The organism is Paenibacillus sp. J2R1T-4 (genome assembly GCF_059692235.1).
Window position 1 is genome coordinate 346,027 of sequence record NZ_JCAUBA010000003.1, and the last position, 57,671, is coordinate 403,697.

Annotated in this window: 48 protein-coding genes (1 of these 48 running past the window's edge); 7 read left to right on the forward strand and 41 right to left on the reverse strand. The window is 48.9% G+C overall.

All coding sequences use genetic code 11. From position 1 onward, the window contains the following. The first annotated feature begins 72 nt into the window (after positions 1 to 72). Complete coding sequence (locus tag AC58QD_RS08315; RefSeq protein ID WP_497331949.1) at positions 73 to 927, forward strand: AraC family transcriptional regulator; 855 nt, start codon at positions 73 to 75, stop codon at positions 925 to 927. A gap of 7 nt (positions 928 to 934) precedes the next feature. Here the strand turns inward: AC58QD_RS08315 and AC58QD_RS08320 are convergent, their stop codons facing one another. Together AC58QD_RS08320 and AC58QD_RS08325 are read right to left on the reverse strand one after the other, a co-directional pair. Next, complete coding sequence (locus AC58QD_RS08320) at positions 935 to 1,954, reverse strand: glycoside hydrolase family protein (protein WP_497331951.1); 1,020 nt, start codon at positions 1,952 to 1,954, stop codon at positions 935 to 937. Beyond that, a complete protein-coding gene (locus AC58QD_RS08325) occupies positions 1,951 to 2,583 on the reverse strand; it encodes an SGNH/GDSL hydrolase family protein (protein WP_497331953.1) in 633 nt (210 codons plus the stop codon). Before AC58QD_RS08325 ends, AC58QD_RS08320 begins: the two co-directional genes overlap by 4 nt. Positions 2,584 to 2,869: 286 nt before the next feature. On the opposite strand from AC58QD_RS08325, the gene corA reads away from it, so the two are divergent. Further along, positions 2,870 to 3,820: a magnesium/cobalt transporter CorA gene (gene corA / locus AC58QD_RS08330; protein WP_497331955.1), complete on the forward strand. Its 951-nt coding sequence runs from the start codon at positions 2,870 to 2,872 to the stop codon at positions 3,818 to 3,820. Positions 3,821 to 3,923: 103 nt separating this feature from the next. Here the strand turns inward: corA and AC58QD_RS08335 are convergent, their stop codons facing one another. Genes AC58QD_RS08335 through AC58QD_RS08390 form a run of 12 tightly spaced genes read right to left on the reverse strand, consistent with a single transcriptional unit; the run spans position 3,924 to position 17,870 of the window. Then, entirely contained in the window at positions 3,924 to 4,400 is a 477-nt protein-coding gene (locus AC58QD_RS08335) for a DinB family protein (RefSeq protein ID WP_497331957.1), read from the reverse strand. After that, positions 4,397 to 5,575 (reverse strand): CaiB/BaiF CoA transferase family protein, encoded by a 1,179-nt coding sequence (locus tag AC58QD_RS08340; protein WP_497331959.1) that lies wholly within the window; start codon positions 5,573 to 5,575, stop codon positions 4,397 to 4,399. The genes AC58QD_RS08335 and AC58QD_RS08340 overlap by 4 nt, the downstream gene beginning before the upstream one ends. A 27-nt stretch (positions 5,576 to 5,602) precedes the next feature. Further along, the gene (locus AC58QD_RS08345) at positions 5,603 to 6,205 is read right to left on the reverse strand and encodes a cysteine dioxygenase family protein (RefSeq protein ID WP_497331961.1); all 603 of its coding nucleotides are present in this window, start codon (positions 6,203 to 6,205) and stop codon (positions 5,603 to 5,605) included. 14 nt (positions 6,206 to 6,219) lie between these two features. Next, positions 6,220 to 6,999 (reverse strand): CoA-transferase, encoded by a 780-nt coding sequence (locus tag AC58QD_RS08350; protein WP_497331963.1) that lies wholly within the window; start codon positions 6,997 to 6,999, stop codon positions 6,220 to 6,222. Next, complete coding sequence (locus AC58QD_RS08355) at positions 6,996 to 7,865, reverse strand: CoA transferase subunit A (protein WP_497331965.1); 870 nt, start codon at positions 7,863 to 7,865, stop codon at positions 6,996 to 6,998. The genes AC58QD_RS08350 and AC58QD_RS08355 overlap by 4 nt, the downstream gene beginning before the upstream one ends. Before the next feature lie 27 nt (positions 7,866 to 7,892). After that, positions 7,893 to 9,293: an LLM class flavin-dependent oxidoreductase gene (locus AC58QD_RS08360; RefSeq protein WP_497331967.1), complete on the reverse strand. Its 1,401-nt coding sequence runs from the start codon at positions 9,291 to 9,293 to the stop codon at positions 7,893 to 7,895. 41 nt (positions 9,294 to 9,334) lie between these two features. Next, positions 9,335 to 11,431, reverse strand: coding sequence for an ABC transporter ATP-binding protein (locus tag AC58QD_RS08365; protein WP_497332178.1), 2,097 nt, complete (start codon positions 11,429 to 11,431; stop codon positions 9,335 to 9,337). A 33-nt stretch (positions 11,432 to 11,464) separates the two neighbouring features. Continuing rightward, positions 11,465 to 12,370 carry an ABC transporter permease gene (locus tag AC58QD_RS08370; RefSeq protein WP_497331969.1) on the reverse strand — a complete coding sequence of 302 codons (906 nt, stop codon included), beginning with the start codon at positions 12,368 to 12,370 and terminating at the stop codon, positions 11,465 to 11,467. Between the two features lie 34 nt (positions 12,371 to 12,404). Further along, entirely contained in the window at positions 12,405 to 13,328 is a 924-nt protein-coding gene (locus tag AC58QD_RS08375; RefSeq protein ID WP_497331971.1) for an ABC transporter permease, read from the reverse strand. 33 nt (positions 13,329 to 13,361) lie between these two features. Continuing rightward, entirely contained in the window at positions 13,362 to 15,020 is a 1,659-nt protein-coding gene (locus tag AC58QD_RS08380) for an ABC transporter substrate-binding protein (protein WP_497331973.1), read from the reverse strand. Positions 15,021 to 15,065: 45 nt separating this feature from the next. Further along, positions 15,066 to 16,475, reverse strand: coding sequence for an LLM class flavin-dependent oxidoreductase (locus tag AC58QD_RS08385; RefSeq protein ID WP_497331975.1), 1,410 nt, complete (start codon positions 16,473 to 16,475; stop codon positions 15,066 to 15,068). A gap of 51 nt (positions 16,476 to 16,526) precedes the next feature. After that, positions 16,527 to 17,870: an LLM class flavin-dependent oxidoreductase gene (locus AC58QD_RS08390; RefSeq protein ID WP_497331977.1), complete on the reverse strand. Its 1,344-nt coding sequence runs from the start codon at positions 17,868 to 17,870 to the stop codon at positions 16,527 to 16,529. A 390-nt stretch (positions 17,871 to 18,260) separates the two neighbouring features. Here AC58QD_RS08390 and AC58QD_RS08395 point away from each other — a divergent pair, with 390 nt between their 5' ends. Continuing rightward, positions 18,261 to 19,145 carry a LysR family transcriptional regulator gene (locus tag AC58QD_RS08395; RefSeq protein ID WP_497331979.1) on the forward strand — a complete coding sequence of 295 codons (885 nt, stop codon included), beginning with the start codon at positions 18,261 to 18,263 and terminating at the stop codon, positions 19,143 to 19,145. 398 nt (positions 19,146 to 19,543) lie between these two features. On the opposite strand, the gene AC58QD_RS08400 is transcribed toward AC58QD_RS08395, so the two are convergent. From AC58QD_RS08400 to AC58QD_RS08475, 16 genes are all read right to left on the reverse strand, one after another. Then, on the reverse strand, positions 19,544 to 20,962 hold the full coding sequence (locus AC58QD_RS08400) for an MFS transporter (protein ID WP_497331981.1): 1,419 nt from the start codon (positions 20,960 to 20,962) through the stop codon (positions 19,544 to 19,546). A 54-nt stretch (positions 20,963 to 21,016) separates the two neighbouring features. Beyond that, positions 21,017 to 21,610, reverse strand: coding sequence for a TetR/AcrR family transcriptional regulator (locus AC58QD_RS08405; RefSeq protein WP_497331983.1), 594 nt, complete (start codon positions 21,608 to 21,610; stop codon positions 21,017 to 21,019). 73 nt (positions 21,611 to 21,683) lie between these two features. After that, positions 21,684 to 22,589 carry a helix-turn-helix transcriptional regulator gene (locus AC58QD_RS08410; protein WP_497331985.1) on the reverse strand — a complete coding sequence of 302 codons (906 nt, stop codon included), beginning with the start codon at positions 22,587 to 22,589 and terminating at the stop codon, positions 21,684 to 21,686. Between the two features lie 90 nt (positions 22,590 to 22,679). Then, positions 22,680 to 23,558, reverse strand: a complete 879-nt coding sequence (locus AC58QD_RS08415; RefSeq protein WP_497331987.1) for a phytanoyl-CoA dioxygenase family protein — start codon at positions 23,556 to 23,558, stop codon at positions 22,680 to 22,682. A gap of 240 nt (positions 23,559 to 23,798) precedes the next feature. Next, positions 23,799 to 24,134 carry a type II toxin-antitoxin system PemK/MazF family toxin gene (locus AC58QD_RS08420; RefSeq protein WP_497331989.1) on the reverse strand — a complete coding sequence of 112 codons (336 nt, stop codon included), beginning with the start codon at positions 24,132 to 24,134 and terminating at the stop codon, positions 23,799 to 23,801. Further along, a complete protein-coding gene (locus tag AC58QD_RS08425) occupies positions 24,131 to 24,433 on the reverse strand; it encodes an AbrB/MazE/SpoVT family DNA-binding domain-containing protein (protein WP_497331991.1) in 303 nt (100 codons plus the stop codon). The genes AC58QD_RS08420 and AC58QD_RS08425 overlap by 4 nt, the downstream gene beginning before the upstream one ends. A 169-nt stretch (positions 24,434 to 24,602) precedes the next feature. Beyond that, positions 24,603 to 26,264: a DUF4091 domain-containing protein gene (locus tag AC58QD_RS08430; protein WP_497331993.1), complete on the reverse strand. Its 1,662-nt coding sequence runs from the start codon at positions 26,262 to 26,264 to the stop codon at positions 24,603 to 24,605. Between the two features lie 36 nt (positions 26,265 to 26,300). After that, positions 26,301 to 30,971 carry a CBM96 family carbohydrate-binding protein gene (locus AC58QD_RS08435; protein WP_497331995.1) on the reverse strand — a complete coding sequence of 1,557 codons (4,671 nt, stop codon included), beginning with the start codon at positions 30,969 to 30,971 and terminating at the stop codon, positions 26,301 to 26,303. Between the two features lie 63 nt (positions 30,972 to 31,034). Beyond that, positions 31,035 to 31,901 carry a carbohydrate ABC transporter permease gene (locus AC58QD_RS08440; RefSeq protein ID WP_497331997.1) on the reverse strand — a complete coding sequence of 289 codons (867 nt, stop codon included), beginning with the start codon at positions 31,899 to 31,901 and terminating at the stop codon, positions 31,035 to 31,037. Positions 31,902 to 31,915: 14 nt separating this feature from the next. Continuing rightward, on the reverse strand, positions 31,916 to 32,815 hold the full coding sequence (locus AC58QD_RS08445; RefSeq protein WP_497331999.1) for an ABC transporter permease: 900 nt from the start codon (positions 32,813 to 32,815) through the stop codon (positions 31,916 to 31,918). Positions 32,816 to 32,903: 88 nt separating this feature from the next. After that, entirely contained in the window at positions 32,904 to 34,511 is a 1,608-nt protein-coding gene (locus AC58QD_RS08450) for an extracellular solute-binding protein (protein ID WP_497332001.1), read from the reverse strand. Between the two features lie 260 nt (positions 34,512 to 34,771). Continuing rightward, positions 34,772 to 37,060 carry a helix-turn-helix domain-containing protein gene (locus AC58QD_RS08455; protein WP_497332003.1) on the reverse strand — a complete coding sequence of 763 codons (2,289 nt, stop codon included), beginning with the start codon at positions 37,058 to 37,060 and terminating at the stop codon, positions 34,772 to 34,774. A gap of 310 nt (positions 37,061 to 37,370) precedes the next feature. Next, positions 37,371 to 37,835: a DUF2269 family protein gene (locus AC58QD_RS08460; RefSeq protein WP_497332005.1), complete on the reverse strand. Its 465-nt coding sequence runs from the start codon at positions 37,833 to 37,835 to the stop codon at positions 37,371 to 37,373. A 13-nt stretch (positions 37,836 to 37,848) separates the two neighbouring features. After that, the gene (locus tag AC58QD_RS08465) at positions 37,849 to 38,373 is read right to left on the reverse strand and encodes a PadR family transcriptional regulator (protein ID WP_497332007.1); all 525 of its coding nucleotides are present in this window, start codon (positions 38,371 to 38,373) and stop codon (positions 37,849 to 37,851) included. 209 nt (positions 38,374 to 38,582) lie between these two features. Then, on the reverse strand, positions 38,583 to 39,080 hold the full coding sequence (locus AC58QD_RS08470) for a DUF1854 domain-containing protein (RefSeq protein WP_497332009.1): 498 nt from the start codon (positions 39,078 to 39,080) through the stop codon (positions 38,583 to 38,585). After that, the gene (locus tag AC58QD_RS08475) at positions 39,077 to 41,269 is read right to left on the reverse strand and encodes an ABC transporter ATP-binding protein (RefSeq protein WP_497332011.1); all 2,193 of its coding nucleotides are present in this window, start codon (positions 41,267 to 41,269) and stop codon (positions 39,077 to 39,079) included. Before AC58QD_RS08475 ends, AC58QD_RS08470 begins: the two co-directional genes overlap by 4 nt. 257 nt (positions 41,270 to 41,526) lie before the next feature. Between AC58QD_RS08475 and AC58QD_RS08480 the strand changes: the two genes are divergently transcribed. Genes AC58QD_RS08480 through AC58QD_RS08495 form a run of 4 tightly spaced genes read left to right on the forward strand, consistent with a single transcriptional unit; the run spans position 41,527 to position 45,720 of the window. Then, complete coding sequence (locus AC58QD_RS08480) at positions 41,527 to 43,128, forward strand: spore germination protein (protein WP_497332013.1); 1,602 nt, start codon at positions 41,527 to 41,529, stop codon at positions 43,126 to 43,128. Positions 43,129 to 43,165: 37 nt separating this feature from the next. Next, the gene (locus AC58QD_RS08485; RefSeq protein ID WP_497332015.1) at positions 43,166 to 44,287 is read left to right on the forward strand and encodes a GerAB/ArcD/ProY family transporter; all 1,122 of its coding nucleotides are present in this window, start codon (positions 43,166 to 43,168) and stop codon (positions 44,285 to 44,287) included. After that, the gene (locus AC58QD_RS08490) at positions 44,256 to 45,491 is read left to right on the forward strand and encodes a Ger(x)C family spore germination protein (RefSeq protein ID WP_497332017.1); all 1,236 of its coding nucleotides are present in this window, start codon (positions 44,256 to 44,258) and stop codon (positions 45,489 to 45,491) included. The genes AC58QD_RS08485 and AC58QD_RS08490 overlap by 32 nt, the downstream gene beginning before the upstream one ends. Before the next feature lie 25 nt (positions 45,492 to 45,516). Then, positions 45,517 to 45,720 carry a CLC_0170 family protein gene (locus AC58QD_RS08495; RefSeq protein ID WP_497332019.1) on the forward strand — a complete coding sequence of 68 codons (204 nt, stop codon included), beginning with the start codon at positions 45,517 to 45,519 and terminating at the stop codon, positions 45,718 to 45,720. Here the strand turns inward: AC58QD_RS08495 and AC58QD_RS08500 are convergent. From AC58QD_RS08500 to AC58QD_RS08550, 11 genes are all read right to left on the reverse strand, one after another. Next, positions 45,682 to 46,197 carry a NanQ anomerase/TabA/YiaL family protein gene (locus AC58QD_RS08500; protein ID WP_497332021.1) on the reverse strand — a complete coding sequence of 172 codons (516 nt, stop codon included), beginning with the start codon at positions 46,195 to 46,197 and terminating at the stop codon, positions 45,682 to 45,684. The two genes, AC58QD_RS08495 and AC58QD_RS08500, sit on opposite strands and share 39 nt — an antisense overlap. A gap of 31 nt (positions 46,198 to 46,228) precedes the next feature. After that, positions 46,229 to 46,930: a FadR/GntR family transcriptional regulator gene (locus AC58QD_RS08505; protein WP_497332023.1), complete on the reverse strand. Its 702-nt coding sequence runs from the start codon at positions 46,928 to 46,930 to the stop codon at positions 46,229 to 46,231. After that, positions 46,927 to 47,748: a carbohydrate ABC transporter permease gene (locus AC58QD_RS08510; RefSeq protein WP_497332025.1), complete on the reverse strand. Its 822-nt coding sequence runs from the start codon at positions 47,746 to 47,748 to the stop codon at positions 46,927 to 46,929. The genes AC58QD_RS08505 and AC58QD_RS08510 overlap by 4 nt, the downstream gene beginning before the upstream one ends. A 17-nt stretch (positions 47,749 to 47,765) precedes the next feature. After that, on the reverse strand, positions 47,766 to 48,638 hold the full coding sequence (locus tag AC58QD_RS08515; RefSeq protein ID WP_497332027.1) for a carbohydrate ABC transporter permease: 873 nt from the start codon (positions 48,636 to 48,638) through the stop codon (positions 47,766 to 47,768). A gap of 74 nt (positions 48,639 to 48,712) precedes the next feature. Next, on the reverse strand, positions 48,713 to 50,044 hold the full coding sequence (locus AC58QD_RS08520) for an ABC transporter substrate-binding protein (protein ID WP_497332029.1): 1,332 nt from the start codon (positions 50,042 to 50,044) through the stop codon (positions 48,713 to 48,715). Positions 50,045 to 50,314: 270 nt separating this feature from the next. Further along, the gene (locus AC58QD_RS08525) at positions 50,315 to 53,911 is read right to left on the reverse strand and encodes an exo-alpha-sialidase (protein WP_497332031.1); all 3,597 of its coding nucleotides are present in this window, start codon (positions 53,909 to 53,911) and stop codon (positions 50,315 to 50,317) included. Further along, positions 53,908 to 54,099 (reverse strand): hypothetical protein, encoded by a 192-nt coding sequence (locus AC58QD_RS08530; RefSeq protein WP_497332033.1) that lies wholly within the window; start codon positions 54,097 to 54,099, stop codon positions 53,908 to 53,910. The genes AC58QD_RS08525 and AC58QD_RS08530 overlap by 4 nt, the downstream gene beginning before the upstream one ends. 116 nt (positions 54,100 to 54,215) lie before the next feature. Beyond that, entirely contained in the window at positions 54,216 to 54,929 is a 714-nt protein-coding gene (locus tag AC58QD_RS08535) for an SGNH/GDSL hydrolase family protein (RefSeq protein ID WP_497332035.1), read from the reverse strand. A gap of 107 nt (positions 54,930 to 55,036) precedes the next feature. Further along, entirely contained in the window at positions 55,037 to 56,134 is a 1,098-nt protein-coding gene (locus AC58QD_RS08540) for a sialidase family protein (RefSeq protein WP_497332036.1), read from the reverse strand. A gap of 15 nt (positions 56,135 to 56,149) precedes the next feature. Beyond that, positions 56,150 to 57,040 (reverse strand): carbohydrate ABC transporter permease, encoded by an 891-nt coding sequence (locus AC58QD_RS08545; RefSeq protein WP_497332038.1) that lies wholly within the window; start codon positions 57,038 to 57,040, stop codon positions 56,150 to 56,152. Between the two features lie 15 nt (positions 57,041 to 57,055). Further along, positions 57,056 to 57,671, reverse strand: partial view of an ABC transporter permease gene (locus AC58QD_RS08550; protein ID WP_497332040.1) — the 3' portion only. It continues 311 nt past the right edge of the window; the window shows 616 of its 927 coding nt (coding positions 312–927); its start codon lies off the right edge, out of view; it ends in the stop codon at positions 57,056 to 57,058.

Here is a 57,671-nt window from a genome sequence, read left to right on the forward strand (position 1 = left end):
GCATAGAAATTCCTCACTTTCATAGCGACTTTGAATTATGATAGACTAAGGCCGGAAGGAGCGTGCTATGCAGTGAACAAGAGTGAAAACGAAGTCATTAAAGGGTATTTCAGCCGCCTGCAGCTGGAGCTTATTGTAGCCAAATACAGCGATCGAGTTCCTGCCGATTGGGGCAGACCTTTACGGGCAGATGAATATCATCGCCTCTATTTCATTATAGACGGAGAAGGCCGGATTGAAGTGGATGGCCATACCTTCTACCCTTCCGCTCGCCAGCTTGTTCTTTTGCCTGCCGGCATTCCTCTGAGTTATTCAACAATTAACTCCAACATCTATAAGAAATATTGGTGCCATTTCTCGGCTAAGGTAGGCAGCTTTCATTTATCCCGATTAATCGATTTTCCTTATTCACTCACAGTTCGTGATACTGCTTATGTAACAGACTTATTCGAGCAGCTTCAGACCGCAAGCCAAACAAGCGGCGATATGACCTCCCCGCTTAAAGTAAATCGAATCTTATTGGAGCTTTTAACCTATTTCATCGATAACATGCCGCCTCAGTCGATCCGGTTATCCTCATCACCCGACACGCGGCGCTCGAACGAAATTCTGCAATACATGGAGGAGCATCTGTCTGATCCTTCAGAGCCTTTGACGCCGAGACGGCTCGCGGAAGCCTTTCATTATAATCCTAATTATTTCAGCCGCTATTTCAAATCCTTATTCCAACTGTCCCCTGGTGAATATATAAATAAAGTCAGAATCGAGAGGGCTAAGCGGCTGCTTACCCAGTCGAATCTGACGGTAGAGGAAATTGCTAGACGAGTCGGATTAGAACGATTCTATTTCTCAAATATGTTCAAGCGTTCGACGAAGCTTTCACCGAGTGAGTATAGGACCATGCATCAACCAAGCGAATATCGCTAATGTGAGCTTATGGGACAAGCTTAACAACCATATTCCATGTTTCTGTAGCATCGGAGAACCCAGTCTTCCCATCCGATACAGCGGCGAATAGATGCGTCGGCTTCCCATCCTGGAACAGTAAGTAGGGACGCTCCATGTTTCCCAGCACTTGGGTGGCGCCATCCTCCCACTGGATATGCCTGGAATGCGCTTTGGTTTCTGCACATAGGCTCCATTGCAAGCCATCGCTCGACTGTACATGAACACCGCCATATTTCTCCCCGCACAGATTGCCATCCATGTCTTTGGCAATCATCTCATAGCCGTCCTCTGTCTTCCATATGAACGGATCCTCCAAATGGAACTCCGGCGGGAAGATCGGGTCTTCACTCAGTACTTTGTAAGGACCTGCGAAGTGGTCCGCACGAGCTGCGCCAATCGTCATTTGACCATGAACATTCCCCTCATACTTACGCGCCTTATAAATAAGCAACACCGACCCGTCCTCATGCACACATGGGGCCGGATTCGACACCAGGAAGCTATCAAACTTACCTGGGCGCGTTGACAGAATCGGTTCATCCAGTCTTGTCCAAGGACCGAACACGCTCTTCGAGCTAGCGAGTCCTATACGCTTATTAGCCCGCGCCACGATACATCTCGGGTCGGCCACCCCGAACCCGTCACCTGGGATAGGATCCGATAGCGGATGCGTGGAACCCATATAATAAAGCAGATACGTATCCTTATGCTTGACGATATAAGGGTTGTGTGTGCTGCGGCCATCCCAATACTCCGCTCCTCGGGCAGGGAGTACGACCTCTTGAAAAAGGTAAGGCCCTTCGGGCTTATCCGCAACGGCTCTTACGATTTCCGATGCGACTAACCATCCTGGATGCATTGGAAGCGACTTTGGCCAGCGTGATGCGAACAGGTGAAAGCGCCCGTCCTCTCCCTGCACGGCTGAACCACACCACACCCAATATCCTTCCATCCGAAAGCCGCTATTACGAGCTATAGGCTGTACAGAGCCGAATAATCCGCTCACAGCGCCCCGACTGCTTGCAGCCAAGCTTGAGCAATCAGAGCATGTCCGGCTGGAGAAGGATGCACGCCATCATGAGCCCAATAACGCGGCTCTGCGCGCATGGACGCGGCTGCGAACAGTCCATCGAGCGGCACAAGCTGTGCTCCGTATTCACGAGCCAGCTCTCGCACAACCGCAATCTTAGGATCGAGATCCTCGCGCCAAGTTTTGCGGTTCTCCGGGTACGGAAGAACGAAGGGTTCGACCAGAACGAGCCTGGCATTCAGCTCCGATCTTGTACGGTCAAGGATGTCGCGATATCCCTTCTCGAATTGTTCAGCGCTTGTCGGATTATTGCTGTCATACTTGCGCCAAGTATCGTTAATCCCGATGTAGATCGAGACCACGGTCGGCTTGAGCTCCAGGCAATCTACCTGCCAACGCTCTTGCAAATTCGTAACACGGTTGCCGCTAACACCTCGATTGATGAACTGCACTTGAAGCTCTGGGTACTTGTGGGCGAATTGACCAGCCGCCATGAACGCATAGCCTTTCCCCAGATCACTCCCGTTCTCTCGGCTGCGTCCGCAATCGGTAACGCTATCTCCTTGAAACAAAACAATGTCATTCTTCTGCAAAAGTGTGCTCATCTCTCGTACCTTCCTTTTTATGTAGAAGTTTAATCGTGCCGATGAAGTAGAGTGCCATTCTGTCACCTATGATTGTACTCCAGATGCAATCTGCGGGGTATAGAGGATTTTGGCGGATTTATAGAAAATAATCACTTTTGTGTATCGAGTGGTTCTAGATTCTCGAAACTATTCCTAAAGAAAACTTAAGAAAATCTGAACAAAATGGAGGCTGCTCGGGGGCCATTCGACTGGACAAATTCTCATTGGTATAATAAATGGAAATTGGATTAGCGGGGGATTAATCATGCTTCGTACGTTTGCCGTCACTAAGGATTGGATGGTCCTGAGAAATGTTTCTTTAGAGGAGATGGCCCGGGAGAAGTATTTGTGGTATTGGGTTGATTTCAACGCGCCTACCGAAGAGGAAGCCATGAATTTGGAATCCCATTTTCATTTCCACTCCCTTGCGATTGAGGATTGCTTCCATCTGCTGCAACGGCCCAAGGTTGACCATTATGGAGACACTCATTTTTTCGTGCTGCATGCGTTAGATCAGGTTGATTTATCCGCACATGAAGTGGATCTCTTCATCGGTGATAACTTTATGGTGACCTTCCATCACAAGGAACTGTTAGAGTTAGATCAGGCTTGGGAACGTATAACCACTCAGAATGATCTCTGGGAAAAAGGACACCTGTACGCGATGTACACCGTCATGGACAAGCTTGTGGATCAATACTTCCCTGCCGTCTATTTGATCGAAGATCAACTGCTCGAAATTGAAACCAGCGGGGTCCAAACGGCGAGCCACAATGTGATGGATGATGTATTCGAGATTCGATCTAAATTATTGAAGCTGAGAAAAACGATTATTCCGATGCGGGATTTGTTGTACAGAGTTATTAATTCGGATCGGATCGCAGGATTGAAGGAACAGCACGTGTACTATACGGATATTTATGATCACCTGCTGAAGCTGGCCGAGATGATAGAAGCGAACCGCGAGATGACGGCCGATATGAGGGACAATTACGTCTCAGTCAACTCCAATCGAATGAATACCATCATGAAAACCTTGACCGTGATCACTACCATTTTCATGCCGCTTACGTTCATTGCAGGGATATACGGAATGAATTTTCTGCATATGCCTGAGCTTGAATGGAAGTGGGGGTATTTTGCTGTACTTGGAGTCATGTTCGGGATCGGTTTTGGAATGTTCGCCTGGTTCAGGCAAAAGGGATGGTTTAAGTAAATGGGCCAAGAAAAAAAGCCCTGGAGCGCAGCAGTTAAGCTGTTCCGGGGCTTCTTGTTGCAATGCGGAGTCATTCGGGGCACATACAAAGGATAACCTGCGGTTAAGCCGGAAAGGCCGCCTTTGTGCGATCAATTTGAGCGAGATGGGTATCTATGTGGCGGAAAAAGCCTTGAAACAGGTCGAAGACGGTCACGATCTTGCTGTCAATCTGACCCGACTTGCCCCAATCCTCAGCAGACAGCCGCTCGTAGAAGAGAGCATTATAGCGTATTGCTGCTTCGAGTATATGGAAAATATCATGAATGTCTATCTCATTCGATTTCGCCGTGGCTACCCAGCCATCCTGTTCGTATTTTATCAAGACCGGTTCGCCTGCTGATTCGGCCACGATTGTGCGGATGCGGATCGAGTGTACAAGGGTAGAATCAACCAGATGGGCGAGCACTTCCTTCACGCTCCATTTCTCGGGTGCAGGTTTCCATGTTAGCTGCTTCTCCGATAATCCTTCCACTCGCTGCCTTAGCTCTACATACGCTACCTTGTAATCCGCAATCGTCTTCACTGCAATTTCGCTCATGTCTGGTAAACACCCCATTCTTCATAGATCGATTCATTGTGCTCCCCTTTGCGTGGGGGTGTGCGATAGATTTCGAACTGATACCCCGTCAGCTTGACAGGATATCCGACTGCTGTAGTGGAGAGGCCGTTCGGCAGCGGCATCTCGTGCAGTAGACCGGACTCCGCTACAGCGGCATCGCTCAGGATGTCAGCGTAATCGTTAATCGGAGCGCAGGGCACCCCTCTCCGGTCGAACTCCGCCAGCCATTCGGCGGCCGTGCGGGTGTTGAACACAGCTTGGAGCAGAGCAGCAAGCTCCTTCTGGTTCTGTGCCCGGAGCGTCTGATTCGCGAAGCGCGAATCGCCTGCAAGCTCCGGCAGAGCTACGGCGGCGCATACTTCGCGCCATAGCTTGTCATTGCCGGCCGCAATGACGAACGGTTTGTCGCTGCCGCGGTAGCCTTGATAAGGCGCATTCCGCGGATGAGCGCTGCCGAGCCGTCGCGGAGCGCGCAGGTTGCCGAAGTATTCGCTCGTCTGCAGAGCGGATATGCCGAGCACAGAAGCAAGCATCGACGTGTCGATGTATGTGCCTTGTCCGGTCTTGGAAGCTTGGAGGATGGCGGCTACTACGGAGAATGCCCCATAGAGACCAGCGGCGAAGTCCGCTACCGGAACGCCGCATTTGACCGCTTCGCCTTCTTCTTCACCAGTAACACTCATAAGACCGCTGATGGCTTGTATGGTTACATCGAACGCCCCCTTCTGTGCGTAGCGCCCTTCTTGCCCATAGCCAGAGATTGAGCAATAGACCAGCTTGGGGTTATCGGCTGAAAGCGACTTATAATCCAAACCGAACTTGCCCAGCACGCCAGGTCGGAAGTTCTCCACGATCACATCCGCTTGCAGGCATAACTTGCGCAGTCGAGCGAGCTGCTCTTGCGAGTTGAAATCGACCGCGATACTGCGTTTATTGCGATTCAGCGAGCTGAAATTAGAGCTAAAGGCCTCTCCCTCCTCATTCGTATAGAACGGAGGCCAATCTCTCATCCCGTCCCCAACATCAGGACGCTCCACTTTTACAACATCCGCGCCTAGATCAGCGAACAGCATTCCTGTGAAGGGTCCTGCCGCAATTTGACCGAATTCAATAACTTTTATGCCGGAAAGAGGACCGTTCCCCGCTAATGTCATGCTCCTTCACCCCTTTCCTCATTTCATTTAAAGGCTAGTCTGATAGATTGGCGTCTCATTGTGATGCTTGGTCACAACACCCCTAGCTAGTCCGGTTGTCACATCGTGAATATACCGGGCTTGCTGTCCGATGTCTGTGCCATATATATGAACCGTTATTGCCGGTCTGTCAAAAGGATTCTCTACCCCATGGATATCATAATCCGGCGGGTATACGTACGAAATATCGCCCTGCCTGGCCGTAACTTCTCCTACTTGCTTCACCGTATACCGAGGCGATGCAGCCTCTCCGTAATCTGTCCGACGGTACCTCCGTTCCACAATGGAGCCTTCATACAAGCCCACCAAGCCCCATACGAGATGGTCGTGGACTGGAGCAACCTGCTTCGGCCCCCAGACAAAAGCTATAACAGAGAACGATTCGTCTGCGGGCTTATAAAGTAAATACTGAGCGTATTTATCCGGAAGCGGTGTCTTAAATTCCGAAGGGATCAGCTCAGGCTGCTGCAGAAGCTTCTCCAGTAAAGGCCGAACCCCATCAATAATCGTCCGACTATCGGATGTATTCTCTAGAACAGCTGCGATATCGATTTCTAATTGCTTCCACACCCGGTGAATCGGAATACTCAAGGCGATCCTCTCCTTTAGATGGTTTCTATTAGCCTAGCGGCAAAATCAGGGTAAATCTCGACCAACCTCTCGTATACAATGTGACGGAGAACGCGGAACTCATCTGCTGTTGGCGGAGCTGCTTCAGGAATAGACTGCGGCAGGGATGGTTGTACATTTAAGTGAAACCCAGTGTTTTGATGCACTATCTCAGTAGTAATACCAGGTGTTACTTCAGTTAACACGAGTTCTCCATGCGAGCCTAGAGGCTTCAAGACACCCAGGGGGGTGTACACACCCTCCAATTGACCGCGACGGTACACAGAGGGCTCAGATCTAGACACACTTGTAACAAAATCTAGGTGTTCCGGGAAGCCTTTGACGGTATGATCGGTCTTGAAAAGGAAAATGCGGCGACACATCAGGTAGACGACCGCTGAGCCCGCACCTCCCGGCAGTCGTACACGGGGATGATCATAGTCGCCAATAACATGAAGGTTAATATTGCCGTATCGGTCAATCTGCGCTCCGCTCAGGAAGAATACATCCACTCCCCCGCGCTGAATAAGGTCGAAAAATTCCTGGGTCCCCTCGAACGGCCAGTCCGGCTGACCGAGAATGAACACGGTAGCTTCCGTTGCGTGTAATCCCTTAGCCAGTAACGCTGCTGCGGCCGGAATCGGGGATTGATTGCCTACAGCAATCACCTCCCCGTCTCGAAGCTGCCTGGATAAGGTGCAGATGAGCTGCAGCTCATCCCTTGCTTGAGAATGTGGTGCTGGTTGTGGTTGCTTAAGCCGGGATATCTGGGTCATTGTCCTCCGCTCTCCTCTTGACGGATGACGATGGTATATTCGCCCAAATCCGCAGGTTCATGCACATACTTACGGAGATATTCCGCCCATCCTTCCTCCGACTTCGAAGCTTCTGCGTACTTATAAATGTGCGCGGTGTCGATCGGATAGCGTCCTGGGCAAGCAGTCGGGTGAGCACCTGCAGGTGCTTGCACAATTGCGGTAATGAACACGGACGGAATCACGCTCCCGCTTTCGCGCTTCAGCTCCTGCGGGGAGACTACTTCCTCCACCGACACGATGGTCCGTCTGGCCGCTTGCGCCAGCAGCCGATTGTTCTGCGACGGATGTGCAATTACATTGCCGTCCGTATCTGCTTTGTAGGCGTGAAAGAGAGCAACGTCCGGCCGAATGCTCGGCACGATGGCGATAGTCTCTCTATCATCGTAGGGGTTGACGATCACTTTGAAATCAGGCCGGATACCCATATAATCCGTACCTAGCAGTCCTCTGACGGGGAGGAACGGAATGTCGCTCGCCCCTGCCTGAAGAGCGGCTGCAAGCGTGGGACAAGCATGCTCCAGTCCCTCGATAGTTCCCCGCTCGAAGCGGCGGCGAAAATGCGCCGCGAAGCCGTACTCGCCAAGTGTCATTTGCGAGAATTCCAGCCGACGCACCGTATCATCGGCCCCGATCAGCAAGTCTGCGTTAATCGCAGCCGCGCCTACGCAGACGACATGCAATCTGCGCTTCCCGCTGCGAATGACCTCGCGGATCAGAGCCATGGGCGACATGTCCATGTTGCCGCTGATGGCAACTATGGAGCCATCCTCGATCCACTGAACAGCCTCAGCAGCCGAGATGAATCTGGGTCTGGATATAGTCATGGAACACCTCCGCCTCCTTCTGCTGCTTCATGGCCGTGGGACTAGTGAAAGCTCCGGTCCGATCGAAGTATTATCCCGCAGCGCGGTATGAACATTGACCGGACGAACAAGTCCAAAGTGGTCGCGCAGCGTCGCGCCTGAATAGTCCTCCCTGAACACTCCCCGATTCTGAAGCTCAGGCACCACTTTCCCTAGCAGGTCATCTAGTCCAGATGACATGTAAGGCGCCATCAGGTTAAAGCCGTCACAAGCCTGCTCCTTGAACCAACGTTCCATCTGATCGGCTACGGTTGCCGCTGTGCCAACCACAACATGATGCGAACGGCTTGCCGCGTAACGTCTGCCAACCTCCGCAAGCGTCAAGCCTTCCTCGCGAGCCTTGCGGATGACATACTGAAACCGCCCGCGACTCCCGCGGATCTTGTCCTCAATGTCTGGAAACGGCCCCTCAAGCGGATGCTGGGACAGATCGTAGTTCATGCTTCCTGACATGAAGCACAGCCCCGCGTTCGGATGAATGAGCTCATTCAGGAGCTCAGCCTTCTCGCGAGCCTCTGCTTCCGTTGTGCCGATAATCGGCATGATACCAGGCAGAATCTTCACGCTGCCCCTCGATCGTCCGTTCTTCACTACACGCGCCTTGACGTCGTCGTAGAACGCCTTGGCCGATTCGATTGTCGGCTGTACAGTGAAGATCAGCTCCGCGTTCTGCGCGGCCAGCTCGCGGAACGTCTCGGACGAGCCCGCCTGGATCAGGATCGGCTGCCCCTGCGGCGGCCGAAGCACATTCAGCGGGCCCGGCACGTTGAACCATCGGCCATGATGGCCGGTGTAGTGCACCTTGGAGCTGTCGGCGAAAACGCCGGTCTCCTTGTTCACAACAAGCGCATCATCCTCCCAGCTGTCCCATAGCTTGCGAACCAGCTCAATGAACTCGGCGGCCCGCTCATAACGGGTCGAGTGGTCGAGATGCTCCGCTCTTCCGAAATTGCGTGCTTCCCCGTCGCTCGTCGACGTCACTACATTCCACGCAACACGGCCTTTGCTCAAATGATCGAGCGTCGCGAACATGCGGGCAATGTGCAGCGGCTCATGATACGTTGTTGATGCGGTAGCCGCAAGGCCGATTCGCTCCGTCGCTGCTCCCAGCGCGCTGATCAGCGTGATCGGCTCGGCTGACAGTGAAGGCCTGTAAGAGACCGACATGTCGTAGCTGCCGCCGTAGATATCGTCAATCGCCAGCTTATCGGCGATGAACATCATGTCGAGCTTGGCCCGCTCGGCTTTCAGAGCAATGCCTTTGTAATAGTCGAAGTCCAAAGGACTGCCCAGATCCGCTTCCGGATGACGCCACCCTCCTGCATGATGGCCGTTCGCAGCTACGAACAGTCCCAGATGCATCTTCTTAATGTCTATTCCTTCGCTCATAGCAGTCTCCCATCCATCCTCGTATTGTTCTTGATGTACGTTTAAGCCGGATAATGGCAAGCCACATAATGTCCTGTCGCCATTTCCAGCAGTTCTGGCGCTTCCGATTGGCATCGTACGGTGGCTGCCGGGCAGCGGGTGTGAAAGCGGCAGCCTGACGGAGGATTGGCTGGAGAAGGCGCCTCCCCTTCAATCGTGACATATTCCTTGCGCCGCTTGGGATCCGGATTCGGAATCGCCGACAATAACGCCCTTGTGTAATGATGGGCAGGATGGCGGAAAAGCTCATCAGTCGGAGCAATCTCCACCAGCTTTCCCAAATACATAACCCCGATCCGATCGGAGATATGCCGGATGATGTTCAAGCCGTGGGCGATGAACAGATACGTCAATCCCAACTGCTCCTGCAGATCCTGCATCAGATTGACCACCTGTGATTGGACGGACACATCGAGTGCGGATACGGCTTCATCGGCCAGGATAAACTTCGGTCTCAATACGATCGCACGCGCGATCCCGATGCGCTGCCTCTGACCGCCCGAGAATTCATGCGGGCGGCGATTGTGCCAGCTCGGGTTCAGCCCGACGAGCCGCATCACTTCCTGCACCTTTTCTAGTTTCTCGCTGCCGGAAAGCGATTCATGCTCGCGCAAAGGCTCGCCAATAATATCAACAACCTTCCAACGGGGATTAAGCGAGCCGTACGGATCCTGGAAGACGATCTGCATATCGCGGCGCGTTTCCTTCCAGCTGCTGCGGCCAAGGTTGTGCAGATCCTGTCCCTGGAACAATACCTGTCCGCCAGTCGCCTTTTCCAACTGCAGCAGCACACGTCCAAGTGTAGATTTACCGCAGCCCGACTCCCCGACAAGTCCGAACGTTTCCCCTTTGCGAATGTCGAAGGAGACATCATCCACTGCGCGAATGAAAGAAGGGGTGCGCTGCAGGAATGATCTGCGGATCGGGTAATATTTCTGCAGATTCTTGATCTCAAACAACACCTCAGCAGGTGAAGAGACAGTCAATCCCTCAAGATGTTGTGTACTCTGCAGCTCCCTCGATGTCAGTCGGCTTGCTGCTCCTATGTCCCTTATTGCCTCTTCCGACACCTGATCAGCATCCCCTGTATCTCCAATGCCGCCTGCAGCAATCAATCGATCCACATGCCAGCAAGCTACCTCACGATCGTCTATCGGCAGCAGCGGAGGTTCCTCCTGAGCGCAGCGATCTGTAGCCAAAGGACAGCGCGGATGAAACCGGCAGCCGCCCGGCAGCTGGGTCAGACTCGGGATCGTCCCGTCTATCGTATACAATCGTTGGCTGCGGTCCTGGTCGAGCGTCACAATCGAACGCAACAGCCCTTGTGTGTAAGGATGATAAGGCTGCTCGAATAATCGGTCGACTGGTGATTGCTCGGCGATTTTACCTGCATACATGACGACAATGCGATCCGCCATCTCGGCTGCAATCCCCAGATCATGTGTAATGAGCAGGATTGACATCCCGAATTCATGACGCAGCTCTTGGAGCAGAGCGAGAATTTGCGCTTGGATGGTCACGTCGAGCGCTGTCGTCGGCTCATCTGCGATGAGCAGCTCCGGGCCGCAAGCGAGCGCAATGGCGATCATGGCGCGTTGGCGCATCCCGCCCGATAGCTCATACGGATACTGTTTCATGCGAATCTCCGGCTCGGGAATGCCAACCCTGCGCAGCAGCGTCACAGCTTCTGCTTCCGCCTGCCTCTTCGTCACCGGCTTGTGACGAAGAATAACCTCCACGATCTGGTACCCGATCGTAAATACAGGGTCGAGCGCTGTCATCGGCTCCTGGAAGATCATCGCGATCTTCTTGCCCCGAAGCTCACTGATTTCCTTGCGCGACAGTCCAGCCAAGCTCTGACCATCCAGTTCAATATCTCCGTGCGATATTCGCCCGTTATCGTAATCGATCAGCCTCATGATCGATAGAGAAGTGATCGTCTTGCCGCTGCCGGATTCTCCGACGAGACATACAATTTCTCCTTTTCGAATCTGCAGGCTCACTTTGTTTACCGCGTTCAGTTGCCCGTCAGGTGTCTGGAAATCGACAGAGAGCTCTTTTATGTTAAGCAGTTGCTTCATATCCATCACCTCCAACATTTGTGAAGCAAATGCCATTCATAGGCTATACATTTATACACTGGTTTTCTTCGGATCTAATCGATCACGCGCTTCATCACCGAGTAAATTCACAACAACGACTAACAAGGTAATGGCAAGTCCAGGGAAGGTTGCTACCCACCAAGCCACAGTCATATAACTTCTGCCTTGGGACAGCAGGTAGCCCCAATTGGGAATTTCCTGGATAACTCCAAGTCCTAGAAAGCTTAGCCCCGTCGCGACAAGAATCGAGCTGCCCACACCAATGGTCATCATGACGAGCAGCGGCGACCAACAGTTCGGCAGGATATGGCGGAACATAATCCCTATATGGGAAGTCCCAACGGACCTCGCGGCATCGATGAATGGACGGCTTCGGATGGACATGACCTGACTGCGAATGACCCTGGCTTTACTCGGAATAGTAGCCACACTAATAGCGAGGATAACATTGAAAAAGCTTGGACCAAGCGCCACCGATATCGCAATCGCAAGCAGGATGCCTGGAATCGTCATTAGAATATCGTTGAAGCGCATGAGCACGGAATCCACGATCCCGCCCCAATATCCGGCCACCAGCCCAATCAGTGTTCCGATGAATCCTCCGATCAAGACGGAGACAACACCCATAACAAGGGATTGCCGGCTTCCGTAAATAATTAGCGACGCTACATCCCGACCGAATTGATCCGTTCCTAACCAATGCGTCCTGCTCGGCGCCTGCAGCAAATGATCAGTCTGCATAAGCGTCGGTGAGAACGGGGCGACCCATTGCGGTACAATAGCGCAGACAACCAGAAAAGCCAGGACGAATAAGGAGAAAGTTAATATGATTTGGGAAAAGGAAAGCTTGAACCGCCACACCCTTTTCGGCTTTGCTCCCTTCGTCTCTAGCACGGCGGGGAACTTTACTTCCGTTGTTGCTGACTGGTAAGACATGGGATATCACACTCCTTTTTCACATAAGCGTTAGTTATGCTGTCCTTCTTACACGTGGATCTACATACGAGTAGGACACATCTACTAGCAGCGTAACTGCTATATTGAACACACCTGTAATCAGAATGGCTGCCTGGATAACGGGAATGTCCTTTTGATTAATGGCATCCACAATCATTTTGCCTAGTCCTTGCCTGGAAAAGACCGTTTCCGTGACGACCGCACCTGCCAGCATATCTCCCACCAACAAGCCAAGAATCGTAATGGCAGGCATTAAAGCGTTGCGCAAAACATGACGGTACAAGACAGATCGTTCGGTCAAGCCTTTGGCCCGCAAAGTCACTACAAACGGCTCTCTTATAACCTCAAGTACACTGTTACGCACCATTCGCGTTAACATCCCCGCTCCAGTAACACCAAGCGCAATCGATGGAAGAATGATTTGTTTGAATGTACCGTTCCCTATAGCTGGAAGCCATTGTAAGTGAACGGAGAACACAAGTATGAGCAGAATGCCCAGCCAGAACTTTGGCATGGATACCCCTAACAAGCTTATAATTCGCACAACATAATCGAGGGCCCGATTCTGATACACGGCTGACAAAATACCTAGTGTAACTCCGAACACAATCGCTAATAAAGTACTGAACAGCGCGAGCGACAAGGTTGCCGGCAATTGAGCAAGCAGGCGATCTAATACGGGTTGACTATTGGCGAAGGAGCTGCCGAAGTCACCTCTCATGCTATCCCACAAATACGATAAGTACTGCTGCCATAGCGGACGGTCCAACCCGAACTGCTTACTAAGGAAAGCGATGCGGTCTGGAGCCGCGTCATCTCCCGCAATCATTTGGGCCGGGTCGCCCGGCAGCCAGTGAATAATTAGAAACACAAGCGTAAGCGACCCTATAATAACCGGTATGGAGACAATTAATCGATTCCATATAAATTTGACCATGCCTCGCCTTCCTCCCTTACAGCTTCTTCTTTGTTATTTGGATATCCAGGCATCGTAGAACACAGGCCACGCCGGGTAATCAAATTTAATGCCATTTACTTCCTTAGTGGATGCTACCGAATACTGGAACACATAGGTCGGGATTCCGAACACATTCTGAACGATGTACTCCTGAACTTTTCGGTAAATTTCCTTGCGCTTCTCGGGGTCATTCTCCAGATACGCCTCATCGAGCCACTGATCCAACTGCGCATCGTTGACCCGTGCTATGTTGTTTTTACCGGATGGCCCTTTAGTCGAATACAGCTGGCGCAGCACATCGGGGTCACCCGAGAACTGACTGCCTGCCACGATATCGTACTCTCCCTTCAAACGACGCTCCGAGTAAGTACCCGATGGCAGGGATACCACCTTTAGTTCAATTCCGGCCTGCTTCAGCTGCTGGGTCAGAATCGAGATGAGATCGAGGCGCTTCTCGCGGTTGCCTTGCGTATCGATCAGCTCCGCTGTCAGCCTCTTCCCGTCCTTCGACCGGATCCCGTCCGAGCCCTTCACCCACCCTAGTTCATCCAGCGTCTGATTGGATGCTTTCACATCGGTCTTCCATGAGTTCTCGACGGATTTGGTGTACCCGAACTGCTGTGGAGACAGGGGTGCCCATCCTTGTGCCGACGTTCCGAGATAGATCGTTTTGACGGCTGATTCGATATCGAGGGCCGAACGGAACGCTTGTCTTACCTTTAGCTCATTCCAAGGGCTCTTCTGCACATTGAGGTAAATGGTGAAATTAGCCTGCAGCAATTCCGTTTCCTGCACATTGAAGTTTTTGTCCTTCTTCAGGGCGACCAGATTCTGAGGCGGAATAATGTCTGCAACTTGCACCTGCTTGCTCTGCAATACGCTCACTCGCGTTGCTTCTTCATCCACATATTTGACGGTCAGCTTGTCGAGGTAAGCCGGTCCTTGATGACCTGCTGTTGAGGGTGCCCAGTTATAATCCGGATTTTTGATTAATTCCACCTGGGAGCTCGGTGTCAGCTTGGAAAATTTGAACGGCCCCGTTCCAACCGGATTTTGCGGGAATGCATCGCCATACTTCTTAACAGCTGCAGGGGAGACGAAGCCCAGATCTACTTTGGCTGCATTACTTAGGAAAGGAGCGAATGGCGTCTTGAAATTGATTTTGACTGTATATTCGTCTAGAACCTCTGTTGACTCGTAGGGCCCTATCTCATTCAGCGATATGGAGGACTTGGTGTTAGGGTCTTTTATCCGATCAAAATTGAACTTGACTGCTTCCGCGTTGAAAGGAGTACCATCATGGAATTTCACATCTTTGCGCAATTGGAATGTGTAGCTCTTCTTATCGCTTGAAATTTCCCATGATGTCGCTAACCACGGCTTGATTGAATGGTCGGGAAGCTCAACAACCAAGCTGTCGTACAGGTTGCGCATAACCCGCGTAGTCGGAGCAAAACCTGCCTTATGGGCATCAAGCGCATCATTGCTCACCGTTCCGGCCAGCGCCCACACAAGCTCACCTCCTGGTGTTACTTTATCTTCTGCTTTGGTGGCAGCACCGGAAGTCTCATTTGCCTTCGCGCTGCTTTCCTTGGACGTTTCGCTGCAGCCTGTCAGCATTACCGTAAGCGCCAGAGCGAAGGCAGTGAATTTGATTCTAGACTTTATCATATTATTCCCACCTGTTTTATCGGATTTATGAGTAAAAAAAAGGGTTTAATTTGCTTGTGCCGTGGAAGTTGCTGATGATGACTCTGTAGGTACTGTTGGAGCTGATTGAGCTATGGAAGCTGCTGCCGTTGCTTCATCTCTCGCCACTGTGTATCGATTGGCGGGAACCTCAAGGCCGAGGTGACTGCGCAGCGTGCTTCCCTCATATTCCGAACGGAACAATCCTCTCTCCTGCAAGATCGGAACAACTAATTGTACGAATTCGTTCAAGCTGCCCGGTATACTGGAGAATATAATAAAGCCGTCTGCTGCTTCCTCCTCGAACCAATGCTGAATCGTATCGGCTACCTTCTCCGGTGTTCCGACGAATGTGCTCCTCGGCGTTGCGAATCGAAGCGCAGTCTGACGAAGCGTCAAGTTCTCCTCCTTCGCGATTCGCTTAATCCGATCTGTCGAGCTGCGATAACTGTTGCTGCCTAGCTCGCCAAGATCCGGAAACGGCTCATCGAGCGGATACTTGGAGAAGTCCAGGTATGTGAAAGGTCGACCAAGCTGCACCAGAGCATCCTCAATCGTGACTAGGCTTGCCAGCTTTTCATATTTCTCCTGCGCCTCTTCTTCTGTTCGGCCTATAATAGGGCCAATGCCCGGGAATACAAGAATCTCTTCCGACTCTCGCCCATATGCAGCAGCGCGATGTTTAATGTCGCTATAGAATTGTTTGGCTTCTTCGAGATTCTCCTGACCGGTAAAGATCGCATTGGAGCTCTTGGCCGCCAGATCCCGTCCGCTGTCCGATCCGCCCGCCTGGAATATAACCGGCTGACCTTGCACAGAGCGTTGAATATTAAGCGGTCCCTGCACTGAGAAATGCTGCCCCTTATGATTCAGCTTGTGCTGCTTGGAGGGATCCAGGAATACTCCTGTTTCTTTATCCCTCGGAAAAGCATCGTCTTCATATGAATCCCATAGACCACGAACGACCTCAAGATGCTCTTCCGCCCGTTGGTAGCGTTCTTCATGATCGTAATGCTCCGACTTGCTGAAGTTCTGAGCGGCACCTTCAAGTCCGGTTGTCACTACATTCCAGCCTGCACGCCCGCCGCTAATATGATCGAGAGACATGAATTGACGCGCTACGGTAAAAGGCTGTGTGAATGAAGCGGTCAGCGTGCCCACTAATCCGATTCTCGACGTCGAGGCTGCCAAGCCCGAGAGCAGGGTGAGCGGCTCGAAGCGGTTCAAGTAATGCGGTGCCGAATGCTCCGTAATGTAGGGACTGTCGACGATGAAGACGAAGTCGAATTTCCCTTCTTCAGCTATTTGTGCCTGACTTCTATAGTAGGGAAAGTTCACACTGGCATTGATCTGAACCTCCTCGTGTCTCCACGCCGTCTTCGATGTGCCTACTCCTGTAATCGTTGCCCCTAGTCTAAGCTTCCTTTTATTGGCCATTGTTGGTTCCTCCTTGGATATCCGCTTGGAATAAATCAACCTTGTTACCCTCTAATTTGTTACTTTGACTGCCTCTCTGGCTTTCGTATATCGATTGGTCGGCACTTCTAAACCAAGATGACCTCGAAGGGTGTCATGCTCGTATTCAGCTCGGAATAGGCCCCGTTCTTGCAGGATCGGCACGACCAGCTCCACAAAATCATCCAGTCCGCCCGGGATCGCCGAGTTCACGATAAATCCATCCGAAGCCTCTTCCTCCAGCCACTGCTGCAGCAGATCTGCAATTTTGTCCGGGGTCCCGACGAAATTGCCTCTAGGCGTTGCGAATCTTAAGGCTGTTTGACGCAATGTGTAATTGTTCTCCCTGGCCAGCCGCTTGATTCGTTCAGATCCGCCTTGGTGACTGTCTTTACCGAGATCACCCAGATCGGGGAATGGCGCATCAAGTGGATATTGAGAGAAATCATGATCGTTGAAAGGTCTTCCAAGTGCGGTAATCGCATCCTCGATCGTAACGAGATTCACTTTTTCCAAATACTTGCGTTCGGCTTCCTCTTCCGTGCGGCCTACGATTGGCCCTATACCTGGCAAAATGAACAGATCATCCGGATTCCTTCCGAATCCCGCAGCACGACGCTTCAAATCTTGGTAGTACAGCTTCGCTTCCTCGATATTCTCATGACCGACGAAGATAGCATCCGCATTCTTCGCGGCGTAGTTGCGACCGTCATCACTCGTGCCTGCCTGAAAAATAACAGGCTGCCCTTGCTTCGAGCGGGAGATGTTGAGCGGGCCGCGAACCGAGAAGAACTCGCCTTTATGGTTCAGGGTGTGCAGCTTCTCCGGATTGAAGAATTCGCCCGTCTTTTTGTCACCTACAAACGCATCGTCCTCCCAAGAATCCCAGAGCCCTTTTACTACATCCAGATGCTCCTGAGCAATCCGATAGCGAGTTTCATGCGCTGGATGTTCATCCTTACTGTAATTGCCGGCACTACCAGATAGCCAAGAGGTAACTACATTCCAACCAGCACGGCCCCCGCTAATGTGATCTAGAGAAGCGAACTGACGGGCAACATGGAACGGCTCGCTATAGCTGACCGTAAGGGTTGCAACCAAGCCAATTCGTTCTGTTACTGCAGCCAGTCCTGACAAAACCGTCAGGGGCTCAAAACGATTCAAATAATGCGGACTTGATTTCTCATGGATGAACACACTGTCTGCAATAAAGGCAAAATCAAATTTTCCTTCCTCTGCCTTAAGAGCGTTATGCTTATAGAAACCGAAGTTCACACTTGCATCCGTTAATGCCTCAGGGTGCCGCCAATCTCCCCATCCTCCGCCAACTCCATGAATCATTGCTCCGAGTTTAAGCTTCTTGTTTCTTCCTGCCATTTTCAAGCACCTCCGTTTAATAGTTTGAAATTTCTGACTTTTAATCTTACAATTCAGCTGCTGCCTTATGAGGTTGTGCGATTTGTAATGGGGTTAATAATAATTTACACTATTCCGATTTACTTACTAGGTATTTATTGAATCATACATCAACTCCTCAACCTTTGTAAATTTGAAAGATGTGATCGCATGGTTCACTTTTTCTGAATCTTCTTCAGGATGTCCGTTAGTGCGATGCAAAGTTTCTGTCAATTATACCGACTATACCACTTGGTATAATGCGTTTTCGTGTTATTATGGTTATACTGGATTGTAATTGAGATGTACAATGCAGAAATCGGAAGCTTTTCTTCCGTTTTTGTGAATCCAACCGAAGGAGCGGTGTGTATCATGGACATTCGAACGATCAAAACGTTTCAAACGATCGTCAGACTCGGAAGCTTCCAACGGGCAGCCGAAGAGCTGCAATACGGCCAATCGACGATTACCATGCATATTCAGAAGTTGGAGACGGATGTTGGAGTGAAGCTGTTAGAGAGGGGAAAAAAGCTGCAGCTTACCGAGGCAGGCAGGTTATTTCATCAGACGGCAGGTATTCTGCTGCGAGATTACGACTACTTGAGCGCTACGATGACCGAGCTCATTCAAGGGGAAGCCGGCGTGGTGCGCCTTGGAGTGATGGAGCCAACGGCCAGCTACCGACTGCCTCGTATTATCAAGCCTTTTCTAGAGCAGCATCCCAAGGTACAGATCAGCATTCAGATCGGCAATACGACCGTTCTTACGCAAATGCTTAATGAGGGTCTGATTGATCTCGCTCTGTGCACAACTCCAGAAACCGGACTCGACTTCACATTTGATCCTCTATTCGTGGAAGATCTTGGCTTGCTTATTCCAGTCAGCCATCCCTTGGCTATCAAGGATCAGATCTACTTATGCGATCTTCGGAACGAGCACATCCTGATTACAACCTCAATATGCCCCTATCGCAAAAAGCTGGAAAGCTCTTTGCTAGAAAAAGGCGGCAGTCCTTACACCGCAATGGAAATCGGCAATATGGCCGCGCTTAAATTTTATGTTCAAGCCTCCTATGGCGCCGCTGTTGTACCGGTAATCACAGCCCGTCCTGCACCAGAAGGCACAGTGCTGAGGAACATTGAGGATCTTGATTCTGGTCTCGTCACCGGCATCCTCCAGAAGAAAATAGGAAACTCCTACAGTACGATCGCCACGAAGCTTATTACGCTATTGAAAACCGAGCTGCAGCAAATATAGTTCAATCGGGATCGGACCGTTAGCCAGTGCCAGTATAGGTTAATTGTGCGGAATAGATAGATTTTGCCGGGATAGCAAGTGTTACTATTGGTTATGGAATTGATTTTAGAGGAATGGAGGTATTTTGCGGAAATAGAGGATAGTTGGATTGGCTAATGGGTGCATAAATGCGGAAATGTTCAAAATAGCCAGTAGTAAAATGGCTTATCCGATCAGGCGGCATGCCACACAATTCTAAACTGGCCATGGAAGGTGAGGTGAAGGCGGTATTGGGAGCGCGGCAACTGCGGGGTTCGATACACCGGATAGTGCCTTTACAGACCTCTAAATTCATCAAATATTACACAGCAAAGACAAATAGAGGTCTGTGAGGGCTCAACTTCTGCAATTCGGGACGTTTATGCCGAGGTAACCTTCGTTTTGGCGGACACAGGCTTGGTCTTCCTGCCGAATACCAGATAGACGATCACCATATTCAATGCCGTAATTACTGCAAGCCCCAGAAACACGTTGCTATAAATCGATGCTTCAGCCTGCGTGACCAACGGATTAAGTGTGAAGCTGCTGCCAGACTGGTCAATGATTTTACTGACAATAGCCCCCGTCACTGCTCCAGCCATGAAGTTCGTCAGGGTGAAGACTCCCATCCCAACCCCTGTCTGTCCTGCGGGTAGCAATGTTGACACTAGCTTAGTCATAGAAGATTGCATGAAAGACATGCCTACATAACCGAAGATGAGACAGACCGCAATAATCCATACGGCATATCCGCTGAACGAGGATAACGTGAGCTGTCCAACTAGCATCAGCGATAATGCGCAAGCAACCATGAACAGGCTTCCCCTCTGATCCGCCATTTTACCGCCATATCGACCTAATAAAGCAGCACTCATAGCTCCAGGGAACATGATCAAGCCTATAGAGGTTGTATGCATAAGATTAACATGGCTAAGCATGATTGGAGTAATGAACATAATAGCGAATGAGGCTCCGAAGGCAAGAAACCCGCTGAGCAGTGCGATCCGGTAATTCGCGTTGCGTAACAAAGCTGGCTGTATAAAGGGCTGCTTCGCCATCCTGATTCTCACGATGAATAAGGCCAGAAATACAATACTGATTATTAGAATCCAACCATTCCACTTGGTAATGCTCAGCATTAACGAAGCCACCGAGCTTGCAAGTAATACGGCACCCGGCACATCAAAAGTTCCAGGCCGCACCTTCTCTTCAGGCAGCCACTTCCTCAAGTAAGGTAATGTGATCAAGGTGCCAATCGAGATGAGAAAGAGGAATCGCCAGTGTAAAGACCCTGAGATGAATCCTCCTACAATCGGACCCACTCCAGCTGCGAAGGATATGGCCGCTGCCAATACACCAATGACTCGTCCTCTCTGTTGCGCCGGAAACATCCGGATCGGAATGAGCATGACAAGCGCCGGGATAGAAGAAGCGCCTGCCGATTGGATGAGTCTTGCTGTTATAAGCAAGGGGAAGTTATTCGACATGAAGCCGATGATTGAACCTGCAGCAAATAACAATAATCCTACTGTCAGCAACCTTTTCATCGGGTAAATATCGGACAGCTTACCGTATGTGAGAGACCCTATCGCGTACACAATGGAGTATCCGGTTACGACCCAGCTCGCCGACGAAGGCAATAAGTCGAAATATTTGGCGATGTCCGGCAGGGCAATATTGAACATCGTTACATTCATAACCGAGAAGAGCAGGATGAAACAGAGCAGTTTCACCAGCTTCCCTTCATTACCCGTACCTGATTCTCCTTGGGATAAACCGTTTATTTCTTGGACTCTCATAACATGCACCTCACTTGATTGTTAGCAGTCACTAACATATTGGTTTCAAAAAAACTAGGGTGTCAGTCCCCTAGCTAACAGTTCGATATTCGTGTTGATAATTTGCTGCACGGTTGGGCTCGTAGTCAATGAATTAGTGGGCAGCTTACTCATAAACGCTCCATAATTGAGCCACATGAAAGCAACCGCTTGCGCCTCCAAATCCGTTTCCTTGATTAGCATGCCCTTACTCTGCATAGCCGTGAAATACTCGGTCAATCTTTTTTGTAACAGCAGGGGATGCTTGTGCACCCGCTCCTTAAACCCAGGCAGATCTACCCCATCCTTCTGGATGATCTGGATCAACTTGCGATTGCGATTCATGTTCTCATGATAGGTCCGGCTAATAAGCTCCAGATCCGTACGCAAATCCCAGACGAGCTTATCCTTGAACAGCTTCTCCATCTCGCCAGAGTAATAGAACCGGTCAACCGCTTCTTCCAGCAAATTCTGCTTGCTGCCGAAATGCCGGAACAACGTCATCTCACTAACACCAGCCGCTGCTGCAATCTCCTTGGTCGATACCCCTTTGTAGCCTTTCTCAGCCATCAGATTGATAGCCTCAATTAACATCCTATCTTTGTTGCTTCTAGAGTCGCATATCTCCATCGTCCAAACCCTTCCTTAATGTTAGTCATCACTAACATTCTTGAATGAATTATAACGTCAGCCCCATTCAATGTCAATATGTGGGTGGATATGTCGGCATAGGCGGCTGGAATAGGTTGTTGCGGAACTCGGTCGGCGATACCCCGTAAGTTTTGCGGAACACTTTGGTGAAGTAGGAGGCTTCTTCGAATCCCGTATTTTCTGCAATCCTGTATATAGACAGATCCGTGTAGGTGAGCAGCTTCTCGGCTTCCCTCATGCGGACTTGCTGCAAATAGCTCATAAGTGTAGTCCCGGTATGCTCTTTGAATAATGTGCACAAGTAATTCGGGGTTAGATGGACTAAGTCCGCTAATTCCTGCAGCAGAATCTTGTCCCCCATCTTGGTTCGCAAATATTGTTTGACCGCAGCAATGGTATGATCTTCTGTGCGCACGGTTATTGCATTCTGTTCGAACCCATTAATCCGAACGGTAATATCCTCTACACGCAAGATCAGGTCAAGAACCATGACAGACAAATATTCCTTGGTCGTTCCATCCTTCCTTGCTTGCAAAATTCTCTGATAGCCTTCGATCAATAATGGCCTCAGCGGGCTTGGAACATACACCCGTGTGCGAAACAACTCTGCAGAAAGACGCAGAGAGCGGTTCGCTTCCAGCAAATCGAAAAAATGGATAGCAGTTGGCTCGCTATCCATGTCTCGAAAAAGAAACGTACACTCATAATTCGTTATTGGAGTCAGGGGATCAAAGTAGAAATGATGAGGCTCATTCGGATTAATGATGAAAAGCATGCCCGCCTCCGCATCAAAGGCTTCATCATTAACGTAAAAGACTCCCCTGCCCTCCGTCACGTACATAAGATGAAAGACCGGATGAGAGTGTCGATTGGAGCTCCCCGTCTTCCGCTGCGCCATCAGATCCGTAGTAACATGATCAATTCCGCATAATGTGTTATTTATGGTCAATCGAATCATCGGTATCGAACCCTTCCGCTTATGTTCTGCCTACGATAGGATTCGATTCTCAGGATGAATTATCCTCTTATGCAGACCAAGCAACTTACTCTATACTCGGTGGAATTTGTTTGTTGACGGATTAGCCAACGCTTCTTCCCACTGACGGCTCCATTCCGCGTGATCGATGAGCTTCTGCCCGGAGTTCCGTGTTCTTACTGCGAAGGAGGGCTGAGATTCCCTTCCAGAGTGGGCACCCGTTTTGTGATAGCGCAAATCGAGCGACCAACGAATTCGATCCGAAATATTGTCTGTGCTTCTATGCGGGGTGTATTTGTTCATGATGACAATTCCGCCCTTGCGGCATTCCGCTTTTCTAGGCTCCCACTCAGGCAAGAGTACAGGATCGATAGTCGTCCCGCCTTCGGCCAAGTGTCTCAAATAGCCCTTGCGGAACTCACCAGGCAAAATCTCCATACACCCTGTTTCAACCGTAGCATCTACAAGCGGCAGCCAGAACGTAATAATTTCAGAAGGATCGGAGTCTGGATGCGTAACCGCTACATCCTGATGCCAAGGTACATTACCGTTGAATCCGCTTTGCGCTCCCTCTGGAAGAACAGGCAGCTTATGCCGTAAGTGTTGGATCGGATTACAACTGAGTTCACTACCAAGCAAACATTCCGCGATATCAAGCAGATTATCGTTTTTGAGAAACTGGAACATAGCCTCACCGCGATACTCCATAATATCAAGCTTCTCGCCAATCCCCTTACACTGTCTGTGCAGTAAAGCATATCGGCGTTCGAACGGCTCGTCCTCATGAAGCTCCGTAATTTTCCCTTCGCTGAACAGCTGCTTCGCTCTGCCATCAATTAAGGCGTTGATCTCATCAATAACAGGCTGTAGATCAGCGTCCGTCAACACATCCTCCGCAATCAAGACACCATTCGTTTGAAACTCGATCATTTGCTCTAGCGACAATCTCATTATGATCTCTCCTAACCCTTTGTTCTATTGGCACATCCTTCCCTTTTAGTATATTTGGATAGCCATGCAGGTAACAGGTAATAGATTACGGCAACCTTGTAAAATCTTCGGGTCTGTCTCCAGCTGAGGTTGGGCCCACTAGATTTATTCCGCTCAAAAGCAAAAACGAGATGGAACACTTTCTCCACCTCGGAAAATTTATAAATTGAGTTCAGTTTGACACGCTGGAGATCAGAATTCTTATGCTAATATTGATCGTGTATTTCGAAGGACTTGTTTCATCAGATCGGACTCAACGGGAACGCTGCCTACAACCTTGATTTTACGCTTTCTTACGTCTAAGCTCTTCAACTGATCCGTAAGGACGACCCCAGAGAACGGAAGTCCTTCCGGAAGTGGTACTTCAAAAGCGTATTCTTTGGACTGGCTGGTGATTGGACATACAAATGCAAAACCAGACAAATTATTAAAATCCAATTCAGATAGTACGATTGCGGGACGTCGTCCAGCTTGTTCCCGCCCGGTTTGCGGGTCAAAGTCCAGCCAAATTAGATCGCCGCGTGCTGGGATGGTCAAATCAGTTCGTCTCCTTCAGAACCGAGGTCAACTTCTTCATGACGCGGTGAATCCGGCTTTATTTTCGATAGAAGTGTCTTCAAATGAGCGCGCAATTCCTCATTCGACTCATTAGGTTTGGCTGTGGGACGGAGCAGAATGTCATTTTCTGGCGTCACCATAATCTGCATTTCGGCGCCCTCTTCTAGGTTAAGAGTCTTCAGGAATTGGTTCGGAATACGAATCGCGCAACTGTTGCCCCATTTACTGAGTGTGGCAGTCGTCATAAGGATCAAATCCCTTCCCTTTGTATAATCCAAGTATACCTCACCCTTCCCTCATTGTATATACATATGATATACAAAATGAATGAGTTTGATACCCTTTCATTTCGGGTCGATACACCAAAAAAGCTATTTTCTCCGAATAGAGAAGATAGCTTCTTTGCTTCCGAACTACATTCTTCGAACCATTCTAGAAATCCGTTTTTTACTTTGTTAGGTGCTGTTGGATCTGCCTGTTGATTTTCTCTCGAATATTCAACACCCACTCTAGATCATGCGGGTACTGGTTGAATGTTATTGGACCGGCGAGCCCTTCCTCCAGCAGCTCGATCACTCGTTCGCGCCCAATCAGGCTTTCCAGCAGCTTCATTGCTCTTAGATCCTGCAAAGCTTCATAGAAAACTTCCATACGTATCGATTCAATCGGACCGTCCTCTCCAGGATACACAAGGAATGAATCGCCTGAGGGGAAGCCTACGCCAGCATCCGTCACTTTATAGGGATCTATCGCCTTGCGCGAGAACTGTGAGTTCCAGAAATTATATCCCCAGTGAAGAAAGCCGGCGATGTTGAACTTATAGAGCTGGGCTCCAATAATGCGATTCCGTGCTGAGGGCATGCACATAAACCGGTTCGAAACGTCTTTATATTGGCTGCAACAGTAATACGTCCACAAATCCGGGACTTGATTAGCCAGGAATTCCTCGATATGATTGCTTGCCGGTATCGGCCGCTTGACCAGTCCGTTCTCATAGAACGCATATTTCGAGAGCGCGTCTATGATCGGAAAGCCTTCTAGATGACCGCGCAGCCTGTCGCTAGCCTGACGATAGGATTCCAGATGCTCCATATAAGGCTCGTCGGAGACGTGGAAGTAGCTGCGATTCTCCAATCCGTTCGCTCGGATGAATCTCACCAGCTCCGGCAGGAATTGCGATAGAAAATTAGCATATTCCGTACCTGCTGCATCAGTATCCCAACCAAAGATGCGTCGGCTGCTGCCCCCCTCGGAAGCGATAATCTTGGGCGCATGCTTCGCTCCCCACTGGGTGAAGAGATGAGAAAATTCAAAATAACGAATGCCCTTCTCGTCACATAGCCTGACCCATCTCATCAGACGGTCGAAGCTGAAGGTATATGTATCTCCATCCTTCTCCACGTCCACCAACTGCACAGTCAGGCGCTCCCCGCCAACAGCTGTGTCGAGCGGCGGGGTGAACACAGGCGTCAAGATCATGTTCATCCCATGACGCACCGCCGTACTCACGAACTGCCCGATCCGCTTCCAGTGTTCCTCACTGAATACTTCCACTCCATAGTAATTAGCCAAACAATCGGTGTGGAACCACTCGGTATGAATGAGGGTTTGATCAGGCAAGCTTGCGGATAGGATCTCCAGCTGGAAGCTTTCTGTACTTAACAGTCCGCTCTCGTCTGTACGGAATGTCACATCAATTGTATACCTTCCAGGTTTGATCGGATGATCAGGCTCAACTGTAATCCACACAGACCGCCACTGGTTGGCCGCGACGGATAGCCCTTCCGTATCGTTGTAGGGAAACAACGGATCAGGATATAATCCCGGCGTCGATCGCAGCAAATTGTCGTCGTGTCCTTCGAATATCGGCAGCTCGGAAGGAACAAGCCCGACTACACGAATGGACAAGGGTGCCCCAAGGTCAGAAGCAGCACTCACCCGAACCTCTTTTTTCCGGCGGTTGGAACGATAGGCTATCTGAAAAGCAAACGTTTCGTTGTTCAAAGCGGTCGAGCTCGTATATGGGGTATCCGTCAATTCCTCGTCGGCGAATACTTTGGATAGCGAGCTCAAACATCTTGTTTCTAATTGTAAGGGTTGTTCTTCCAACGTTTATCCTCCTGAAGCCAGGGTAGTAACCCTCGCTTAATTGGTAGTGAAGCTTAAGTACGGAGCCATAGCCCCTTCCTTGCTTGTAAAGATAGAGCCGTAACCGCCCAAGTCCTTCAGTCCAATCGTCACTTTCTTATCGCCGGCAAGCTGACTTTGTACGTAGGCTGTCACATCGAACTCCCGCCATCCGTTGGCTATGCTGTCAATGTTCACAGTGGACTGCAGCGAGCTTAATGCAGGCTTGTTATTCCAATTGATGCCACTCTCCGTCCAGCTGTCATCACTCACTCCATGCGCCTCCACGTTAGATGTTGTACCCACGCCATCGACAACTTTACCATAGACATAGAGCTTGGCAGATGTCACATTTGCCCCGTTCACATGATTCAGATCGAACTTCACATAAGCTTGCCTCGCGTAACTGGTTGAACCGATCTTCTTGACCACAAGTGAGGGGTCGGAACCATAGTTGATGCCCGCATATGTGCCGTCACGTACATAAGCATCGGCCGCGGGTGCTAGTGAATTTGCCATAATGATGCGGACGTATGGCTTGGCACTCCCCTCTTTACTGGCAAAGATCGAACCGTAACCGCCTAGATCCTTCAGTCCGATTGTAGCAGTTTGATCACCTGCAAATTGTGCCTGTAAATACGCTGTCACATCGAATTCCCGCCATTCATTCGCATAGCTGTCTATAGTCACAGTCGATTGCAGCGAGCTTAATGCAGGCTTGTTATTCCAGGTAATACCGCTCTCCGTCCAGCTGTCATCATCGACTCCATGCGCTTCCACATTAGAGGTCGTTCCCGTTCCATCCACTACTCTTCCGTTTACGTACAGCTTCGCAGACTCAATCCTGGCACCCTTCAAAGTACTCAGATCGAATTTCAAGTAAGATTGTCTTGCGTAATCGAGCACTTGCTGTCTCTTGACGACAAGGGAGGCATCGGTTCCATAGTTGATTGCCGCATAGGCGCCGTCACGCACATAAGCATCGGCTGCAGGTTGAATCTCTATTCCTTTGCTCACCTTGATTTCGAGATAAGGCTTAACACCGCCCTCCCGGCTATCATAATTCGTACCCGCTCCAGTAGGAGCCTTGAGTCCGATGCTGACTATTTGATCCCCTGTGAACTGGCTCTGTGTATAAGGGGTTACATCGAATGCCCTCCATTCATTGGCCGCATTATCCACGAGTACAGTCGATTGCAGGGTACCCATCGCCGGCTTCGTATTCCAGTTGAGCAGGCTCTCTTGCCAGCTGTCATCATCTACACCATAGGCGCTCATATTAATCGATGAACCATCGATTACTCTGCCGTTCAAGTACAATTTGGCCGATACGATATGGCTTGCTTGAACCTCCGATAGGTCGAATTTGAGATATGTATGTCTGCTATACCCCGGAGAGCTTGCACTCGCCTGTTTGACAACCAGGAGGGGATTGGTGCCGAAATTGTTCGCAGCGTCAGCTCCATCACGAACATAGGTGTCGGCAACTGGCTCGAGACGCAGTGTAATATCACTTTCCACCAGCAATTCCTCGCTATACGCGCTTTCCCCATTCGCTCCTGCTGCTGTAACCTTATAATAATAAGGAGGGCTTCCCGCCGTATGATCCGTATAGGCGGACGAGGTCAGTCCCGAAGCAGCTAATGTATATCCACTCCCGCTTGCAGTACTTCTATATACCTTGTAGCTGGTTGCTCCTGACATGTCGTGCCAATCCAGGGCGACGGTTCCGTCATTATGATTGAATGTTCCTGCAAGTCCCGTTGGAGCGTTGGACGGCAGAGCTGTAATCGCACTGTCATACGATAGCTGGGCTTGGAACGACTTGCCCGGATCACCGCTGACATCCACCTCGAGAATTATCGTTGGTGCGAGTCGAACGACCGTAACCTCAGCATCTTTGCTTACTATTCCCGTTCCGCTCTTATTCAGCTCCACCACAATTTTGGAATGCTGCTGAGTAGGATCTGAGATCGCTACATTCAACGCTGTCCCTGTGTCGCGCACCATGACCGAGCTTGCGTCTCGGCTGGACACATAATCTGCCGTCCCCCCGCCTGGCTGCCAGAATACAGCACCGAGCGTCTGGAGCGAATGATCTCTGACCGCGTGAATTTCTTCAGTCTGAGCGATAATCTCAATTTCCGGACTGGAAGCATAGTTTGCGACTTGGCTGCTTGACATCGTAGGCAGCAGCACATAGCTGTAAGTTTGATCCACCGGATCTACGCCATGATCCTGCCACATCGTCACATAATGGTTCGTCAGCAGCGTATCGATCCGATCGAACTTTGCTTCGATCTCCGATGCGCCTGTCCCGTTCCCGTTCTGCGCGTACAAGCCGGTCATCAGCTTCTGCCCAATCGGAACCGTGAAGGTTCGGGTGTATGTGAAGATTGGAGTTCCCCAATTCACTCCATCGCTGCTCGCGTAGGCTGAATATTGATCGCCGTCCTTATCCAGCTTGAGATACACGGTACTGCCTAGCATATCGGCAGCACTATTCACAGTTGTGACTCCCGCTGCTTCATTCGTGGCCAGGAGCACATTCCCCGCGGCTGTTCGCGCTCTGGAGACCGACACATAGTTATCGTCGTCCAAATACAGGATAAGACCTGCTTCCTGCTGCACTGCAGTCGGGGAGAAGGACAGCTTCGTCGTCACATAATAATCACCGCTTGCAGCATCGAAGGTTAGAATATTCCGAGTGGAATTGACCGCTCCTGCAAGTGTGCCATTCTGCGTCGTGATGACCAGCTCGTTATCAGGTGTGCCTGTCCCGCTCATCTGCCAGTGAGTTTGATCCTCGCGAATCCATCTCCATGCCGAGTTCAAGTAGGCGCTGTCAAATTCACTGTATCTGGGGAAGCTGGCTTCGTTGATTTCGCGAGCGGCTCTGGCTCTTTGCTCCCTCAATCCTTTGATCGTTGCGCCGCCTGGGAAATAGTAGCCGCCTGTCCCTTCAAGATGCGCCCAATTCGTGGCGGACATTGTCTCCGACCAGCCAGTACCTGTAGACTTAGCGACACCATTAACCGTCAAGGCATTGAGCCCTCCGCTGTCAATCGCCCGATTGTCGACTATCGTCTCAATCGTTCTTCCTGAGGTGCTCGATACTCCCGAGCCTACAGCAACAACCTCATCATCGAACATAAACCATGATTTCTTCGCTTCCACATCCATATTGCTATAGTTATGCTGCTTGAAGTCCATGCTTGTGACGCCGTACAAGCCTTCCAGCTCTACACCGCCGACAAAGTTCTGGCCACTGCGGAAGCCGCCCAGCTCAGACCTCGGATTTACGTCCACTCTTCCGCGATCCACATCCACCGTAATACCTGGCAGACGATGGTTATCCACCGTGGTGAAATAATTACCAACATAATCGTCGGCATCGGTGTACAAATACGTCACACCATCGCCTTGATACCAAGGTTCCTTGTTCGCGCCGCTGAAGCTTTCGAAATTCGCCATCCGCGTGGAATGGTTCCTGACTGCTAGCGACCAGTCGGATGTGTGGTGCACGGTTACGTCCTCATTATAGAACGTATAGTTACCTGCAGGTACAGGTCTCGGCACGATGCCCGTATCGTCCATAATTTGTTTTAATCTGGAATAAGCATATAGTGAAAGACCTTCATAAATCAGCTTCTCGTCGCTGTTCTGCACATGATACTTGATAAGCCGCTTCATTTCGTTGCTATTCGTGTTGCCTGTCATCTGGGAGATATTATAGACCGCCGTCAAAATGATCCCCGAATTGGCAAACCTGGCATGCGATCGGCCCATGAAAGCCTGCATCATCGAGCCTTTATTCAGAGCGGTCTCGAAAGTATCGAACACCCAGTTGTAGACATTGCTTTTCTGGGGGTTTGTATTGTCCCATGTAGAGCCGCTTAGCAAATCCAGGGTGACACTTAAGCTCGCCAACAGCGCTTCGCCATATCCCCCTGCGTAAGGATACACCTCATGCTGCACGAATGAGCCGTCCTTGTAAAAGCCGTCTAATGCCGTTACGTACGGAAACACTTGGCTTAATGCATCGGAAGCCGCTTGAATTCTTGTTCCATTCTTAGTAAGAATTCCACTTAAAGCTACGATTTTACTGGCATCAGTCAAGTTCGCTCCCGTTCGTACCGGGGCAGGCACGAATTGCTGCACAGCATTCATATAATTCGTTCTCTGTGTGGAGGTGAGCTGATCATAGACCAGAACGGTAACATCGTTTACTTCGAACGGCGTTCCGATTTCCCACCACCACCAACCTCCATATCGAACGGTTGTCTCGTTGTATCGGTTCGCATACAACCAATCCAGGCCCTGGATAATATCGCTTAGCAGCGTGCTATTGTTGTAATAGGAAGTGCCTTGAAGCGACCAGCTTAAGGCCATCGTCTTCAGACGTCTGTACGTGTAGGCTGTATAAGCCGGATTAGTCGCACTTAGACTTTCATAATCGTCCCAGACACCATTCGCATTTTGCGTGGACCAATACACGGTTGTATCGGCCTCTAATGCAGCAAGCTTGGAAGCAATGTAAGGATCGGCTGAGTTGATGGAGCCTCCAGTCAGGGTGTCGCGGTATTTCAACCTTAACGTATCGAATTCATCTGCTGCACGAACGGAAGGCAAGGGAATTAAGCTGAACATGATGGACATTACCAGTAATGCAATCAATACCCTCTTCATTATTCATCCTCCTGGATATGTGGCCAGTTAGGTTTCTCACGCTCTCCCATTGGCCTACCGACTTTACTCCTTCAACGAACCTAACATGGCGCCTTTTACAAAATACTTTTGCAAAAACGGGTAAACAATCAGAATCGGCAGCGTAGCAAACAATATAATTCCGGCCTTCATCATCTCAGGTGTGGAAACGATAACCTCACCTGCAACAGGCCGAAAACTGGAATTCTCTTCGACAACCAGGCTTCTTAATAAAATCTGCAGCGGAAACAGCTCCTTGCTGCGAATATACAGGAGCGCTGCAAAATAGGAATTCCAGATGCCTACGGAGTGAAACAAGGCTAGAGTTGCGATTCCGGCTGTTGATAAAGGCAGGGCAATTCGGGCAAAGATCCCAAGTTCGCTGCAGCCGTCAATCTTGGCGGCGTCGAACAGCTCGGACGACAGTCCCTGGAAGAACGTCTTCATAATAATGACTGCGAACGCATTAAGTGCTCCGGGTAACATCAAGACCCATAACGTGTTTTCCAACCCAAGAGCGCTAATGACCAAATAGCTTGGAATAAGCGGAGCCGAGAATATGAACGTGATCAGAACGAGGCGAAGAATGATTTTCTTCCCTGGAGCAAATGGTCTCGACAGTCCATAAGCCATGGATGTAGTAAAGAACAGATGAAGCAGCGTTCCGCCTATTGTAATGAAGATCGTAACACCCATTGAGCGCCAAAGAGCATCCATTCCTACAATCGTTTGGTACACGTTCAAATGAAAGCCTCTTGGCCACAAATAAACGAGCTTAGCATTGGCATAGATAGGATCGCTGAGGGATACAGCCAGTAAATGAACAAGCGGAGCCACCATGGATAGAGCGACAAGTGTCAGGATAAGACCGATAATGGTTGATATAACCCAGTCTGATTTAGATGTTACCATTGATTCGACCTCCCTTAATAAATACTTTCGCCTGATGTCTTCTTGCTCAATGCGTTAAGCGACATGACTAGAACGAGTCCTATTAGGGACTGGAACAGGCCAATCGCTGTCGTGTAGCTGAATTGCGCATTCAATAAGCCCACCCGGTATACATACGTATCGACAACCTCGCCCACATCGCGAACTAACGGATTAAGGAAGATCAAGATTTGTTCTACATTGGATTCCAACACCATTCCGATCTGCAGCAGGAACAACACGACAATGGTCGGCATGAGCGAGGGCAGCGTAATATGCCACATCTGCTTCCACCTTCCTGCTCCGTCTACAACCGCCGCTTCATACAGGTTGGGATTAATGCCGGCTAATGCCGCCAAGTAAATTATCGTGCCCCAGCCAATGCCCTTCCAGATCCCGATCGATACGATGATACCCCGAAAATATTCCGATTTCGTCAAGAAATCGATCCGCTCCATACCAAGCGCAGACAGGATAGAGTTAAACACTCCATCAATCGAAAGGAGGTTGATGAATATCCCTCCGACAATGACCCAGGAAAGAAAATGCGGCAAATACAACAGCGTCTGAATGGACCGCTTGAACCACATTTTCGTAACTTCATTCAACAATAACGCCAAAATTAACGGAGCAGGAAATCCGAATAAAATCGACATGAAGCTGAACATAATCGTATTGCGCAAAACTTGGAAAAACTCCTCGTAAGTAAAGATCGTTACAAAATGCTTGAGGCCGACCCAATTGCTATCCCATATCCCCCTGAACATGCTGTAATCTTGAAAAGCAATTACGTTTCCCGCAAGCGGAACATATTTGAAGATCAAGAAATGCAAAATGCCGGGAAGCATCAGCAGGAAGACGAGCAATTTGTCATTTCCCAGTCCTTTTTTCAGCATAGTCTCCCTCTTTCCGAATCCGATGGTTAGTAGAAACCCGCAAAAACAGTTGTGCTCATTTTTGCGGGCTCGTTAGCTGCTCTACTCTCTATTTACCTTTGCTCTTGTTATACCAATCCGTTGCTTCCTTGATCGCTGCATCGCCGCCGCGGCGCTTCCACTCTTTGACGAATGCATCAAAAGCCGGGTCCAGCTCTTCCTTGCCCGTAACAACCTTGGCGAACATATCCAGGAACAAACCGCTTACAGAATACCCATTGCCATGAGCAAGCTCAGGATTCGTTTCATACGCTTTTGGTGTAGGCATGTTCAAGCTGTCATGCTTGATGAGGGCATTCTTGGCGACTTCAATCCCTTTAGTAAGCATTTCAAAATCAGGAGAAAATTTCAGGACATCCGGCTTCATAAGACCATCGCCGCGCATATTAATGATTCTTTGATAATAGGAAGGATTCGTCGCTACGCCGCCAACGGACACTTGCTGATTCCAGACAACGGCGTTATTCTCCACCTTATAGTTGAGCCCTTCGACACCGTAGGCAAAGAATCTGTCGGCTTTATCCGACCATGCCCAATCGAGGAATTTAATCGCTTCAATTGCATTTTTGGATGACGTCGGGATTACCCAAACATAGTAGACACCATCATATTGCAAGCTGAGAGCCCCATTGCCCTTCGGCCCAATTGGCGGAGCAATCATGTCCACTTTTGCATTCGGTTGATTGACGAAAACTTTTGGCGCCCAGCCAAGACTGTAGTTCTGAACATCATGAACCCACATAGCGCCTTTCCCTTGCTGTATACCCGCACTCCAATCCGCCCCCTTGTTCGTGAACAGGTTAGGATTGACATATCCTTTATCATAAAGCATCTTCCAGAATTTGATCGCGTCCTTCATCTCCGGACGAATCATGTCGGGAATCATCTGTCCATTACTCATATTCCAAGCGTGAGGAGAGACACCGAACTCCTTGAAGAACAGATCAGCATACGTCATATTCTCGCGCACATACAAGCCGTATTCATCGTTCGGATCACCATTCCCGTTGACGTCACTTGTTTTGACAGCTTCGAAGAAGGTCAAGTATTCATCGACTGTTTTCGGTGTCTTCATTCCGAGCTTGTCTAACCAATCTTGGCGAACGTACACCACTTTGGAAGCAGGCAGCGCCCCTATCGCAGGAATTCCATATATTTTGCCGTTTTTGCTGACGAGCGGACTATCCCATGCTTCTTTGGGAACATTTTTCTTAATATTAGGTCCATATTTATCTAGTAGAGGCCCTAATTCTGTGAAAACGCCTTCATCTACTGCGCCAGGGTGACTCTTGTATTCAATGCTTGGTGTGCGAACCAGATCCGCCAGATTTTTGGAGGCGAATCGAACGGTCAATTGTTGATCGTAGTCCGCCGCATGACCTAGAAATTCGAACTTCAAGTCGTAACCGGATAGTTTGGATAATTCCTTGATGTAGGGATCGTCATCCGTTTTAACTTGTTTGGCATACTCGGAATTCAGGTGAGTGGTCAGGACACTCAACTTGACCGGCGCCTTCGGTTCCTCTTTTGCCGTCTCCTTGCTTCCTTCTGCCGGCGTATTGGAGTTTGTCGTAGAGCATGCCGCCAACACGGATGTTGAAGCCAGCATCATCGCAAGCATAGTTGCTGCAAGTCTCTTGTTCTTCATGACCTTCATATTTCTGCCCCTTTCGTTTTCACATTTACTGTGCGGCCCTTTCGGACTGAGATCATCGTACCCGTGCGGGAATATGAACTGCAATAATCACGTTTTTAAGCCTGTGAAAGCAAAGATTATTCGGTGAAAGTTAGGATAAAATAACCCCACAAAGTGATGTGAGGCCTTCGAAGCCTATTCCTATTACTTTGCGGGGACCCCGGGACTTATATTTAAAAAAAAACGCGGAAACCGCATGTTGCCTGCGAATTCCCGCATCTTTAGAGCATTTCTTTTGATTCCTCTTCCGGCTGATTGCGATATTTGCCCGGCGTGATCCCCGTGAATTGCTTGAAGGTTCGGTTGAAGTTTTGGACATTGGAATAGTGCAGCCGTTCGGCGATTTCCATAATCGGGATGCGGGTGAGAGTGAGCCATTCCTGGGCTTTGGTCATTCGCGAACGGATCATATAGTCTGAAAAGGTCTCACCCGTCTTCTCCTTGAAAGCCCGGCTAAGATTCGGAACCGAGATGTTATGCTGACTGGCGATTTGCATGAGGTCTGCGTCCCAATTCTCATTAATGCTCTGAAGTACCGAGAGGACCGCTTTATCCTGCTTGGATACTTTGATTTCTTCCAGGGATGCGACTACGACTGTAAATACTTCCTTAGACAGCCATTCTTGAATCTTGGCAACGGTATCATAACGGTATAGCTGTGAATGAAGATTTCCTTGAAACATCCCTTGAAGCTCATAACCCAATTCATGTAAATAGGAATCTAGCTCGACCAGGAAGTGAGCATAAATGCCTCGCGCTGCTTCCGGATGATGCACCGTATGTCCGATCTGTTCGGTTAACTGAACCAGATAATCATTAGCCTCTTCCAAATTTCCTGCAAGGAGACTCGACAGCATTTTTTTCTGTAATCCAATAATTTCTCTGGAGTACTGCTTCATCGAAGGCTCGAGCATATGCTCGGTGATCGTCGCATTCGGTCCCATGAGCATTCGAAAGGCGGACAGCTCCAATGCTTCACTGTAACATTGACGAATACCTGTAGAGCCCGTTTGGCTGCTGCTGATGCAGACCGTTACTGTAAATCTGCAATAAGTTTCGACCGCTTGCCGGATTTCAGATGCCGTATGAAGCAGTGTTTGATCGTTCTCCGATGCTGCATCATGCTCTGCTTCGCCTACAATTACAGCCACTTGCCCCGGTTGCGGGGTAAAGGCAATGCAGGAATTTCTGACTTCGCATATTTCCTCAACCATTTTACGCAATGTATAGTGAATCAAAGACTGATCTCTTCCCTGGTAAGTATTCGTGAAGCTGGATAAGTTGTCCACTACGATTAGAAGCACACGGTAATGTGCACCCTTGAGCGAGAGCCCCAGCTGATTCGCCTTCTGCTGAATTTCGGCTTCCGACATATCGCCCCACACCAAATGATGCGACATGTTCTCCTGCAAGGAAGGCAGATGCACATTAAACTGCTGCTGCAGCACCTTGTTGTCACGAATCGTATCGTTAAGAAGCGATTCCAGAACCGAGAGTCCATCGCCGGAATACGTATTGTTGCTGTTCCCAGGAGTTACCCGCTTCAAAAGCTTCTCGATTGGAGCATGAATATGACGTGTGCCTGTGAAGGAGACAAGCAGCCAGAATAGCGTTAATAACAAGATCATCCCCCAGGTGATCTGTTGGATACGATTGGCTTTAGCATTCAATTGCTCGAGCGGGGTCATGGCGAGTATGGTCCAATCATAACTCGGCACATTCAGTGCAGTAAGCTTAACCTTTTGTCCATTTTGAACAAAAACAGCGCTTTCCTCCTGTGGATTTCTCCAGAACCTGTACAGCTCGGAGGAAGACATTAATTGGGAACCGATATTGTTCCCGGTGTTGCTGATCATGATCCTGCCATTGGCATCTACTACTAGTACATCACTGTGATAATTCGGTTCTGTACCGCTGTCCTCCAACAATTTGCTCATTTCGTCAGGTGCTACATTCAGGGCAACGATCCCTTCCGTGTAGTAGGAATGATAAGGGACGGGCCTCATCAGGATAATTCCTTTATTGCCATACATATTGGGAGTCACCACGAGAGGGGAGTTCCGTTTGATGGGCATATTGGTCAGAATCGTATCGTACTGAGAAGCTTTAAAGGGAGTCGATTGTCGGGTAGTTGAGTATACATAGTCGTATTTGCGGTAGATTAGTGAGATATCGTAACGAATCGTAGAATAATTCGATTGTTTCTTGAGCGTTTCCTGAAGCGCCATGGCTTCGTCTACATTGGTCCCTTCGGATGGACCGTATTCAATAGCCCTTTCCACAAGAGCATTCGTAGTAATTAACACCGCTTGGGTATTCAGGTTGTTCATCATTTGTTCCAACCGATATTCGATTTGCTTCAGCAGCATCTGATGATTGAGATGAACTTCCTCCTGGATGCTTCTTGAAGCAATGGCAGTAGCCAGCCATCCGACTAAAAGAACGGGGATTGTGCTAATTAGAATGGAATAAATGACAAGCCTTCGTTTGAACGTCAATGCCCCCACCACGCTTTTCCTCTGATGAACTATTGTTATGCATTCTTGGTTGCTTACAGTTTATCCGATTGTGAGGAGGCAGGCAATGATTTGGAGCAATTCATCGCACCCCGCTTCTTGTTTGGCTGGATGTCATTCTCTAGCAGCAAAACAATAAAAAGCCCACCATGGTACGCATCGTCAAGAGGCGTGGTGGGCCTTGTTACTATTTATTGCAGCAATTTAACCTCATCTACGAACGACCATATTGGCCCATAGCAAAAGGCATGTTAAGAAATCTGACCATAATCGACCTATCTTTTGTAACGGCTTAGCGTTGGAATCAAAAAGGCTTCGTCATCATCAGATACAACACAGCAAGCGGAAGCAATATGACAAGGGTGCCGAACACATCCCAAGTGCGGGACGCTTTCCAATAAGCTGCAGATAAGGGGCTATTCTTCGAAGCGGCGAGCGCGCTTTCCTTGATCATCCTGCGCTGCACGGGGATTAGAATAATTAGCCAGATCACGCCGCTAATAACGAACAGCGCTTCGGAAATCGTCATCCAGCTCCATTCCATGAAGGAATACCCTCGAATAGTCGCCATAATATGCCCCGTAGCCAGCAGCATAATTACACCCGGCAGCGTGAACCAGTAATCAGCCTTCATCACGTTGCGAGTTACTCGTACCAGATGCGCAGTATCCTTGCTCCGCTCCGCAGACAGCTTCCAGAAAGCTGCCGTAACTATATTTCCAAGGAATAACACAACTCCTAACACGTGCAGGAATATTAGGATACCCATGTCTCCATCCTCCTCAATTCGAATTCAACAGCTCCAAACACTCTTGCAGCGCTGCAATTTTGGCTTGATGATACCGCAGACCAATCGTCAGTGACAGAAGCTGATGCTTCGGCATATGCTGATGATGCTCATTATGAATGTCCTGCAATATACTCAGCTTACTCTCGTGCTGCTTCAGTCCTTGCTCGATCCAAGACCTCACATCTTCTGCAGATTCCTTTTCTCCAAAAAACAATCGCATACATAAATCCGACCTCACCTGATCCTCCAGCAACGGCTCCTTGTAATACTGAGCAAGCAGCTCCTTTCCTGCACTTGTAATGGAGTACTCGTTCTTGTTCGGACGATCATCCTGTACAATCGTCTGCTTCTCTATACAGCCCTCCTTCTCGAGATTCTTCAGTGTCGGATACACACTCCCGTAGCTCCCATCAAAGAAAAACGAGATCGTCCCTTCAAACTCCTTTTTAATCTCATATCCGGTCATAGGCCGTTTATTAAGTAATGCGAGTGCTACGTATTTGGCCTGCAATTGCATCGATTGGAAACTCCCTTCTTGTTGCTATATTCATATTATTCATATTAATATTATTAATATAGTTCAAAAGGGTGGAAAAATCAAGTAAATCCGACAACTGCCTAGTGGAACTCAATGCTAGGACTCCCTATCCGTTAAAAAAAGGCCGCAAGATGGAAAACCATCCAGCAGCCTTAATGATCCTTAATAGCACTAATAAGTTCACAGGGTCAAAATACTTGCCCGAGCAGCCTTCGGCTGCTGGCATCCAGGTTCTCCGTGTCAGTAATTTCACAACGGTTCCCATCCAGATCCGTCAGCAGCAGCCCCGTTTGACCTACTCGCTGCACATGTTCATGAAGGTTGCGCATCGTCAGCTTAATCGGACCTAGCGTCGTCTCCATATCCCATCGCCACATTCCCGGAAGCTGCTTGATCTTCAATATCCGGGTCACCTTCGGAATCATATACCGAAAGCTCAACTCCATTCGCACAGCCTCTCGGCTGTCCGGTTGCAGCTCAGCCAAATCCTCAATCACGCCAAGCTCTTCCCCTTTGGCATTGCGTACGGATATAAAACGCTCTTGCATGGACAAAGGAAATGCCCGATAAAGCAGTATTTCAGGATAAAAATCCGATCCCGTATCAAGAGTCAGCATACCTCCCGGCGAGCGTACGAAGTGAGCCTTCGCCGGCTCAAGCAAAGTAATATCGTAGAGCTCCTTCATCCGGCCTCAACCCCCCGAATCTTCGACATTTCTTTCTGCGCTTCCACGAGCTTGTAATAAATGCCTTGCTGCTCGAGCAGCTCGTCATGCGTTCCGATCTCGGCAATCTTCCCTTTATCCAGCACAACGAGCCGGTCTGCGTTCCGCAAGGTAGACAAACGGTGCGCGATTGCAAACGTTGTTCGCCCCTTCACCAGTCGGGAGATCGCCTCCTGGATTTGCCGCTCCGTCTCCGTATCGACAGATGCTGTTGCTTCATCGAGAATGAGAATTCGCGGATCATGCACGATAGCGCGTGCAATGGCGATCCGCTGCTTCTCCCCTCCGGACAACCGATGACCTCTCTCTCCCACTCGAGTGTCATACCCGTCCGGCATGCGAACAATGAAGTCATGTGCGTTCGCGATTTTGGCCGCCCGCATAATCTCGATAGGGGTCGCGTCCGGCTTGGAATAAGCGATATTCTCCGCAACCGTTCCATCGAACAGGAACGTTTCCTGCAGGACTACTCCGATTTGCTTGCGCAGGTCTTCCTGGTCGATCTCTTTCAGGGGAACCCCATCGACACGGATCTCACCCTGATCGGGATCGTAGAACCGACAGATCATGTTAATCATCGTGGACTTGCCGGCACCGGAGTGTCCCACCAATCCGATCATCTCGCCCGGCTCGACCTTCAGATTAACATCCTTCAGTACGGGATGATGCTTCTCGTACCCATAAGTAACCTGGACAAGCTCCACCTTGCCCTCCACTCGTGGAATCGTGCGTGCGTTGGACGAAGTAGGCACGTCCGTCTGGGTATCCATAATCTCAAACACTCGATCGGCTGCGGCTAATGCCCGGCTGGTCCAGTTCATAGCCTGACTGAACCACTGCAGAGGCCCGAAGAACATGTTCAAATACACTGTAAATGCTATCAGCGTACCGAGCGACAATCCCCCCTGAACTACGCCCCAGCCGCCATAATACCAGACGAGCAGGGCACCAGACGTCGTAATAAGGGAGAAGAATGGAAACACACCTGACCAAATGCCCTCCATGCGAATCCCTTGCTTCACAAGCTCCTCGTTTGCGTCCCCGTATCGGCTCCGTTCTGAGGACTCCTGTCCGAATGCTTTTACGACCCGAATGCCTTGAAGCGCATCTCCTACGAGCATATTGATTCGGTTCATAGCCCGCCATTGTTTGTACCAAAGCTTATGTATGATCGGCCAAATGCCCATGGAAGCGAACAACACCAAAGGTGTCGGGAGAAGCGCCAGCAGCGCTAACTTCCAATCAAGGCTGACCATTACACTGATGATCGCTACTAGCATTAATACTTGTCCTGTAATCCAGATGATCCCGTCCGTGAGGAACTGGCGCATCGCTTCCGAATCACTATTGATGCGGCCGATGAACTGGGACGTCTGCCTCCTGTCGAAGAAGCTGAGGGACAAGCTCATCAATGAACGGTACGTGTCCCGTCTAATGTCTCCCATCAGCTTGCCGCCCACCCAGACGCCAATATAGCCGCGCAGCATCTGCATCAAGGTCAGCATCACCCGGGTCCCAGCCAGTGCAATTACGAGCCACATCAGCGTTTCACCCACGGATTTGGGCTGGAGAACATCGTCGACAATAACTTTGGTCAAATAGGGCGGTACGAGCTCCATCAAGGTGGCAACCATCATTAACAGAGCGGCTACAACCATCTGGAGCTTGTAGGGCTTCGCATACCGGAGTAAGCGGACGATTATTTTCCCCTTATTCGAGCAGCTTGGACAAAGGTTCGTGCCATCCGGAAGCCGACTCTGACAGCTCCCGCATAACCGCGGCAAATCCTTCAAGGACATCACCGGCAGTTCTTCGCTGCGGATTAGAGCATTCATCGTCTTCGCGGCGAAGTTCATCTGATTGTTCAACGCCGATGTATAACGCGCGAGAACAACAGCCTCTTCCTCCGTATCGGCGATCAGAACACCGCCGCCGATGGCGGCAACGATTCGGACCTCTTTCATTCGCTCTAAAACTAATACACGTTCTTCCCCATTGCCATTACGGATGTAAACCCCGTTGTCTCGGATGTCAAGAGTAGTTTCTCCAGGTTGTCCCGTGTCCGACAAATTCGTCTGCACAGTCAAGACAGTTCTACCTGTTCCTGAATTCGCTTGGGTTCTAGTTAATTCTTGTTCCAAAACGCTCAAATGCTGGTCCTCCTTTTGTCCAAACCGAAATCTTTTCCATGCAAGCACTTCCTCATTGTAACAACGATTGGAACTTATTGGTATCTAGTTTTGGGGTAAATTTTGATTAAAGTGAATCTTTATCAAAGAATGAATCCTAACTCTATTAATTTTGATACATCCGTTTAAACCGCGGTTTATATGTCAAAGATGGAAACATAGCATAAATCGCTAGCTTCTTCGTGATGTTAATAGAATTTGCAGGAGGAGGTGTGAAAATGTCGATATTCAAGTCGTTCAGAAAGCCGAGGAAACAGATAATCCGGAACGCTCCTGCTCCTGATCAAATTTTGAATGAATATCAGAATGAGAGAGTCAGTAGAAATCTGGAGGAGACCATCACATTTGTCGATCGTCTATTAGGCGTGAACGGCGACTTTGTAATGCGTCGTTTTCATGTATTCGGTAAGCATCCTGCCGTCATGTTCTATTATGCCAATATGATTGATCAGGGCTTGATTAATACTACTATATTAAAACCATTGATGTACGTGCCTGCTCATCTGGAAGGAAGATTGATAGAGGTTGATCAGTTAAAGGATATTCTATTCAACGATACCTTGTACCATAGTGAAGGGAAACTAGAATCGCAGCTGGCCAAATTAATAGCAGGCATTTCTCGTGGTGAGACGGTTGTCGTTATAGAAGGCTTGGATGAAGCCCTTTTGATTGGCACACGGAGTATTGATAAACGGGCTGTAGATCAGCCGGCAACGGAGCAGGTTATCCGTGGTCCCCGTGAAGGCTTTATTGAGATGCTGGGAACGAATCTTGCCCTGCTGCGTTACCGATTACAAACCCCCGATCTTCGTTTTGAGACCATAGAGATCGGCCGCAGAACCAAATCCAAAGTCGCAATCTGCTATATAGAAGGCATAACAAACCCTGATACGGTTAAGGAAGTGTATCAGCGTCTGTCCAAGATTGATGTTGATGCTATCCTCGATTCAGGTTATCTGGAGCAATACATAGAGGACAATCATTATTCCCCTTTCCCGCAAGTTCAATATACGGAGAGACCGGATAAAGTAGCAGCTAATCTGCTTGAGGGCAGAGTTGCGATTATGGTAGACGGCTCTCCATTAGCCTTGTTGGTTCCTACTGTTTTTAGTCAGTTCTATCAAACCGTAGAAGATTATACGGAAAGATTCCTGCTAATGAGCGCCGTACGTATGGCCAGGCTTGTAGCTCTAATGTTTTCCCTTGTATTCCCTGCGCTCTATGTAGCGATTATTTCCTTCAATCCAGAGCTGATCCCGACCGAGTTCGCCGTTGCCGTGGCAGGTGGACGGGCCGGTGTCCCCTTTCCTGCCATTGTAGAGGTCCTAGTAATCGAAATATCGATGGAGGTACTAAGGGAAGCTACGATCCGATTGCCGCAGCAAGTAGGTGGCGCACTATCTATTGTAGGCGTCCTGGTTATCGGACAGGCGGCGGTAGCTGCCGGATTCGCAAGCCCTATCACTGTCGTCATTATCGCGTTAACGACCATCGGATCATTCGCGACACCGGCCTATAATGCGGCGCTTGCTCTGAGGCTTCTGCGTTTCCCGCTCATTATATTGGCGGGTATCTTTGGCCTATATGGCGTTGTGATCGGCTTGATTATCATTGCTAATCACCTGCTTACTTTAAAATCTTTTGGCGTACCTTACTTGAGCCCGCTAGTACCTGGAAATTATGAAGGCATGAAAGATTTATTGGCACGCGGACCTCTCTCATGGATGAAGAATAGGCCTTCCTTCCTGCATCCTGTAGACAAAACCAGAGTGAACGACAATGGTGCGGATGAGCATAAGAACCCAACGGATAACATGTAGATTCCTAGACTAGCTAGTTAGAAGGAGAATGAACAGTATGGAGCCGACTCGACATATCACAGTAATCCAGACAGCAGCAATTCTTATAAGCACTATTATAGGGGTAGGGGTACTTCCGCTCCCTCTGTTTGCTGTTCGCGCTGCCGATTCGGGCGCTCCTCTCCTTACCTTGTTCGGATTGATACTCTCCTTTATCGGGTTGTCCTTCGTAGCCATGCTAGGTATGCGGTTTCCCAACAAAACGATTATTCAATATGGGGAGGATATTATTGGAAAATGGGCCTCTTGGATCGGAAGTGCTTGTATAATCCTGTTTTTTGCTATTCTGACCTCTCTAACAGCACGTGAATTCGGAGAGGTAGTTGTTACTGCGGTTCTTACCAAGACACCTTTAGAAATCACGGTTATTGCCATGCTTTTACTCGCTGCTTTTTCTACTCGGAATAACATCACAACGTTTGCTTACATTCATCACTTTTATTTTCCAGCCTTATTAGGCCCCGCGATAGTGATCGTAGCACTTTCGTTGAAAAATGCTGACATCATCAACCTCCAACCGATTTGGGGGAATGAACCCAAGGGTATGTTTACGGGAGTTCTGACAGTAGCAGCCTTATTCCAAGGCTCCTTTATTCTGACCACGGTGATCCCGTCCATGCGTCGACCGGAGAAAGCAATGAAAGCAACGATCTGGGGAATGCTCGTTGCTGGATTGCTCTATGTTACGACCGTGGTGGCCACAGTCAGCGTATTCGGCTCGGAGGAGATCAAGAAGCTGCTTTGGCCCACGTTGGAGTTAGCGAAGGCGACTTCATTGCCTGCAAATATCCTGGAACGTCTGGATGCTGCCTTTCTTGCCGTCTGGGTGACCGCTGTATTCACCACTTTGTTGTCGAGTTATTTTCTTACCATTCATTCGATCAGCAAGCTGTTTCGCTTACAGAATCACAAGATGCTCGCCTTTTTCATCCTGCCCATCGTTTTTATTACAGCTATGCTTCCTCGCAATATTATCGATATGTACTCTATCATTGAGAACGTCGGGCGTATAGGACTCTTTATTACCATCGTTTATCCAGCCCTATTACTAGTGATCTCAGTCATTCGCAAGAAAAGAGGGGATCGTTATGGGGACAAGCCCATCAATAAAAGCGGTTAAAGTGCTCTGTCTCCTCGTGCTTGCCGTTCCTTTCCTGACGGGGTGCTGGGATCGGTTGGAAATTGAAGAACGTGCAGTAGTCTTGGGTATTTCTGTTGACATTGCTGGTCCAGAGGCCGAAGAACAAGAGGAAGAGGTTTCACATCTTCGAGAAGCGTTCCCTGCGCCGAACAAAGATATGATACGTGTTGCCGTAGCGATTGCACTCCCTGGAAGGATTCAGCTGGGACCTGGAGAAAGCGGAGGAGGCAGCGCAGGCGGAAAGCAAACCTTATGGGTCATTGATGTGGTTGGTCATACGATCGATGATGCCATTATGAATCTGCAGCAGCAAATATCAGGCCGACTGTTCTTCGGGCATTTGCGTGTTATCGTTGTATCGGAGGAGGTGGCCAGAAAAGGCTTGCAAAATTTGAACGATTACTTCAGGCGCAACTCGGAAGTACGAAGAATGGCCTGGATGATGATATCGAAAGGTCCTGCCGAAGAGTTGATGAAAGCAGCTCCGAGACTGGAACGAGTGCCTACTCTGTATCTGATGTCGACGTTGGATAACGCAGTAAAGCTGGGTAAATTCCCTTATGATTACGTCGGTATGTTCTGGAGCAATACTTCTAAGAAAGGGCAGGAAGCTTTTCTCCCATACGTTGAACTAATGAAAGAAGATAACATTCAAATACAAGGATTGGCCTATTTCCAAGGACCGAATATGGTAGGTTCAACGAAACCGTTCGAAATCGCTGGATATATGGGAATAAAAGGATTAAATCCAGCGGGATACCGCGGGTTTATTAAGATTGAAGGGACTCAGGAAACAGTAACCATCTATGCTACCCACCGTAAATCGCAATTTGAGCTTCAAATTCGGGAAGGGCTCCCCCATTTCACCGTAACCGTCTTTACTGAAATTAACTTGGAGGAAAAAATGAATGAGCATGCTCCAGTCATTAACTCTGATATTCTCACCAAAATTGAACAACAAAACGCGGAATCCCTTGTAAAAACTTACGAGGAATTGATTAAAAAAACACAGGAAAAAGGGTCGGATATTTTCGGTTTTGGTGAATATGTGCGAGCCAAAGAGCCTAGGTACTGGAATCAGCAGATCGGGACCAAGGAGCGTTGGCAGGAAATGTACAAGGATATTTCCGTTGAATTCAAGGTAAGCACCAATGTTCGCCGGGTCGGAATGAAAGCTCAATAACAGGAAGGAACGGGGGCTCCAGACTATGACGGAAACCATCGGCTTCATCAATTACGCGATTACTTTATGGCTCGTTTCAGGGATATTGATTCTGGTGTTGGATGTCAAGAGCTACGAGTTCGCGGCCATGTACAAGGAAAAAAAAATAGCCCGTGTTATGGGCTGGTTTAATATTATATTCGGGATCTTGTCATTTGTGGGATTCTGGGCGTACCGTACTTGGGCGTGAAGGTATGTCCTGCAGATAGCGGTTGTGTATTTTTACTACTACCTTGCGGATCAGCTCAGGGGCTCCCCCGCAGCATCCCGGGCGATGGATCTCTCCGGGTTGGAAAACTGCATACATCCCTGGATGGAGCTGCACGAATGATTCTTCTTGGACCTCACGGTACAGGAGAGCATCATCTGTTTCTAATAAATCTCTATCCACAGCGGACTGGAGCGGCGATACTGTAAATCCAATTCGTTCACTTCCCTGAACAAGGAAATGAATATCTGTATGTTGTTCATGGGATTCACCAAGCGTTTCTTCCACATATCGGGTATTCATCTCGGAAACAATAGCGAACAAATTCGCACCGTCAATCTCGATTTTCCCGTTAGCGCTACTAGTGAAATCCGTGTTCCGCAAAAACTCCAATGCAGAGTTTAGTGCTGGGGAGTAAAAATGCTCGCTCTCTCGTTCACCGATATGACCTATGATCATGATAAGACTCCTTTAACACTAGTAAACTAGTTTATTCGATATATTTTCTGAGCGGCCGCAAATGATGTTCCATCTCGCGTTTGGCCCCATCCGTATCTTTTAGCTTGATCTTTTTGACAATATTCCGATGCTCTACAAGCGACAGTTTGGTATCATCCACGTTGCCGAAATGAACCTCTCTGATCGTGATAAAGAAATCAGTCAGCACTTCGCTGAATTGGTAATAGGTTTGGTTCCCTGTGGCCTTGAACAAACACTGATGAAATTGAAGATCCTCTTCAGAGGGGACCAGGCGCTGCTCGATTCTTTTCGCCATCTCGTCATTCCAATATTCCATGCGTTCAATTAATTCAAGATCGTATCGCTCGATAGCCATCTCGACTGCGCCAAGCTCAAGAATGCGTCGGGTAGCCCACAATTCTTTCATCTTGGTCTCACTTTGCCTTAACCGAAAGGACAACTGATCCATGACCGGTTTCAATGACAAGCTATCTACGTAGATTCCATCTCCGGTTTTTATTTTGACAATTCCCAGCATCTCCAAAGACTTCAATGCTTCGCGAACAACAGTACGACTAACGCCGAGCATTTCAATAAACTGTTTCTCGGAGGGCAGCTTGTCTCCTTCTTTTAGTTCATTACTGAGAATATAGCCCTTAATCCGTTCACTTACGGTTTGGGAAAGATTAACTTTCTCCGTTTTTAACATTTTCACGCCTTCTCTCCAGGTCATCCTTTAACACTTCCTACGGTGATGCCTTTGACAAAATATTTCTGGAATGTGAGGAACACGATGAAAATCGGGATGAAACCAAGCGTTGCAGCTGCCATTTGTGCTCCGTAGTTCGCCACATATTCACTGATCAGCGTAGAAATGCCTACATTGATCGTCATCTTCTTATTATCGCCGAGCATAACCAATTGCCACAAGTAGTCATTCCAGGCAAACGAGAAAATAAATATCGCAAGCGCCCCAACCCCTGGCTTCACGACCGGAAGGAATATTCTCGTAAACAATCCGATTTCACTGCATCCGTCCATTTTCCCTGCTTCTAGCAGCTCCTTAGGTACAGTCTGGCTGAACTGCTTCATCAGGAACACCCCGAATGGCAGCGCAAGCACAGGTAGAATGGCACTCGTCAACGTATTGACCAAGTTCAAATCGACCATTAACGAGAACATAGGGACAAGTCCGAGCTGTCTTGGGATCAGCATTGTCGTAATAACTGCTCCGAATATCACAAGTCTGCCCGTGAACTCATGCTTGGTGAACGCATACCCTGCCATCGTTGCGATCAAACAAGCCAGAATCGTGGAGATAACGGCGACCAAGACGCTATTCAGCAGCCAATAGTAGATCATACTGTTCTCTGTCAGCTGCAAATAATTAATCAGAGTCGGATTGGATGGGAAAAATTCCGGTGGGATCTTGATTGTTGTTGATTGATCCTTGAACGAACCGGTTATCATCCAATAAAGCGGGAATAAGAAAAAAGCGGCAAGGGCGTACAGGATGAAATTCGAAGCCCATTTCAATACTATTTTGACCATCTGTTCTACCCCCCGCTCTAATATTCGACGTCGGTTTTGAAAAATTTGAACTGTATGACCGAGAAGATACAAATCATTATAGCCAACACTACGCCCATTGCAGATGCCACTCCAAGCTTGCCGTATTTGAAGGCAGTCTCGTATAACAAGTACATGATGGTAGTTGTGCCATAGCTCGGTCCGCCGCCAGTCAACAATTGGACGACGACAAACGTCTGGAAGGCGCCAATGGTGGATGTGACAACAACATATAAAGTCGTTGGTTTAAGTAGTGGTAATGTGATGTTCCAGAACTGTCTCCAAGGCGAAGCGCCGTCGATGGAGGCTGCCTCATAATACGTTGGAGGGATGTTCCCCAGAGCAGCCAAATACAGAATGATCGGCTGTCCGACTACCCAAGTAATGATGACAAGAATGATTGCAGGAAGCGCGAACGTTTCATCCGATAGCCACATAACAGGTTTAATACCCAATACTGACAATCCGTAATTGGCCACTCCGCTTACCGGGTTATAAATCCACAACCAAGTAATGGATAGAATGACCTGAGACGTTACGATCGGCAAATAAAAACTGGCCCTGAAAAATGACGCGAGAGCAGCCGACTTATGAATAATCAAGCTGGCCAGGAGGAGCGAGATCACAACCGATAAGGGGACCACGCCGAGGACTATGATAAAGGTATTCAGGATCGCTCTCCGAAAAACTTCGTCTTTCAGCAGATATACATAATTGTCTAGCCCCACCCATTCCTTTCGTCCGATCCCGTAATCGAATAAGCTCATGTAGATCGCATCCAGAAACGGATAAATCTCTAATAACAGGAATAAGAGCAAGAATGGAGCGATGAAGAAATAACCCCAGAATTCCTTATACAACCTTGATGACATCGGCAAAACCCCAATCTTCATTAAACTGATCGGAGATCCCGTCTACACGGGATCTCCAACCGAACTTCCAATCCCTACTTCGAATTAGCTGCGATGATTTCGTTCGCCTTTTTCACCCAATCGTCCAACGCTTGCTGGGAGGTTTTCTTCTTAGTGAACGCCGCCTGTAGTTCCGGGAACAAGGCACTGCGGGTTTCAGCGTAACCTGGAATGGCCGCTCCGATGTTGCCGGCGTATTTGAACAATTTGATTGTTTTACCTTGATAGGAATTCTCTTCATAGTTTTTGGCTAATGACTTGCGGGTGGCAAGCACGGACGGTGCTTTCGCCATCTTCTCCGAGTTTTCCTTGTTGTTCATGAATTTCACGAATTCCTTAGACCATTTGATCTTTGTGTTGTTCTTGGTATTCCATACCCATGTGCCGTAGCCGAAGAAGACAGTGTTGGATGTTTTGCCATCCTTGGAAGGGTACGGTACCAGATCGAAATCGAATTTCTTGGCGCTTCCATCACTGAACGCTTTATTGAAGGCAGCGACGTTTCCTACACTGCCGAATGTCATGCCGATCTTGCCTTGAACGAACATCTCGTTGATCACTGCTCCAGCTTTCAGCCCCGCTGCTCCAGGAGGCACGACACCTTCATCAATCATCTTCAACAAGAAATCAAGTCCTTCTACGCCTTCCTTGGAGTTCAGAACAGCTTTTGTGTTGTCATCTGACCAAGTTTTGGCTCCGAAGCCCCAGAGGAACATATTGTGACCTTGGTCTCCGCCGATATCGCCGGCATAAGTACCGAACCCGTAGATTTGCTTGGCAGGATCGTTAACTGCTTTGGCAGCTTTCAGAAACTGGTCATATGTCCATGTGCCCATATTGGTTGGAATAAGATCGAGAGCGTTCTTTTCCTTGAAAATATCGCGATTTACTAGCATCGCTCCTGCGGTCATACTGTTGGGGAACATGTAGACTTTTTTGTTGACGGACATTGCGTTAAGCGTGTTAGATTCAAAATCATCTTTATCAATAATATCGTCCAACGGAACGAGGAGGTCCTTGCTTGCGTAAGTTAATGGCCAGAAGTATCCACCCTGCTGAACATCTGGAAGCTGGTTCGTATTCACAGCGATGCTGATGCGCTCATTTATTTTATCGTCAGGCGTCTTCACCATGTTGATTTTTACGTTGGGATTCGCTTTTTCGAATGCAGCTTTGATTTCTGTATAAGCGGTCTGCACATCTTCGCGTGCGTCTACCCACCACGTAAGCTCAACATTTTCTGGAGCAGCAGAGGCTTTGACTCCGCTATCGCTTGAACTGGGCTTGGAGTCCGGAGTAGAACTAGAACATGCAGCAACCAAGCTGATTATTAATAACATAGCTATTATAGAAACCGCTTTCTTCATTTATTGACCCTCCCTCTGAATAATTGCCTATTTGGTCATGTTAAACATCTTTATTGGAACCTGAAATGAAAGCTTTTTAAGATCAGCTGTAAGATTAGAAGACCAACCTCCTCCTCTCCTTATGTATAACTAGTAGGATGGTCTGACCAAGTTGTCGTAAGATAATGAATTTTATTGATAGTGAGATGCAAATGTAGATGATGGTTCGACCAGATGATAAGTATAGAATAATCGGTTCACCTGATTGTTGTCAATATCTTTTTAAAGCGGTTACAACTTGCCTAAGCCATCATGAGGAATGGTTACTGTTGCAACAGCGGTTGTTTCATTCCCTGCTTGGTCGATTGCTGCATAAACGATTGTATAGACACGTCCTTCTCCCTTACCTGATCTCTCAGCACGCACACTGAAAGACACGTCCTCCGTACCGAATAAGGCGTCTTGGATATCGTTGGACTGATTCCCGTCACCTAAGCCATTATCAGTCTCATTACTGGTAATCGAACGTAATACAACGGAGTCAATCCCAGAAAGTCCATCGCTATAACTCAATGTTGCATGAATGGGTACTAACTTATGATTGGGTACTTTAATGGTACTGACATCCAGTGTTAACGATAATATTGGCGCTGTCTTGTCGATTTGGATTGTCGTCTCGTTTACGTCCTCCACATTTCCGGCACTGTCAATACTGCGATACTCTACCTTATTCATCCCATCCGTTGTAAGGACGAACTCTTGGTCGTATACGGACCATTCCCCTCCGTTGATCCGGTATTCCGTTCTAGTTACGCCCGGAACGTTATCGTAGGTAGCAAGAGTAACCGTCACATCTCTGGAGTACCAACCGCCAGAACCATTCGGTCCGGCAGGACTTAAGGCTGCAATCGTACTTGGTGCCGTGAAATCTGCCCATTGTTCACTCCCGATCGCTCCTACTATTGGCAACCCGGCTTCCGTATCCTGAATAATTAAATTGTCGATATATACGTCCGTTCCTGTTGCTGCGGTACTCGCAGAAGCAATATTGAAATGCGTGATCAGATTGCCATCCAAATAATTTTCTACGGTCCCTTTAAAGGAGCCATCCACCCAGACGCCGATTTGCTTGGCCGCCACATCGAAATGGAGCTCAATATCATGCCAGGTTCCAGTTGTAATATCGGTCTGTACCGGAAGCTCTACCCGATTCCCAGCACGATTGTACACTCTCAAAGAACCGTCCGCTTCCAGCATGAACTGAAATACCGTTCCCGGCGCATTATGAAAATAAGAGTACGGCTCACGCAACGAGAAGCTGAACAAATCACTCAGATTAGACGCATATAGGCTGAACTTGACCGTCCCTTTTCGGATTCCCGGGAACAATCGGCTGCCTGCAGTCAGACTCGTTGTATTATTGTCGAGCAGTCTCAATGAGCTGGCTCCGCTTTTGGACTGATTGGTGCTGGTTGATATCGAACCTCCCAATTCCCACCAATAGTCATTTTTCAATTCCGAGTATTCAAAATCGTCGGAAACACCATGCGATCGATACAAGTAACGGTTAAAGTCTTCGATCAACAGGGTTGTTGCTGTTGACCAATTCGATCCCCACCAACCGAATAAATACGTATCCGGATCTACCTCAACCAAGGACGGTTGGGTCACCAATTGTTTGGCAGGATTAACCGCGGATTGAGACAGACGTGTTCTTCCCAATAGATCCCGCATCGCATTCCATGTGTTTGTTTCATCTTTGCTATAAGCCAGCGTAAACGGATTACGCAAATAACTGGTTCCCCCAAAGGTGTTATTCCCTGGCCACAGCAGCAAAATATCATTATTGCTATGACGCTTCAAGACCGACATCGTATTGGATGAGAATACAGGGGCATCTGTCGGAACCGACCAGGTTCTGCCGTTATCCGTTGATGTGGCTTGTGCCAACTTGAACTTATTAGGAACCTGCTGACGCATATACATCGTTAGAGATCCATCTGCCAGCTGCACGATCGACGGTTCCGATAGTCCCGCTTCGCTTCCGCTCGAGCTTACGGCTAACTGGCTCACGCTTTTGGTCCATGTGTTGCCTTTATCCGTCGAAATCAGCACGCTGACCGCAAAGGAACCATCCGGAGCTTTCACATAGACGAACGGAAATATCCAGTCTCCGTTAACAAGCTCAATCGGATTCGTGTATGTGACATTGTAATTGATAGGATAAGTGGTTCCATTGTACACGAGAGTTCCTGTGTTTATTTTGACCGGTTGTGCAAAAGTGCGTCCATGATCCGTCGAAACGGTATAGTATAAATCGTTGCGGCATGCGTTTCCTGCCGTCAAGCAATTGGTCGTTGTGTATCCATAATACGAGTAGAAGAATAAGACTACTTTCCCGGTCGCAGGGTCGACGAACAAGCTTGCCGGCTCATCCCGGCCCGCATCGTTCAAGTTCACAATTTGGGTTTGGGCTGTCCACGTACGGCCGCCGTCCGAGGAATACTTGGCATAGATGCCGCTGGTTGTTGAGCTTACCCTATTCGCGACCATCATGATGTCGCCATTGGCTAATTTCTCGGGTTTTGCATTATCCCTGAACTCAGGAGTATTATGCTCCATCAATGTTTTATTCCCATACTCCACTTGAAGAGCTTCCTGTCCGGCACCGACGAATTCCGCAGATGCATTGCCGTAGTAGAAGTTAATCGTTGAAATGCCTGGACTCAGCGTCGGGATGTTGACATAAAAGCCGTTATCGTCCATGTAATAAGCCAGCTCACGGTTCGCTCCATCGACAAACCGAACGTCCCTGAAGTCCCGTTGCAGCTTTCCGGCAGCCTGTAAGGCAGCTGTATCCAAAGCGGTTTTGGTAATATACACGGATCGGTCTAACATCTGGGAGGTACTGGCGTTAGAAACCTGTACCGACTTTTGATACAGCCACGTCCCTCCGCCCGACGCAGTCCATTCCCCTACCGGTCGGTTCGATATATAGATCATGTTTTGTAAATTAGTATTGGAAAAGGTGAACGAGGTATCGTCAATATGGTTATGAACTTTGACATAACGTCCTGATGTATTCATGTTATACAGGATGATCCGATTATTCAGCTTGAGAAAATTCCAATCGGAGACTTTCGTGTAGCTTTGGTTGTCATTGCTTACGTAAACGGATAAATCCGTTTTTTCTACACGTGAAGGGCCTTGATTCTCCACCAATTCAATTGTATTGAATGGTTGGGAGGAGCCAAGATCAATACCTAGGCTTCGGTAATTATAATCCAATGCTGCTGCAACAACGGTTCCCCAGCTGCCTATCGGCATTGTTGCGGGGTTGAGGTCTTGATTGACAAAACCGATAGTTCCCGGAATTGAGGACGATCGCGGTGTAACTTGACGTACTTCAAGCATGTACTGCAAATTGGACTGAGTAAGCCAAGTCCCCGAAGCACCGGCATCGGTAAAATGAGAGTGGACTTTAACGAAGCGCGCACTTGCTGAGAAATCCTGGAGGATGATAGCAGTGCCTGCTTTCCAAAAGCTCCATCCGCTTAATTGGGTGTAAGTAACGTTGTCGTTGCTTATATAGACCGAAATATTAGCGCTTGAATTAACACGGTTGGTGCTATTCTCGTCATGGAGTCTAATCTCGTTGAAGGTACGGGATACCCCGAGGTCGATCCCGATACTCCGATTGAAGAAATCAAAGTACGCACCGCCCGAATGGCCAAAATTGGCCAACTTACCGCTTAGAGGAGCGCTGTCATTGTTTAGATACCCCACGCTCCCCGCCCACTCGGCAGCATGGGCAGTCGATCCGACAGATGAAATAGGCATAAGCCCTGCAAAAAGAAAGAAGATGAGCATAAGATAAATTTTTTTCATATTACCATCCCTTCTTGAGATCCTAGTTTAGTCATTCCGGAGTCCATTACTTCATGGTTGTAATCACAATCCTTTTTGACTTTTTCTATCCTCTTTTTTGAATCGATATTCGTCTCTCCTCTCCACTGCTCCAGATATGGAATTTTTCTGGAAGCGTTCTCATTTCGGTCAATGTTGATCTGAACCAACGTAATGCTCCACGAAATCTTGGAGGCGGGAACATCCAGCCTCCAATTTGAAATATGTAATATGGTTAGACCATATGACCGATGCAACTATAATTTAACAATCAAGCGATTCGTTGTCAACCCTTATTATCCGTGACGTTGGATGCTGAGTTAAAGATAGATTGTTTCATGCAATGGAGAATAATATCATGTCCAGGCTGAAGAAGATGGATGGCGTCGAGGAAATAATCGGAAATCATCAACCCTCTTCGCCACTTTTCTACAATGATAGCTTCTACATCTACCAGGATCAATCGATATTGTTCGGCGAGATTCCTCAGAACGTTGTTATACTCATCAAAAAGATGGGGGTAGTGGGTATCCTGTTCGGGCTCATTCCAACCGAAAGTTTCTCCGCGGACAGAAGATACCGGACCAGATGTCCAAAGAACACATTCACAGTTTATGTTCCCAGCTTCCTCTATCATTTCTTCCATTGCTTTTCTGAAAGCTTCAATCGGCAAGCCCGCTCTCCAATCGTTGATTCCGAAGTTCAGAATAAGCAGGTCAGGTTCATATTTAGCAACCCGTTCATGGAAGGCTGTTTGTCCCGTTATGCTTTTCCAACCGCCTTGTCCTTGATTCATTAAGCTCGCTTTTGCATTTAGCGCCTCTACATAAGATTTCAGTTGGAGCGCCCAGGAACCGTATATCATCTCATGCTTATACCCTGCTGCCTTCGCCTCGATCCAACCGTCTGCGCAGCTCCCATACGTCCAGCTGTCGCCATAGGTCACGATTGTGACCTCTTCTCCCGATACTAGCTTCTCTCGCCATCCCAGCTCTTTCAACCTATTCCCCTCCATTGATAAATTGTAATCAGAAATGCAGGCACATAAAGCTGAGAGCGGATATCCGCCTCAGCTTTTATTCCTGTCTCTTTATCTTATACGATTCATCAACGAATTTCGAGACTGGATAATTCAATTTTCCTGACCTTCAGCCGGGTCAAACAAATACCGTCCTCAGCCTCACCAGCGCAATATGCCAGCAAGATGGCGTCCGTCGTAGTATGGATAGCGGTATAACAATAGCCGCCTCCGTCCTCGTCTCGCTCCACCGCGAATCTACCGCTCCATGTCCGGCCGTCATCCTTGCTGATCGCGCCGATTAGCGGTGTCCGCCCCCATGAGTGACGCTCAATCTCGCGTGTCTCGTAGTTCGGCACCGGGTTCCAGACGGCCACCAAGCTGCCGCTGCCAGGTAATCGCTTCATAGACAACGGGGAGTTAGGTGACGTGAAGCGGGATGGAACCGGCAAGCTCCACGTTTCCCCGCCGTCGATCGAGAACATCTCGTACTGACGGCCGAGGTCCGTCCGAGCCCATGCCCACAACACCCCGTTATGCAGCTCGAGAACACCAGGCTCCTGCAAACCGCTGTCGGAATGGGAAACGTACAATGCGGCGCATCCTTTGGCCTCCCGCCAAGTATATCCATCGTCGTCGGAAAGGAAAAAGTAAGTGGTGCTTCTCGAGTCCCATGACTTCCAATCCGTTCTGCTGTCACCCTTCATCTTGTGCAAGCCGCAAGGGATAATCAGACGCCCGGAAGATAATCGGACGACTCGGTCATTGTTCGTGACATAATAGCCTTGCCCAGGCACGCAGCAAACGGGATCACTCCAGGTTCGGCCTTCGTCGCTCGAGCGGCGCAGATGAAGCCTCATATCGTGCCAACCGAAACGGAGCAAATAGAAAAGTCCAATATCGCCGTTTGCCATACGAAGTAAGGATACGCTCATGATGTTCGTGGCATCATGATCCTCCGGCTGTGCGATTGTTTCTTCATCCGACCATGTATCCCCGTTGTCGGACGAATACCTGGCCACGACGCTTGCCTTCGCATTATCGTCCGCTGACTCTCCGATAAAACGGCTGTAGGCAAACAAGAGCCGTCTATCGTTTAATTCCAAAAACGCACCTTCACTATTTCTAGGATTGCCCGGCCCGGGACGCAAGTCCAGCACTAGGGTTCCCTTTTGTTCTAACTTCATATCGATTCCCTCCCATTAACCTTTTAACGAGCCGGTTAAGGCTCCTTTTACGAAATGCTTTTGCAAAAACGGATAAACGAATAAAATCGGCAGAATAGTCAGTACGATCATGGCCCCCCGCAAGCTTTGCGGCGTCGGCTTGTTCGATAACGAGCTAAGCATTTCGGCATTCAGGTCCTGGCTCGACATCGTTAACACGACCTTTCGGAGCAGCACCTGCACTGGCATCAGGTTCGGGTCATTAATGTAAATCGTCGCGTCGAACCAAGCATTCCAATGCCCGACTGCATAGAAAAGCCCAATCGTGGCAAAGGTCGGCAAGCTGAGCGGGAACACGATCCGAAGCAGTATTGTCAGCGGAGAAGCGCCATCGATCGTCGCAGATTCAATTAGACTCTCCGGCACTTGCGAGAAGAAATTTTTCATAATCAACATATTCCATGCACTGATGAGACCGGGCACGATCATAACCCAGAACGTATTGGTCAGGTGCATGTATTTCAGCAGCAAATATGTGGGGATTAGACCACCCCCGATTAGCATCGTAATGAAGACAAGCGTTATTAGAGCATTTCGTCCCGGCATCGTCTTGCGTGACAGCCCATAAGCGAGCATAGCCGTAAAGACAAGGTTCAGGAGCGTGCCGACAACCACCCTCAGTATCGTAATCCCGTACGCTTGGTACAAAGAAGACCCTTCGGACAACAGCACCTTGTATGCGGAGATATCCAGCTTTTCCGGGATCAGGATGAAGCTGCCTCGACGAATTAGCTCGTTCTCCCCAACGAGAGAGGTAGAAACGATGATAAGTAATGGGACGAGAAAAACAAGCGACAGAGTTGTGAGAAACGTATAATTGACCGTTTGAAAAACCCGTTCGCCAACAGATAACCGAATCCTGCTCATGGCTAAGCCTCCTTTCTACCAGATCCCTTCCTGATCCAGTTTCTTTGCAATGTAGTTGGTACCGAGCACAAGGATGACCCCGATCACAGATTTGAACAGCCCGACCGCCGCAGCGAAGGAGTAGTTGATCTCAACGAGTCCTTTCCGATACACGTACGTGTCAATAATGTCCGCCACCTGATAAACGGGAGGGGAGTACAGCAAATATACTTGTTCAAAGCCCGCATCGAGAATATGGCCAACCGACAGGATGAATAAAATGACTATGATATGACTGATTCCGGGCAGTGTAATATGCCAGATTTGACGAAGCCGACTCGCACCGTCCATTTTCGCCGCCTCGAATAGCTGCTCGTCTACGCCTGCAATTGCCGCCAAATAAATGATTGTGCCCCAACCAACCTCTTTCCAAATGCCGGATGCGACAAGCACGGAGCGAAAATAGCTGCTTTCAGTCAGAAAAGACATTTTTTCTAACCCTAGACTATGCAGCACCCCATTCACAAAGCCTCCATCCGTGCTAAGCATCACCGTTACCAGACCGGCTAGCAAAACCATAGATAAAAAGTGAGGCATATACGAAATGGTCTGCACGATCCGCTTGAAGGAGCGATTGTGCACCTCGTTAATT

Excerpts from the sequence above, each read along its gene's own strand:
- AC58QD_RS08325 (WP_497331953.1), bottom strand. The coding sequence starts at position 2,583 with ATGAGCACACTTTTGCAGAAGAATGACATTGTTTTGTTTCAAGGAGAT.
- corA (WP_497331955.1), top strand. The coding sequence starts at position 2,870 with ATGCTTCGTACGTTTGCCGTCACTAAGGATTGGATGGTCCTGAGAAAT.
- AC58QD_RS08335 (WP_497331957.1), bottom strand. The coding sequence starts at position 4,400 with ATGAGCGAAATTGCAGTGAAGACGATTGCGGATTACAAGGTAGCGTAT.
- AC58QD_RS08340 (WP_497331959.1), bottom strand. The coding sequence starts at position 5,575 with ATGACATTAGCGGGGAACGGTCCTCTTTCCGGCATAAAAGTTATTGAA.
- AC58QD_RS08350 (WP_497331963.1), bottom strand. The coding sequence starts at position 6,999 with ATGACCCAGATATCCCGGCTTAAGCAACCACAACCAGCACCACATTCT.
- AC58QD_RS08355 (WP_497331965.1), bottom strand. The coding sequence starts at position 7,865 with ATGACTATATCCAGACCCAGATTCATCTCGGCTGCTGAGGCTGTTCAG.
- AC58QD_RS08360 (WP_497331967.1), bottom strand. The coding sequence starts at position 9,293 with ATGAGCGAAGGAATAGACATTAAGAAGATGCATCTGGGACTGTTCGTA.
- AC58QD_RS08365 (WP_497332178.1), bottom strand. The coding sequence starts at position 11,431 with ATGTTGGAGGTGATGGATATGAAGCAACTGCTTAACATAAAAGAGCTC.
- AC58QD_RS08370 (WP_497331969.1), bottom strand. The coding sequence starts at position 12,370 with ATGTCTTACCAGTCAGCAACAACGGAAGTAAAGTTCCCCGCCGTGCTA.
- AC58QD_RS08375 (WP_497331971.1), bottom strand. The coding sequence starts at position 13,328 with ATGGTCAAATTTATATGGAATCGATTAATTGTCTCCATACCGGTTATT.
- AC58QD_RS08380 (WP_497331973.1), bottom strand. The coding sequence starts at position 15,020 with ATGATAAAGTCTAGAATCAAATTCACTGCCTTCGCTCTGGCGCTTACG.
- AC58QD_RS08385 (WP_497331975.1), bottom strand. The coding sequence starts at position 16,475 with ATGGCCAATAAAAGGAAGCTTAGACTAGGGGCAACGATTACAGGAGTA.
- AC58QD_RS08390 (WP_497331977.1), bottom strand. The coding sequence starts at position 17,870 with ATGGCAGGAAGAAACAAGAAGCTTAAACTCGGAGCAATGATTCATGGA.
- AC58QD_RS08395 (WP_497331979.1), top strand. The coding sequence starts at position 18,261 with ATGGACATTCGAACGATCAAAACGTTTCAAACGATCGTCAGACTCGGA.
- AC58QD_RS08400 (WP_497331981.1), bottom strand. The coding sequence starts at position 20,962 with ATGAGAGTCCAAGAAATAAACGGTTTATCCCAAGGAGAATCAGGTACG.
- AC58QD_RS08405 (WP_497331983.1), bottom strand. The coding sequence starts at position 21,610 with ATGGAGATATGCGACTCTAGAAGCAACAAAGATAGGATGTTAATTGAG.
- AC58QD_RS08410 (WP_497331985.1), bottom strand. The coding sequence starts at position 22,589 with ATGATTCGATTGACCATAAATAACACATTATGCGGAATTGATCATGTT.
- AC58QD_RS08415 (WP_497331987.1), bottom strand. The coding sequence starts at position 23,558 with ATGAGATTGTCGCTAGAGCAAATGATCGAGTTTCAAACGAATGGTGTC.
- AC58QD_RS08435 (WP_497331995.1), bottom strand. The coding sequence starts at position 30,971 with ATGAAGAGGGTATTGATTGCATTACTGGTAATGTCCATCATGTTCAGC.
- AC58QD_RS08440 (WP_497331997.1), bottom strand. The coding sequence starts at position 31,901 with ATGGTAACATCTAAATCAGACTGGGTTATATCAACCATTATCGGTCTT.
- AC58QD_RS08445 (WP_497331999.1), bottom strand. The coding sequence starts at position 32,815 with ATGCTGAAAAAAGGACTGGGAAATGACAAATTGCTCGTCTTCCTGCTG.
- AC58QD_RS08450 (WP_497332001.1), bottom strand. The coding sequence starts at position 34,511 with ATGAAGGTCATGAAGAACAAGAGACTTGCAGCAACTATGCTTGCGATG.
- AC58QD_RS08460 (WP_497332005.1), bottom strand. The coding sequence starts at position 37,835 with ATGGGTATCCTAATATTCCTGCACGTGTTAGGAGTTGTGTTATTCCTT.
- AC58QD_RS08465 (WP_497332007.1), bottom strand. The coding sequence starts at position 38,373 with ATGCAATTGCAGGCCAAATACGTAGCACTCGCATTACTTAATAAACGG.
- AC58QD_RS08470 (WP_497332009.1), bottom strand. The coding sequence starts at position 39,080 with ATGAAGGAGCTCTACGATATTACTTTGCTTGAGCCGGCGAAGGCTCAC.
- AC58QD_RS08480 (WP_497332013.1), top strand. The coding sequence starts at position 41,527 with ATGTCGATATTCAAGTCGTTCAGAAAGCCGAGGAAACAGATAATCCGG.
- AC58QD_RS08485 (WP_497332015.1), top strand. The coding sequence starts at position 43,166 with ATGGAGCCGACTCGACATATCACAGTAATCCAGACAGCAGCAATTCTT.
- AC58QD_RS08490 (WP_497332017.1), top strand. The coding sequence starts at position 44,256 with ATGGGGACAAGCCCATCAATAAAAGCGGTTAAAGTGCTCTGTCTCCTC.
- AC58QD_RS08495 (WP_497332019.1), top strand. The coding sequence starts at position 45,517 with ATGACGGAAACCATCGGCTTCATCAATTACGCGATTACTTTATGGCTC.
- AC58QD_RS08500 (WP_497332021.1), bottom strand. The coding sequence starts at position 46,197 with ATGATCATAGGTCATATCGGTGAACGAGAGAGCGAGCATTTTTACTCC.
- AC58QD_RS08505 (WP_497332023.1), bottom strand. The coding sequence starts at position 46,930 with ATGACCTGGAGAGAAGGCGTGAAAATGTTAAAAACGGAGAAAGTTAAT.
- AC58QD_RS08510 (WP_497332025.1), bottom strand. The coding sequence starts at position 47,748 with ATGGTCAAAATAGTATTGAAATGGGCTTCGAATTTCATCCTGTACGCC.
- AC58QD_RS08515 (WP_497332027.1), bottom strand. The coding sequence starts at position 48,638 with ATGTCATCAAGGTTGTATAAGGAATTCTGGGGTTATTTCTTCATCGCT.
- AC58QD_RS08520 (WP_497332029.1), bottom strand. The coding sequence starts at position 50,044 with ATGAAGAAAGCGGTTTCTATAATAGCTATGTTATTAATAATCAGCTTG.
- AC58QD_RS08525 (WP_497332031.1), bottom strand. The coding sequence starts at position 53,911 with ATGAAAAAAATTTATCTTATGCTCATCTTCTTTCTTTTTGCAGGGCTT.
- AC58QD_RS08540 (WP_497332036.1), bottom strand. The coding sequence starts at position 56,134 with ATGAAGTTAGAACAAAAGGGAACCCTAGTGCTGGACTTGCGTCCCGGG.
- AC58QD_RS08545 (WP_497332038.1), bottom strand. The coding sequence starts at position 57,040 with ATGAGCAGGATTCGGTTATCTGTTGGCGAACGGGTTTTTCAAACGGTC.